Genomic DNA, 54,957 nt, shown 5'->3' on the forward strand with positions numbered 1-54,957 from the left:
CGTTGCGCCGGCCCTGAACCATTGACAAGCCCGGCGGCGTCCGCCACCTCATGCCCGGTGCGCGTGCGAGCACGGCGAAAGAACCAGATGCAGGACCGCCGGCAATGACCGGATATTTTTCCTCTCCCTTCGAGCGCCGCAGATCGGTCGGCGTCGATGTCGGCGGCGTGGTCGTCGGCGGCAGCGCGCCGGTCGTCGTGCAGTCGATGACCAACACCGACACCGCCGATATCGACCGCACCGTCGCCCAGGTCGCGGCACTTCACCGCGCCGGATCGGAGATCGTGCGCGTGACGGTCGATCGCGACGAGAGCGCGGCGGCCGTGCCGCGCATCCGCGAGCGGCTGGAGCGGCTCGGCATCGACGTGCCGATCGTCGGCGACTTCCACTATATCGGCCACAAGCTGCTGGCCGATCATCCGGCCTGCGCCGCGGCACTTGCGAAATACCGCATCAACCCCGGCAATGTCGGCTTCAAGGACAAGCGCGACCGCCAGTTCGCGGAAATCGTCGAGATGGCGATCCGTTACGACAAGCCGGTGCGCATCGGCGTCAACTGGGGCTCTCTCGACCAGGAACTGCTGACCCGGCTGATGGACCAGAACCAGGCACAGGGTTCGCCGCTCACCGCCATTGAGGTGACGCGCGAGGCGATCGTGCAGTCGGCGATCCTGTCGGCCGAGATGGCCGAGGAGATCGGTCTTGCGCGCGAAAAGATCATCCTGTCGGCCAAGGTCAGCGGCGTGCAGGACCTGATCGCCGTCTACACCGAACTGGCGAAGCGCTCCGACCATGCGCTGCATCTCGGCCTCACCGAGGCCGGCATGGGTTCCAAGGGCATCGTCGCCTCTTCCGCCGCGATGGGCATCCTGCTCCAGCAGGGCATCGGCGACACGATCCGCATCTCGCTGACGCCCGAGCCGGGCGGCGACCGCACCCGCGAGGTGCAGGTGGCGCAGGAACTGCTCCAGACGATGGGGTTCCGCCAGTTCGTGCCGATCGTCGCCGCCTGCCCCGGCTGCGGCCGCACGACCTCGACGGTGTTTCAGGAACTGGCGCAGAACATCCAGGACGACATCCGCGCCAACATGCCGCTCTGGCGCGAGAAGTACCCCGGCGTCGAGCAACTCAAGGTCGCGGTGATGGGCTGCATCGTCAACGGCCCCGGCGAATCCAAGCACGCCGACATCGGAATATCGCTGCCCGGCACCGGCGAGATGCCGACGGCGCCCGTCTTCATCGACGGCGAGAAGGCGGCGACCCTGCGCGGCCCGCGCATCGCCGAGGATTTCCAGAAGATGGTCGCCGACTACATCGAGCAGCGCTTCGGCCAAGGCATGCAGGCCCAAGAAATGCAGGCAAGAGCCGCCGAATAGCGCTTCAGGCCGCGCCGTGCCTCTTTCAACTACCCCCACCCCCGACACATCCCCTCAAGGGGAACGGGAATCTGCTGCGCCCTTGTCCCCCTCCCCCTTGAGGGGAGGGGTCAGGGGTGGAGGTAAACTCAAGGGCGCACTGTTCGTACTGATCCTCGTTGCTTTCGGCTCTCCTGCGGTTGCCGACCCTCCGCATTCGCTGTCGGCGCGCGAGCGGCTGATCGACCGCGTCTGCGCGCTGATCGCCGCCGAGGCCGACCGCAACGGCCTTCCACGAGAGTTCTTCGCCCGCCTGATCTGGAAGGAAAGCCGCTTCGACCCCAACGCCGTGAGCCCGGCCGGCGCGGAAGGTATTGCCCAGTTCATGCCCGGCACCGCGAAGATGCGCGATCTGGCCGATCCGTTCGACGTCGGCCAGGCGATCGCCGCTTCCGCCGCCTATCTGGCCGAGATGCGGGCCGGCTACGGCAATCTCGGGCTGGCGGCGGCCGCCTACAATGCCGGCGAGTCGCGGGTGACGCGCTGGCTCAATTCCGGCGGCTTCCTGCCGCTGGAGACGGAGGACTACGTGCTCGACATCATGGGCGAGCCGTCCGACAGGTTCATGGACAGTGTCTATCAGGGCGCCGTTCATCCGCTGGATCCCAAAATGCCGTTCGCGGTCGCCTGCCGACGGTTGCCGGTCATCGAATCCAGTGTCATCGCCATGTCGACGATTCCGACCAAGCCGTGGGGCGTGCAGGTGGCCGGCAATTTCCGCCGCGCCGCCGCCGTGCGCCAATGGCAGCGCCTGCAAGCCCGCTTCCCGGCGCTGCTGGCGTCCTACGAGCCGGTGGTGAGCCGGGTGCGCACGCCGATCGGCCGGCGCGGCATCTATGCGGTCCGCATCGGCGCCGACAGCCGCGGCGCCGCCGACGCCATCTGCCGCAAGCTGCACGGCGCCGGCGGCTCCTGCGTCGTCAGGAAGAACCGCTGACTTTCAAGCCCGAGCCTCAGGCGGGCCTCCCGAAAGGCAGTGCTTCACGAGACCCGGACATCGAGACATCAGCCCGCCGCAGCCATCCGGGCCTGGGCGCGCGGGAAGAAGATCGCCCGGGCCGGATCGACGTCGTAATGCGCTTCAAACGCCGGCGCATCGCCAGCGAGCTGCGCCACCGACTCGAGAATGTAGTCCACCTTCTCGTCCGGCAGCAGGACGCTGAAGTTCAGGCGCGTGAAACCGGGCTTGCTGAGCTCGTCGCCGGCAAGGATGGCCTGCCTCATCGCCTCGGAGCGGTCGTCGTCGATCGACAGCAGCCGGTGGACATACGGCCCGGCACAGGCGCAGCCCCCGCGCGCCTGGATGCCGAACCGGTCGCTCAACATGCGCGTGACCAGCTGCTGGTGGACGTAACCGCCCTTTTCGTTCCTCACCCGGAAGGAGAAGATCGGCAGCCGGTCGGGACCCGGCAGGCCGAGCAGGTCCAACTCCTCAATATCCTTCCAGGCACGGAAGGCACGCTGCACAAGCTCCTTGTTGCGCGCCGCCATGACATCCGCTCCGATCGCATCCTTGACGATAAACGCCAGCGCGGCGCGGATGTCGCCGACCACGTTGGGCGTGCCGGCTTCTTCGCGGGCTTCCAGGCTGTCGCTGTAGTCGTGCCGGCTCGGCGACACGAATTTCACCGTGCCGCCGCCCGGCCACGACGGCGTTTTCGCGGAGACTGCATCGCGGCGAACGATCAGGAGTCCGGAGGCGCCGGGGCCGCCGATGAACTTGTGGGGAGAGACGACGACGGCGTCGATCTCCGCGCCCGGAGCCGGCGTCATGGCGATCGGCAGATAGGGGCCGGCGCCGGCATAGTCCCAGATCATCCTTGCGCCGGCCGCCTTCACCATCGCGGTGATCGTCGCGACGTCGCTGGTGATACCGGTGATGTTGGAGGCTGCCGACAGCGCGCAGATCGTCAGCTCCGGCGCGCCGTTACCGAGCGCGTCCTCCAGGCAGGACAGGTCGGGCCCGCCGGCCGGATGCTCGGGGACTTCCACGATCTCGGCCCCGCTCTCGCGCCAGGGCAGTATGTTGGAGTGGTGCTCGTAGGGGCCGATGACGATCCGGACCCGCCTGCCCGCCGCGACGGCGTCCTCAACGCCGAACAGCCTGACGAGGCGGTTGATCCCGGACGTCGCCCCCGAGCCCGTGAAGATCACGGCGTGCTCCTGCCCCGCCCCGCAGGACTGGCCGATCAGCGCTCGCGCCTCGCACCGCAAGCGCGTCATGAAGCCGCCACAGAACGACGCTTCCGTATGGCTGTTGGCATAGTAGGGAAGCACGTCCTCGAGGACGAAGCGCTCGATCTGGTGAAGCGCGCGGCCGGACGCGACATAGTCGGCGTAAACGAGTTGCTTCTCTCCATAGGGTCCGGCGATCTTCGCCTTGGCACCGACGAGACCGTCGCGGAGCGAGGCGACAGGGTCCGCGCTCGTCAAGCCTTGGCGAAAACGGGAAAGCGGCGAGTCGTCTCGACTGGCCGATTGGCGGGTTCTGTCCACGGTCGTTCTCCGAGAAGCGGATATTGACACGGATCATAAACTGCCTCACGGTCAAAAAATTCATCTATCTTCTCGGATTTTTCGCGAAAATCAGATCATATGAACGATTCACAGGTAAAACTCGATAGTTTTGACACAAAGATTCTGACGGCCATGCAGCGCGACGCAAGCCTGTCGCAGCGCGACCTGGCGGAGAAGGTTGGCCTGTCGCAGAACGCCTGCTGGCGCCGCCTCCAGCGCCTCCATTCCGTCGGGATGATCCGCGGAACGCACAGCGTCATCGATCTCGAGGCGCTGGGCCTCGACCTCGTCGTCTTCGTGATGATCCGCACCCGTCATCACTCGAAGGAATGGATCGATGCGTTCCGCGCCCATGTCGAGCGGTTGCCGCAGGTGATCGATTTTTACCGGATCGGCGGCGACTGGGACTATCTGATCAAGGTCGTGACGCGAGGCATGTCGGGCTACGACGCCTTCTACCAGAAGCTCATCACCAATTTCGATCTGTCGACGGTGACGGGCTTCTTCTCCATGGAAGCGATCATCGACAACCGGCCCGTGGATCTCGGCCAGTTGCGATAGATGAGAGCTCTCAGGTCCGCAGCCTGAGGGATTGCTCCAGCCTGTCGGCGATCCGCGTGACGATGTAGGCGATCGTCATATAGATCACGACGGCGATCACGAAAGCTTCGAGATAATAGAAATTCAGGGCGGCGGTCAGTTGCGACTGCGCGAAGATGTCGACGACCTCGATGGCGAAGCCGAGGGACAGCGCCTTCATGATGACCATGATCGACGTCGTAAGATCGGGGATGGCCGTGAGCACCACCTGCGGCAGCAGCACACGTCGGAACAGCTGGCCGCTCGTATAGCCCAGCGAATAGGCTGCGTCCGACTGACCGGTGTCGAAGGCGTTCAGGGCACCCTTGATGATCTCCGCCTGGAATGCCGCGACACAACCGGTGATCGCCAGGACAAGGATGACCCAGTTGGGCATTTCGTGGGCGTTGGCGTCGATGCCCAGCACAGAGTACAGGGACTGCAAGGCTGCGGGCAGGCCGAAGTAGGAGAGAAAGATCACGATCACCATCGGCACGCCCTTCAGGATGATCTTGTAGACGGTGACAAGTTCCCGCAGCACCGGCACCCGCCTGTATTCGACCAGCGCGAACAGGCTGCCGACGATGGTCGACAGCACGAAGATGATGGCCGCCATGCCAAGCGTCAGAGGCACGGCGCCAAGGATTTCCCGCGCGTCCTGCAGAAGAATATCGCTCTCGAACATGCTTCAATATCCCTGCTTCAAACGTTGGCGATCATCGCGGCCCTGGCTCGGCCTCTGGCCGTCGCTTCGGGCGCCTGCATCGGCGAGCGAAGCTCGAAGAAGCGGACGATGAGCCAGGCGATCAGGCACAGCACCGAATAGATGACCGCGAGCACCAGATATGTCTCGAACTGGTACTGGTTGTAGTCCCGTTCCATGATCAGATGCGCGGTCGCCATCACGTCGGCGGCGCCGATATACATAACCAGCGCGACGTTATGGATCAGGTAGATGACGGAGTTGCCGTAGCCCGGCAGGCCGATATGGACGGCCTGGGGGCCGACGATACGGAAAATCTTCTGCCGGAAGGTATAGCCCAGGCTGTCCGCCGCATCGTGCTGGCCGCGCTCGACCGCCAGGTAGGCAGGACGCATGACCTCTGACAGATAGCCGCCGTGATAGAAGCTCAGCGCCACCATGGCGGCGACGTTCGGCGAGAAGAAATCGTCGATGCCGAACAGGGCGACCAGCAGCGGCAGACCGTAGAACGCGACGAACAGTTGCAGCACGACGGGAACGCTGCGGGCGTAGGACACGTAGAGATCAACCAGGTTGCTGATCACCGGCACCCTGCGAACCCGCAGGGTGGTAGCGATCAGCGCCAGGCAGAAGCCCACGACAAGAGCCGTGAACGTAATGGCGAGCGTCAGCGGCAAGGCCGAGAGCAACTCGGGGATCATGGCGGAAAGATCCACGTCGAAACACTCCTTTGCAATACAGCTTGCCGCTGAGGATGAAGCCGGCCCGGCCGATTACTTCATGTACTTGACGATGTCCTCGCCGAACCATTTCTCCGAGAGCTTGTCCATCGTGCCGTCCTCCCTCAGCTCCTTGAGGGCCTTGTTGACGTCCTCGGCGAGAACCTTGTTCTCCTCCGACCGGTGGATCAGCATGTAGGTGTTGTTGCTGTAGACCGGTTCCGACGCCACGACGTCGAGCTTCTTGTTCTGGATGACTTCCTGCTCGCCGAGATTGGACGGCAGCACCAGCGCGTCGAACTTGCCGTTCTGGACCTCGTCGAGGCGGTTCGGATACGGAATGCCGGCGCTCGACGCCGTCACGTCCAGTTTGTATTGCGGGTTCTCCTTCTGCCAGTTCATGATGAACTTGTAGGTTCCGCCGCCGGCCGTGGTCGGCACGATCTTCTTGCCGACGAGATCCTTCATCTCCTTGATGCCGCTGTCCTTGCGGCTGTAGATCTTCATCAGGCTGGCGCCCATCGGATTTTCGGGGATGATGAACTGCTTCTCGCGCTCGGGCGACTTGTAGTAGCCGCCGCAGGCCATGTCGTATTTGCCGGTGGCGAGGCCGGTCTCCTGCGCGATGTCGGCGACGCCTTCCATCTCGAACTTGTATTGCGGCAGCTTCGCGTTGATGGCCCTGAGCAGGTCTGGCTCGTAGCCCTGCGGCTCGACGCCCAGCGCGCCCCAGGCGAGCGGCTTGGATTCGGCCGCCGTCGCGATCTTGACGGTGCGCACCTTCGCGGCCTGTGCGAAGCCGGTTCCCGTGGCGGCGAAGGCGAGCGCCACGCCTCCGGCAATGGCGAGGGCATGGCGACGGTTATAAATGGATTTGTTCGCAGGCATGTCTGACGTTCCCTTCTTACTGGAGTGAATATTCGGAGTTGAGGAACTGGGCGAGCCGCGGGCTGGACGGCGACTCGAAAATCTCGTCCGGGCTGCCATCGGCGGCGACCATGCCCCGATCCATGAAGACGATCCTGTTCGAGATGCTCTTCGCGAACTGCATCTCGTGCGTCACCAGCAGCGAGGTGATGCCGGACGAGGTGACGTCCCTGATCACCTTCAGGACCTCGCCCACCAGTTCCGGGTCGAGCGAGGAGGTCGGTTCGTCGAAGAGGATGACGTCCGGCCGCACGGCCAATGCGCGCGCGATTCCGGTCCGCTGGAGCTGGCCGCCGGAAAGCTGCGAGGGATAGTGATCCTTGCGTTCCGTCAGGCCGACCCGTTCGATCTCGCGCAGGGCGATGTCGCGCGCCTCGTCCTTCGACTTGCGCTGCACCACCACGAGCGGGTCCATCACGTTCTGCAGCACCGTCATGTTCTTGAAGACGTTGAATTGCTGGAAGACCATCGCGGTCCTGAGCCGGATCGCCTGGATCGCAGCCTTGTCGGGACGCCGGTAGTCCATCGTGATCCGATCGAAGGCGATGGTCCCGGAACTCGGCCTGGCCAGGTAGTTGATGCATTTCAGCAGCGTGGTCTTTCCCGTGCCGCTGGGGCCGATGATCGACACCACGTCGCCGCGCTTCACCGACAGGTCGACGCCGTTCAGGATCTGCGCGCTGCCGTAGGACAGTTTGATATCTTTGAGTTCCAGCATCTGTCGGCTGCCTTATTGCGCGAGGAGCGGAAAAGCGGCGAGCCGAACGAAACGATCGTCCGGGCCCCATGAACTGATGCACATCTTGTTCCCCTTTTTATGGCCAAGGATCGGTCGCCTGCCCAACCGCCGGCAAAACGTCCGCGCCCTCATTTCACCGGCTCCGCATGGCCCAGAACGTGCATCAGGCGGTTCGCCCAACCGAAGATCGAGATGGCATGGATCAGGTCGATGATCTCGACATCGTCCATGCCGGCGGCCCGAAGCGCGGCGATGTCTTTCTCCGTCGCCTCCGACGGCGTCACCGACAGGCGGCGGGCAAAATCATAGATGGCCGCGTCGCGTGGCCCGAGCGTCTCCGGCTGATCCAGATAGAGTGCGCTGACAACGTCGTCGCTCTTGGTCAGTTCCGCATGCCGGCGGGCGTGGACGACGGCGCAGTACCTGCAGCCGTTGACGATCGACGCACCCAGCGCGCCAAGCTCGCGATCGGGCCGGGCAAGACCGCCTTCGACATACATGATCGCGTTGAACAGGATCGTGCGGGCGAGATAGCTCTCGGGATCATGCGCGAGCGTGCGCACATAGTCCGACACCTTCTTGGCCGACGGCGTCACCTTCATCGCGTCGAGCTGTTCCGGCGTGGCCTCGGACAACTCGACCGGTGCGATGTAGGGGCGCCAGTCCAACGGCTTGAGACGCACCGAGGTCATGATGCCGACCTCAAGAGCCGCAGGCCGGCCGCCACCCGGGTCTGGAAATTGACGAAGGCGATGAGTTCGGAGAGCGCGATGATCTGCGGATTGCTCAATCCGACCTCGGCGAGCAGCGCGATATTTCGCGCCTCCGCCCTGCTCGGAGTCAGCGTGACCAGGTCGGCATGCCTGGCGATGGTCGCCAGCGGCTCGTCCAGATCGGTCTCCCCGACAGCCATAGCTTGAATCTGCCCGGACGGACCAAGCGCGGCCAGTTGGCCGTCATATTCCTCCACCAGCGCCGCATCCGCATTCAGCGCGGCCATGCGACGGGCAAGGGCAAGCCGCAAATCCCGCGCCAGACCCTGGTCGTTCGCCGGCTGCAGAACGGACAGGCGGCACGCTTCCGCCCCTTGCACGAATTCGGGCCGAAACCGCCGCGCCATGAAGAGAGCGTCGTCCTCCGACAGGCCGGCGGCCTTGTCCATCGCGTCGATCACAATGCGGACTCCTTGTGCAGCAGAGGGGTGGAATCGACCCATTCGTCGCCGAGAAGTTCCGGGGTATCGTAGGCGATCAGGCTGGCGAAATGCGCCTCGGCGTCCTCGGCGAACAGCGAGGCGGCGATGCCGCGGACCAGACGGTCAGCGCCGGCGCTGACGGCCGGAATGTCGCCGGAGACCTTGCCATGCGTCAGCATGGCCGCGTCGTTGAAGCAATGGATATGGGCCAGCATCGGACAGGAGCCTGGAACCCGTTCCCTGAACTCGAAGGCGGGGCCGAGATCCGGCGCCTCCGCCATGCTCGCGCGTGCGGGGCCCATCTCCGGCCTGTAGCGGCCGTCCGCCCAGGTGCGGATGTAAGGGGCGATCGCCGCGAACTCCGGACGGTCGCTGAAGTCGTTCGAAAAGCCGGTCGCCGCGATCAGGAAGTCGTAGCGCAGCGGTCCCTGCGTGGTTTCGACCAGCAGGCCGCCCGCATCCTCCTTTACCGACAGGATGGCGCAGTCGAGAAGGAAGCGCGCATTGCGATGGCTGGACACGCGCAGCGTCGACGAACGCGGCGGCGGTGTCTGGGTCGCGGCGGTATAGTCGATGAATTTCCATTTCCACGCATCGGGCAGGTCGCGCATTCCCAGCACGACGCCAGGGCTGCCGATGCCGGTGAGCTTGTTGATGCGGGGCATTTCCTTGCGCCGGATCAGCATGTCCACCGAGCCGGCGCCGGCCTCGAGCGCGGTGGCGGCATTGTCCATCGACGAGGCGCCGGCACCGATGACTGCGACACGCTTGCCTCTGAGCGCATCGAAATCGATGTCGTCGGCGGAATGCGCCCAATAGGCGCGATCGACGCCCGTCAGGAAATCCGGCACGGCGAAGCCGCCGAGGCCGGACCGGCCCGTGGCCAGCACCAGGCGCCGGGTAAGAACACGCCCCGTCTCCGCGCCCTCGACATCGATCGCAATCAGTCCGTCCACGAAAGAAATGCCGGTCATGCGCACCTCGTTGCGCACCGGCAAGGCGAGCACCTTGCGATACCAGACGAGGTAGTCCATCCACTGGTCCTTGGGAATCTTGTCCAGGGATTGCCAGGCATCCGGGCCCCATTGCGCGGTGAACCATGCGCGGAACGTCAACGGAGCCAGTCCGAGCGCGGGACCGCTGAGTGCCTTCGGCGACCGGAGCGTCTGCATGCGCGCAAATGTGACCCACGGTCCTTCGCGCCCCGCCGGAGCCGCATCATAGGCAACCACATTGGTGATCCCGGTCAGCACCAGCTTGGCCGTCGCCGCGAGTCCGCACATGCCGGCGCCGATGACGACGACATCGCGAACCGGTTCGCCGTCGTGCGAATGACGCGGCACCCAGGGCTTGGCCGGCAGTTCGAGATAGTCGAGATCCTGCGCGAGCCGCGCTTCAAGCGCGGCAAGCCCCGTCGCGGCGGATGGCGCGGACGTATGCTTCATATCCCCGTCCCGTGGTTCGTACCCGATGCGGGATCGGTCACCAATTGGCCGGCCAGCGCCGGATCGAGTTTCCTGAAGCCGACGATCGATCGTTCCGCCACCGCTTCGACCGCATCGACCAGCGCCTGGGCAACTGGCCGAAGGCGGCGCTTCTCGGCCGCCACGACGCCCCAATGAAACAGCACGGTCACGTCGAGCGGACGGATGACGACGCCGGGCAGCGCCACGCCGTACGCCGTCAAAGGGTCGATGACGGCCGCGACGCCGGTGCGGCGCACGACCTGCAACGCACCATAGGCCGTATTGGTCCGGATCACGGGCCCGGTATCGACGCCCTTGGCCGCCAACGCCTTGGCGACATGCAACTGGAAGCGCAGCGGGTTGAGCAAGGTGGCGACCCGGCGCCCTGCGAAAGCCGAAAGCGGAATGACATCGAGCCTGGCCAGCGGATCGTCCTCCCGCACCGCCGCGACATCGGGCGCCGAATAGAACCGCAGGACATCTAGCCCCGGCGTGTCGAGCGGCAGGCTTGTGAACCCAAGCTCGGCGCGCCCGCCGCGTACTTCCTGGGCGACGATCGAGGGAAGAAATTGTCCGATATGCGTCTCGTCGGGCAGTTCGTCGCTCGGGATCTCGGCCAGCGCCATCGGCAGAAGGCCCGTGCCGATCGCTGAGGTCGTGACGATCTGCAGGGTACGTCCCCGGCCCGCGGCAATCATCTTGGCGCGCGCAGCCAGTTCCGTGAACGACATCAGCAGACGCCGTGCTTCCTCCTCGAAAGCCGCGCCCTCCTCGGACAGTTGCACGCGCCGGCCGACGCGGTGCAGCAACTGGAAACCGAGCTCGGCCTCGAGGTCCTGGATGGTGCGCGTTACCGCGGGTTGGGAGCGCCCGAGCATGTCAGCCGCCTTGGTGATGCTGCCGCTGGCAGCAACCGCAAGGAAAGTCTGGAGATCACGGGTTTCCATACGCACCTTAAATGCGAATTCTGTATAAGTTAGATCATCTCATTCGTTTTCCGTATCTGTCAAGGCAAAGACCGTGTCCGCCTCGCCCGGACATTGAGGCGATTTTTCCAATTCAGCGCTTGATGGAAGCACGTTGTCGCGCAACCCGGCATCGCCGTCACCGGGCATGTCGATCAGGTCGTGCCGGAAGAGAACCCGCTGCGGCAAAGGTCCGCCAACTCCGCGTCCGACAGTGCATCGAGGCCCAGCGCCGGAAGAATGTCATTGTCCAGCTTGAGGTCGCGGCCGTAAGCGGCCGACAGGATCGAGATGCCCGCTTCATGGAGAACCGCCGGCTTCCCGCTGACCTTGCCCAGCAACACGGTCGGCAGCAGGCCGAACGGGACGTCTTCGAGCACATAGCGGCTATCGGCGGTTGTCGGACCGAAGCCGCCGCGCCCCTGGCGTTCCATTTCCTGGTTCATCTCCGAAACGGACCCCACCGGAACATGGAACGACAGGGAAAAATGCTCCTGCACGGTGCGAACGGCGATGCCGAAATGGTCCGCGATGGCCAGCCGCTCGGCGTCGAGAGCCTCGATGACGCGCCCGACCGCGGGCGTGACGTTCCCGCCCTGGCTCCACTGCTCGCCTTTTTCCATCCTCGTGAGGTTGAGAAGCGCGATCCCCAGATGGTTCTGCGGATTGAGATTGCTGAGCGCGATCGCCAGCATGCCGTCGCGCTTGACGAAACGATCGCCGAACAAGGCCGTGCAAAGCTCGTAACCCTGTTCCCGAGCGCTGAAAGGCAGCGTCGCGACATCGATCTTCTGGCGCACGGTGCTGACATGGACTTCGGTCGGTCCCTGCTGCCGCCCGGTCAGGAGGGTCGTGCCCCAGACGACGATCGGCAAACTGACATTGCGCTGCGCCAATTGCTTCGAGATATACAACGCCCCGAAGGACCCGTGCGAACTGACGATGACCGGCAGACCGTCGACCAGATGGGGCACGGCGGCGTCCATCACCATCCTGTGGCCGTTGACGGGCAGCGCGATCACCACCGCTTCGGCATGGTCGATGGCTTCCTTGCAATCCCCGGCAACGCGGACCGGCACCGTTGCCTCGATATCGCCCGTGGCCTTCAGCAATTCCCCGGCCGCCAGAGCCCTGGTGCGGCCTCCCGACGGCGACCACAGCATCGGCTCATGGCCGGACTTTGCCAGATACGCGGCCATGCCATACGCGATTGCCCCGGCTCCAAGAATGCTGACCCGCATGATAGTCTTCCCTGCAATGCCTTCGAACGAATGAAACCGCTGTGCCGGGCGACACAGCCGATGAACAGATTGATCCACTTACTGCATAACTTATGCAGTCTCATTCACAATCTGTATGTCAAAACTGAAATGACGACGCGAAGCGACGAGGACCATCGATGAGCGGCATGACAGGAAACGAACCCGACCAGCTCTATCACGATCCGGACCTGGTCCAGTTCTATGACCTTGAAAACCAGGGCGGAGCCGACTTCGCCTTCTGTCTCGATTTCGCGCGGGACGCCCGTTCGGTGCTCGATCTCGGTTGCGGCACCGGCCAGCTTGCCGCAGCACTCTCAAGCGGGCGCGTGGTCACCGGCGTCGACCCGGCCGGCTCCATGCTGGAGGTGGCGCGGCGGCGTCCGGGCGGCGCGGCGGTGGAGTGGATGGAGGCGGACGCGCGGACCCTGCGCCTTGATCGCCGCTATGATCTGGTTGTCCTCACCGGCCATGCCTTTCAGGTCTTCCTGACGCGGGACGACCAGTTGGCGGTGCTGCGCGCCATTGCCCGCCATCTCGCCCCGAACGGCCACTTCCTCTTCGATACCCGTAACCCGGCCGCACGCGAGTGGGAGGAATGGACGCCTGAAAATTCGCGCCGGACGGTCGATCATCCGGCCCTTGGCCCTGTCGAGGCGTGGAACGACGTCGAACGTGACGAAGCGACGGGCGTCGTGACTTACCGGACCGTCTATCGCATTCCTTCGGACGGACGGCTGCTCGGCGCCTCCTCGCGCATCGCCTTCCCCGACAGGGAGACGGTCGCTGCGATGATGACGGAGGCCGGCTTGCGCGCGGACCGGTGGATGGGCGACTGGCAGGGTGCGCCCTGGCGCGACGAGGCGCCCGAAATCATCCCCATCGGCCGCCTCGCGCCATAGCGACGAGGCAAGCCGCGCCCTAGGCCCGCTTCGCCACCGTTTCGCTCAGCCAGTTTCCGATCTTCGCGCCGAGCCGGTCGGGCGAGATCGGCTTGGACAGGTAATCGTCCATGCCGCAATCCAGGCACTTTTCGCGATCACCCTTCAACGCGTGCGCGGTGACACCGATTATGGGGATATGGATGTCCCTGTCCGCCTCTTCGGCGCGGATCGCACGGGTCGCCTCATAGCCGTTCATCTCCGGCATGGAGACGTCCATCAGGATCAGCCGTGGCGACAGGGTGCGATACATTTCCAGCGCGGTGCGGCCGTTCCCGGCGATGCGGTAGGAAAGGCCGAGGCCGGAAAGGATCTGCCCGAAGACGAGCTGATTCACCTCGTTGTCCTCGGCGATCAGGATATCGATGGGCGCCGTGCCCTGCGACGATGCCTGTCCGCCGGCCTGGTCCGAGGCGCCGCGCACGACGGTCAGCGCCGGGGGCGACTGGAGCTGCGGCGCGTTTTCGCGCACGAACTGCACCTTGCCGGTCATGGCGCGCGCCTTCTGGATCGCCGAGATGACGGTGCCCAGGAGAACGGCCGAGCGCGCCGGCTTGGTGAGGTGGGCGGCAATGCCGTATTCCAGCACCAGCTTGCCGAAATCGACCTGATCGACCGAGGTGAGCAGGACGACGGGAATGGAGGACAGGCGGCTGTCTGCGGCGATGGCACGGGCCACGTCGGCGCCGCTCATGCCCGGCATTTGGTAGTCGAGGATGATGCAGTCCACCGACGCGCCGATCTGGCTGGCCCGGTCCAGGAAGGCAAGCCCAACCGCGCCGCTCTCGGCGGCCGCGCAATCGAAGCTCCAGCTGCGGAGCTGTTCGAGCAGGATGTCCCGGTTGACCGGATTGTCGTCGATGACCAGCACGCGCGCGCCGGTCACGTCGCCGGGCACCAAATCGTCCTCGTCGCGCGCCTCGTGGACCGGAAGCGGCACCGAGAACCAGAACACCGACCCGCGCCCGACCGCGCTCTCGACGCCGATCTTGCCACCCATCAGGTCGACCAGCCGTGCGGCGATGGCGAGGCCGAGGCCGGTGCCTTCGTGGCGGCGGGTCGAGGAGGAATCCACCTGCGCGAACTTCTCGAAGACGTTCTGCAGCTTGTCGGCAGGAATGCCGATGCCGGTGTCTTCCACGCGCACCTTGAGCTGCACCATGCCGTCGACTGTCTCGCCGCCGACATCGATCAGCACGTGGCCCTTCTCGGTGAATTTCACCGCATTGCCGAGCAGGTTGGTGACGATCTGGCGGATCCGGCCGGCATCGCCGACGACGAATGACGGCAGGCGTGGATCGACGCGCACGATCAGTTCGAGATTCTTCTCCGCGACGCGCGCCGAAACCAGCGTTGCGACGTCCTCGACCGCCTCGGCCAAGCGGAACGGTGCGGGGTCCAGCGTCAGTTGCCCGGCGTTGATCTTGGAGAAATCGAGAATGTCGTTGATGATGGTGAGCAGGGCGTTGCCCGATTTCACGATGACGTCGGTGAAGGTCTTCTGTCGCGGCGTGAGATCGGTCTTGGCAAGCAGTTCGGCCATGCCCAGCACGCCGTTCATCGGCGTCCTGATCTCGTGGCTCATATTGGCCAAAAATTCCGATTTGGCCCGGTCGGCGGCCTCGGCCTTGTAGAGGGATGCCGCCGTTTCCGCGAATGCGCGTCGGATCGCCTTTTCCATCGGCCGGAAGATCCAGAAGGCAACGATCACCAGAACCGCGAACAGCAGCCCGCTCGCCCAGGCAAGCAGGCGGTCGGCGGTCGCGTCGGCATGGTGGCGCTCCACGTCCAGGGCCGTGCGCACCTTGATCAGCATGGGTTGTGAGAACAGCTTGTTCTGATTGCCGATGTCGCGCGCGCTCCAGTCGTCGACGGTGATCGCCGCCGCCATCCGGTTCAGGTTGCGCACCATGTCCTTCGGGGACCAGAAGAGGTCGCCGTTGATGGCCGCCGAAGAGAGGACGTCGCGCGTATCCTTCGACAGGCGCGGGTAGACCGCGCCGATCTGGGCGGACAACGCATCGATTTCGCCGCCGATGCGCTTGACGTAGGTGCGGGCGACGGCGGCCAGGTCCCCGCGCGTACCGGCGCGCCAGTTGCCCGACGCGGTTTCGGCGAACTCCGTCGCGTTGCGCAGGTCCTTTGTCAGCGCGACCAGGTTGATGCTCGCCGTGTCCACGTCGCGGCGGAACGTGGTGATGTGGTTGAGGGCGAGCATGGTGGCGACCGCCGCCACGGCGATCAGCAGCAGTCCGGAGACATAGCGAACCCGGATCGACCGGATGAAGGACGAGTAGTCAGGCATCGCAACCCCAAACCCATACGAGCCAGTTTAACGGTCGCGATTACGCTCTATTACCATTAACATTTCGTGTTGCGCTGCACCGTCATCGACCCCGCGTCGCGATAAAGATCGCCGCCTCGCCCAGCATCCCGGCGCGATCGCCGTAAGGTTCGAGCAATTCACGCGCCTGCTCGACGAGACCGGCAAGCTGCCGGCGCGTCCACGCTTCGCCGTGAAGCGATGCCAGCGTCGCCTTGCCGGCCGCGGCGTCCTTGCCCGTCGCCTTGCCCATGGTCGCCGTATCGGCGGTCAGGTCGAGCAGGTCGTCCGCAAGCTGGAAGGCGAGGCCGATCGCTGCGCCGAACTCGCCCATGCGCTCGCGGTCGGCAGGCCGCGCGCCGGCGACGATCGCGCCGGCCTGGCAGGCGAAGCGGATCAGCGCGCCCGTCTTCATCGCCTGCGTGCGGATGATGTCGGCCTCGCCGATGCGGGTGTTTTCCGCAGCCAGGTCGAGCATCTGGCCGCCCACCATGCCGCCCGCGCCGGCCGCCCTTGCCAGCGCGAGCACGAGGGCTGCGCGATCGTCACCGGCGAGCGGGGTTGCCTCGTCGGCCAGGATATCGAAGGCCAGGGTCAGCAGGCCGTCACCGGCCAGGATCGCCGTCGCCTCGTCGAAGGCCTTGTGGACGGTGGGTTGGCCGCGACGCAGGTCGTCGTCGTCCATCGCCGGCAGGTCGTCGTGGATGAGCGAATAGCAATGGACGCATTCCAGGGCGGCCGCGACCCGCAGCGCCGCCTCCCGGGCGCCTTTCGGCGCAAACAACGCGGCTGTTTCCAGGACCAGGAAGGGCCTAAGCCGCTTGCCGCCGTTCAGCACCCCGTGGCGCATCGCCGCCATCAGCCGCTCGGGACGGTCGATCTCGCCCGAAAGCGGCCGCGCGCCCAGCAGGTCGCGCAGCAGCGCCTCGACCTCGAGGGCACGGCGCGCCAGCGCGCGTTCGAAGCTGGTCTCCTGGCTGGTTTCCCGATCTTCACCCATGACGGCGAGCGGTAGCGGACACTCAAACGTTGCGCAAGGCGTCCGCCGCCTTTATGCCCTTGGGTTCAAATGGCGAGGTTGGACGGGCTTGGCTGAGCCGACGATCGATCAGGAGGCCGAGGGGCTGGACATGGCGTCGGGGCGAAGACGCGGGAGGACCGGCGCTCGCAAGCGCTGGATCAGGCGCCTGCTGGCGGCCGCCGTGACGTTGGCCCTGATTCCGATGGTCCTGACCTTTCTCTACATCCTTCCCTTCGTGCATCCGGTCTCCACGCTGATGCTGAAGGACCTGGCGACTTTCACGGGCTATGACCGGCGCTGGGTTTCCATCGACGACGTCGCCCCCGTGCTCGCCCACTCCGTCATCATGTCGGAGGACGGGCAGTTTTGCTTCCATCACGGTATCGACCTCGGCGAACTGAAGGGCGTGCTTGACGATGCGATGGACGGTGACCTGACGCGCGGCGCCTCGACCATCACCATGCAGACGGTGAAGAACCTTTTCCTGTGGTCGCGGCCGCTGGCAAGCGTGCGCAAGCTCGCGGAGCTGCCGCTCGCGGTCTATTTCGACGCCATTGTTTCAAAACGCCGCATCATGGAGATCTACCTCAATATCGCCGAATGGGGACCCGGCATCTACGGAATAGAAGCAGCGGCGCAATATCATTTCGGCATCCCGGCGAAGAGGCTTTCGCGCCGGCAGGCGGCCTTGCTGGCGGTCACGCTGCCCAATCCGATCGAGCGCAACCCCGCCAGGCCGGGTCCGGGCCTCAGGCGGCTGGCCAACATCATCGAACGCCGAGCCTCGAGGTCGGGCGCCTATGTGGGCTGCCTGCAGTAGGCCAAGCGGTAAAAAAATTACCGCCGCCGCTGGCCAAATGGCCCGCGCGCGTGTATAGGCCAGCCACTTTATCAGGAAATCCGGCCCGCAGGCGGCCCTTTCGCGAGGGCAGGCCGGGCTTTTGACCGACAGCGGAGCATATCCATGGCCGTACCGAAACGAAAGACCTCCCCCTCGAAGCGCGGTATGCGCCGCGCGGCCGACGCGCTCAAGGCGCCGACCTATGTCGAGGACAAGAACTCCGGCGAGATGCGCCGCCCGCATCACATCGACCTGAAGACCGGCATGTATCGCGGCCGCCAGGTTCTGGAGCCCAAGGAAGGCTGAGGCTTTCCGACGTGCAAGCAGTTCAAGACCGGCCTCTGGCCGGTCTTTTGCTTTATCGGCCCGTTTTGTCGGCCCGTCCGGCGGACGAGAGAACCCGCTCAATTGGAGATGCCCGATGCTCGCCGCTGTTCCGCTCCTGATCGTTCCCTTCCTGATCTACAATCTCGGACTTGCCGGCGTCTTCGGCCAGGGCGTGGACGGCGACCCGTGGGCCGGGACCATCCTGTCGGTGAACATGATGTCGGGCGGCGTCTTCTCGATGACGCTGGGCGACCTGATGATCGTGATCGCGCTGATCTTCTTCTTCGTCGAAGTGCTGAAATCGACGCGCACCTCCAACGCCTCCATCCTCGACCACCTGCTGTCGACCTTCGTCTTCGTGGCTTTCCTCGTCGAGTTCCTGCTGGTGAAGGGTGCCGCCCGTCCGGTCTTCTTCATCCTGATGGTGATCACGCTGATCGACGTGCTGGCCGGCTTCTCCGTGTCGCTGCGCTCGGCAGGGCGCGACGTCAATCTGCATTGACCGGCTGATCAGAGACGGCAGCGCTGGTCAGCCGTCCCAGAACTGGTCGAGCCACAGATTCAACCTGAAGAAGCCGGGATTGCTGACGGCGTAGACCCGGCGCGTACCCTCGGCCGTGGCGCTGACCAGGCCTGCGTCGAGCAGCACTTTGAGATGCTGTGAAACGGCCGGCCGGGACACCGGGAGGCCAGAAGCCAGTTCGTTCACCGTCTTGGGGCCACGCCTCAATTCCTCCAGCAAATATCGACGATTGGGATCGGCAATAGCGAGGAAGGCGTCGGCATGCGTCATGCCTCATATTTGAGACAAGTTTTTGGAAATCTCAACCACTGGTTTTGACGGCGGTCACGAACCTTCCGGCTGCGTCCGCGGATCGAGGCGCACGGCCTCCGGCGTGAGCGCGCGTTCGGCTGGCTGCGTCTTGAAGGCTTCGCGGTCCTCGATCGGCACCGGCGCGCGGACGCGGATGCGAAGCAGCGTGTAGGCGGCGAGCCCCAGATGGGCGAGCGCCGTCGCCAGGAACAAGCCTTCGGGCTGCAATCCCATAAGCGCGGCGCCGAGCAGCGGTCCGATCATCGTGCCGAAGCCATAGAGCATCAGCAGCCCGCCCGAGACCTTCACGAAATCCTCGGGATCGGCATGATCGTTGGCGTGCGCCACCGCGATCGAATAGAGCGTGTAGGCAAAGCCGCCGTAGCAGGCCGCGAATACCAGCACCAGGGTCGCGGATTGCGGCCGGAAGATAAAGATGACGAGAGCAAACAGCGCCGCGCAGAAACCGGCGCCCGCCAGGACGTAGCGCCGGTCGGTGCGGTCGGAAATCCGGCCCGCCGGCAGTTGCATGGCCGCGCCGGCGATGACGACGAGGCTCATCATCAGCGCGATCGCCGCCGTCGGGATGCCTATGCGCGCGCCGTAGACGGCGCCGAGCGTGCCCCAGGCGCCGTTGGCGACGCCGATCAGCAGGCAGCCCACCGCCGACACGGGCGAGTTCACGTAAAGCCCCTTCAGGTCGAGCTTGACGTCCTGCAGCGGCTTCGGCGTCGACTGGGTCGAGACGGCGGTGGGAATCAGCGACAGGCAGAAGAAGATGCCGGTGATCATGAACAGCGACGCCGAGTGGACGTCGCCGCCCGCGACGATCATCTGGCCACCCATGATCGAGGCGTAGGTGACCATCATGTAGAGACCGAAGACGGTGCCGCGGTTCTCGTTGGTGGCTTTCTCGTTGAGCCAGCTCTCGATGATCATGAAGGCGCCGGCCATGGTGAAGCCGGTGAAGGCGCGCAGCACGATCCAGGCATATTCGTTGATGATCAGCCCCGTCAGCAGGGCAACGATGGCGCCGGAGGCGGCGAACGTGCCGAAGGCCCGCACGTGACCGGCCCGGCGCACGATGCGCGGCGCGAAGTAGCAGCCGGTGACGAAGCCGCTGGCCCACGCAGTGCCCATGAGACCCAGCGCGGCGGTGGAGAAGCCCTCCGCCTGGCCGCGCAGCGGCAGAAGCAGTCCGTGAAGCCCCGATGCGGCAAGCAGGAACGCCGTGCCGCGAAGCAGGGAAAGGATCGGGCGGTAGGTTGCGAACATCGAATCGTCCGGTCGGTTTTGCCTGTCGCCGGGAACACGGCGTTTCAGGCTTTTCGGAGGCGGGGCGGGGCCGTATGGTCAGTTCCGGCGAAACAGCGCCTCGGCGGCGGATTTCGTCTGGCCCTTGGCGGCCAGTTCCACCTCCAGCCGGCCGATCTCCGCGCGCAGCAGCTCGATTCGCTCGTTCAACTCGCCGACCGACAGCAGCGCCAGGTCCTGGCCGATCTCATGCGTTTTCGGCTTCCTGTGCGGTTCTTCGTCGAAGATCGCCACTTGCTCCTCCGATTGGCGTTTGCGTGCCTGCCCAATCAGCATACATAGGGCGGACGGCGGGTCAAAACCCTTCGACGAACGAGACGAATTGCCATGACGAAAGCGCATCCACTCCCGGCCAAGATGACGGCGGTGGCCATTTCCGAACCGGGTGGGCCGATGGTGCTCAAACCGGAGCGGCGCGAGGTGCCGCAACCGGGGCCCGGCGAGATCGTCGTGCGCGTCCACGCCGCCGGCGTCAACCGGCCCGACGTTCTGCAGCGTCGGGGCGTCTACCCCCCGCCCCCCGGCGCGTCCGACCTGCCGGGCCTCGAGGTCGCGGGCGAAGTCGCGGCCCTCGGCGACAGCGAATCGCGCTGGCGCGTCGGCGACCAAGTCTGCGCGCTTACGCCCGGCGGCGGCTATGCCGAATATGTGCGCGTGCCCGCCGGTCACGTCCTGCCCGTGCCTGCTGGCTTCACCTATACGGAAGCTGCCGCGCTGCCCGAGACCTTCTTCACCGTTTGGCACAACGTGTTCGAGCGCGGCGGCCTCAAGGAAGGCGAATCCTTCCTCGTGCATGGAGGCTCTTCGGGCATCGGCACGGCCGCCATCCAGCTCGCCTCGGCTTTCGGCGCGCGGGTCATCGCCACCGCCGGCTCGAAGGAAAAATGCGACGCCTGCCTGAAGCTCGGTGCCGAGCGCGCCGTCAACTATCGCGAGGAGGACTTCGTCGCCATCGCCAAGGACGCAACCGGCGGAAAGGGCGTCAACGTCATCCTCGACATGGTCGGCGGCGACTATGTCAGCCGCAACTACGACGCCGCCTCGATGGACGGGCGCATCGTGCAGATCGCCACGCTGGGCGGCGCGATGGCCAATGCCGACATCTCCAAGCTGATGGTCAAGCGGCTGGTCCATACCGGGTCGGCGCTTCGCCCGCGCACCGTCGCGTTCAAGAACGCGCTCGCCGCGGCATTGGAGGCCCAGGTTTGGCCGCTTCTCGCCACCCGCCGGGTGGCACCCGTCATGGACATGATCTTCCCGCTCAGGGAGGCCTGGCGCGCCCATGAGCGGATGGAGGAAGGCGATCACATCGGCAAGATCGTGCTCGACGTGGGTTGACAGCCAACCTTGCACAATAAAACGGCTTTTTGCTGCCATGGCGCGTTTACTGCTTGTAAATGCTGCAATGCACAACAAGCATTGATGCCATGCAAAAATATCTGTTCACCAATTGGGCAGGAATGCCTATCTGAGCGGCATCGAATTCAAGAACCGTTTGGAGACAATCATGAACCTGATCCGCAGCTACAAGAACTGGCGCCGCTACAACCAGACCGTCCGCGAGCTGAGCCGCCTCAACTCCCGCGAGCTCAACGACCTGGGCATCACCCGCTCGGACATCGAGCGCGTCGCCCGCGCCGCCATCTGAGCGGCAAGGCGCAGACCGAAAGCAGAACCGAAGCCGGCGCGTTCGCCGCGCCGCCGGTTCCAGGCCCGCCGGACACAGTCCGGCGGGTTTTGTTTTGCCTGCTTCGTCCTTCTCCCCGAAACGGTTGCGATGCCGGCCGGGAACGGCTATAGGAAACGCGATTTCCCTATTTGGTGGCCCTAAACCACCGCCCGCGCCGGGACGCGGGCGAACGAGAAGGATTTGCTTCATGGCCAACACGCTGCTCATGCCCAAGGCGACCGCCGTCTGGCTGGTCGACAACACCGCCCTTTCCTTCGACCAGATCGCGCAGTTCTGCTCGCTGCATCCGCTCGAGGTGAAGGCGATCGCCGACGGCGAGTCGGCGCAAGGGATCAAGGGCATGGACCCGATCATGACCGGCCAGCTTACCCGCGAGGAGATCGCGCGCGGCGAAAAGGACCCGAATCATCGCCTCAAGCTCTCCGACCCGAAGGTCCGCGTGCCGGAATCCAAGCGCAGGGGGCCGCGCTACACGCCGCTGTCCAAGCGCCAGGACCGCCCCAACGCCATCATGTGGCTGGTGCGCAACCATCCCGAATTGAAGGACGCGCAGATCTCGCGCCTGGTCGGCACCACCAAGTCGACCATCGAGCAGATTCGCAACCGCACCCACTGGAACGCGGCCAATCTCGTGCCGATGGACCCGGTGACGCTCGGCCTCTGCTCGCAGATCGACCTCGACCTCGAGGTGCAGCGCGCCTCGCGCGGCCGCGAACCGGCCGCACCGACCGGCGACACGCTGCTGCCGGCCTCCCTCACCGAGCGGCTGACGCCCGAGCAGCCGAAACCGAAGAGCGAGGACGACGAACTCGACGCCGACGCGGTGTTCGCCAAGCTCTCGGCGCTGAAGTCGAAGGACGGCGACAGCGACGAGGAATAGGCGCGGTCTGTATCACTGCCGCGGTCGGGTGCCTCCTTCGACGCAGGAAGGAGGCATGGCCCTGAAGTCACGCCCAATGCGACAGTGCGGCGGTCAGCGTGATCGCCGCCAGCGCCAGGACGGCCAGCTTCCAGAAATCCTTGCGGCGGCGCAGGCCCGGCCAGCCGAGCGGCTTGATCAGATGGACGGCCATCAGGCCGAGAATGACGAGGGCGAGCGCTTTCGACATGCCGCCTTTGAGCATTGCCGCGCGCACCTGTCAAAGCGTTGCTGCGCGGCTCTGCCGCATCCGCCCTTAGTCAGGTGGACGCCTGCGCCGGTCAGGCGCTAAAACCGTCCCAGGCAGTCGCGACAGGGAGGGTCGAATGACGTCACGCTATCACACGGTCCATGAAGGCTGGCGACACGATCCCGATGCCTTCTGGGCCGAGGCGGCAGAGGCGATCGACTGGTATCGGCCCTTCGACTCGGTTTTCGATGCCGCCGCCGGCGTTTACGGCCGCTGGTTTCCCGGCGCCACCTGCAACACCTGTTTCAACGCCCTGGACCGCCACGTCGAGAACGGGCGCGCCGACCAGCTCGCGCTGATCCACGACAGCGCGATGACCGGTGCAGTCCGCCGCTTCACCTACCGCGAATTGCAACGCGAAGTGGTGGCGCTGGCCTCGGTGCTGAAGAACCAGGGCGTCGAAAAAGGCGACCGCGTCATCATCTACATGCCGATGGTGCCGGAAGCCATGACCGCGATGCTGGCCTGCGCGCGGCTCGGCGCCGTGCATTCGGTGGTGTTCGGCGGCTTCGCGGCACGCGAACTCGCCACCCGCATCGACGACGCCCGACCGAAGCTGATCGTCTCCGCCTCCTGCGGCCTCGAACCCGGCCGCGTCGTGCCCTACAAGCCGCTGCTCGACGGCGCGATCGACATGGCCGGCCACAAGCCGGACCGCTGCCTGATCCTCCAGCGCGGCGAGCTCGCCTGCGAGCTGACGCCCGGCCGCGACCTCGACTTCGCCGACCAGGTGGCGCGCGAAAGGGCCGCCGGCGCCTGGGTCGACTGCGTGCCGGTCGCGGCCGCCGACCCGCTCTACGTGCTCTACACTTCCGGCACCACCGGCCAGCCCAAGGGCGTCGTCCGCGACAATGGCGGCCACATGGTGATGCTGAAATGGACGATGGAGAACGAGTTCGGCGTCAGGCCGGGCGAGGTCTTCTGGGCGGCGTCCGATGTCGGCTGGGTGGTCGGCCACTCCTATATCGTCTACGCGCCGCTGCTGCATGGCTGCACCACGGTGATGTTCGAAGGCAAGCCGGTCGGCACCCCCGACGCCGGCACCTTCTGGCGCGTCATCGCCGACCACGGCGTCGCCGCCCTGTTCACCGCGCCGACCGCCTTTCGCGCCATCAAGGGCCAGGATCCGCAGGGGTCCTTCGTGTCGAAATACGACCTGTCGACATTCCGCACCCTGTTCCTTGCCGGCGAGCGCGCCGATCCAGAGACGATCAAATGGGCCGAGCGGGTGCTAAAAGTGCCGGTTATCGATCATTGGTGGCAGACCGAGACCGGCGCGCCGATCACCCAGAACCCGGTAGGTCTCGGCATGCTGCCGGTGAAATACGGCTCGCCGGGCGTGCCGATGCCCGGCTTCGACGTGCGCGTGCTGGACGATGCCGGCCACGAGATGCCGAAAGGCACGCTCGGCAATGTCGTGATCAAGCTGCCGCTGCCGCCAGGCAGCCTGCCGACCCTGTGGAACGCGGACGAACGCTTCCGGCAGGCCTATCTCGAAGAATTCCCCGGCTTCTACAAGACGGCGGATGCCGGGCTGATCGACGAGGACGGCTACCTGTTCGTCATGGCGCGCACCGACGACATCATCAACGTCGCCGGCCATCGGCTGTCCACCGGTGCGATGGAGGAAGTGCTGGCCGAGCATCCCGACGTCGCCGAATGCGCCGTCGTCGGCATGGCCGACGCGATGAAGGGGCAGGTACCGCTCGGCTTCGTGGTGCTCAACGCCGGAGCGGCCCGCGAGGAGATCGCGATCGAGAAGGAGGCCGTCGCGCTGGTGCGCGACCGCATCGGGCCTGTCGCCGCCTTCAAGACCGTGCTTGTCATCAAGCGCCTGCCGAAGACGCGGTCGGGCAAGATCCTGCGCGGCACCATGCAGAAGATTGCCGACCGCGATGAATGGGCCATGCCCGCCACCATAGACGATCCGGCGATCCTGGACGAAATCGCCGCGGCGCTTTCGGCTCGACAAGGCGGATCATGAGAGTGCCTGCTTGGCGATAGCCGCACTGCACTGTTGAATCGATCCGCGCCCTGTATAAGTCTGGCGATCCATCTCCTGCGGTCGCGCGCGGCCGTTGGACTGCATGGAAGGGCTTGCGATTGGTACGACACCTCCTCCTGCGCTTGTGGCATTCCTTCTCGGGCGTCGGCCTTTGCCTCGGCACCCTGTTCTTCGCCGCCTCACTGACCCCGAGCCTCATCCCCCGCAGCTTTCTCATCCAGGGCGTGCTGTCGGGCCTGTGTTTCTCGATCGGCTATGCGCTTGGCGTCGGCTGGCGCTGGCTGTGGCGGTTTCTGGAGCTGCCCGCGCCGAAACGCAGACTGCGTCACATCACCAACCTGGCGGCGGTCCTCGTCTGCGCGCTCGTCGTCGCCGTCTTTCTCTGGCGCGCGGCAGGATGGCAGAACTCGATCCGCGCCCTGATGGGGCTCACGCCGGTGGACACCGGGCATCCGCTGGAGGTCGGCGCGATCGCGCTCCTGACCTTCCTCGTCCTGCTGGCGCTGTCGCGCCTGTTCCGGCTCACCCTGGTTCTCATTTCGGATGCGCTCAAGCGCGTCATGCCGATCCGCACGGCCTATGCGATCGGAACGGCGATTGCGGCCGTTCTGTTCTGGACCGCAGCGGACGGCCTTCTGTTCCGCTACGCCCTGCGGGTCGCCGATAGCTCGTTCGAGCGGCTGGACAGCCTGATACCGCCCGATGCCGTGCCGCCGGACGATCCGATGAAGACCGGCAGCGCGGCCTCGCTGGTGCGCTGGCAGGATCTCGGGCGGATGGGCCGCGATTACGTCGCCACCGGCCCCACGGCCGCCGAGATCGGCGCCTTCACCGGCCGGCCGGCGAAACAGCCCGTTCGCGTCTATGTCGGGCTCCACTCCGGCGAAAGCCCGCGGGACCGGGCGAGGCTGGCGCTGCGCGAGCTGATCCGCGCCGGCGGCTTCGACCGCTCGACGCTGATCGTCGCGACGCCCACCGGCACGGGATGGATGGACCCCGCCGGCGTCGATACGGTCGAATATCTGCGCGGCGGCGACGTCGCCACCGTGGCCGTGCAATATTCCTACCTGGCGAGCTGGCTGTCGCTTTTCGTCGAGCCCGGCTACGGCGCGGAAAGCGCGCGCGCGCTGTTTTCCGAAATCTACGGCTACTGGACGAAGCTGCCGAAGGACCATCGGCCAAGGCTCTATCTTTTCGGTCTCAGCCTCGGCGCGCTCAGTTCCGAGCAGTCGAATGAACTGTTCGAGGTGCTAGCAGACCCCTATCAGGGCGCCCTGTGGGCAGGGCCGCCCTTCCCGAGCCGCATCTGGAACTGGGCCGTGGCCGGGCGAGACCCCGGCACCCCGCAATGGCTGCCGCGCTTCCACGACGGCTCCTATATCCGCTTCACCGGATTGCAGGACGCGCTCGATATTCCCGGCGCACATTGGGGGCCGATGCGCGTGGTCTACCTGCAATATCCGAGCGACCCGATCGTGTTCTTCGACACGCATTCGCTCTACCGCGAGCCGGATTGGATGAAGGCGCCGCGCGGCCAGGACGTCTCGCCGCAATTGCGCTGGTATCCCATCGTCACCTTCCTGCAATTGGCCGTGGACATGATGATCGCCACCACCGCGCCGATCGGCCACGGCCATGTCTACGCGCCGGGCAACTACATCGACGCCTGGGCGCAGGTGACGGCGTCCGGCTGGCCGAAGACCGAGATCGAGCGGCTGAAAAGCCATCTTGCCGGAAGATACTGACAGGTTCCGGCCAACGGCGTCCTGCCGTCCGTTCCCGCGCTCCGGCGTCCTCGTCGCGGCAGTTCGCCGGCGCGGCGGCAATTGCGATCACGGTCCTGCCATCCGGGCAATATGCGAGCGGCCGCTCCGCATCCTGACGGACTGCTGTCAGCAGGGGTATGCGATATTGCGGCGGTTCAATCGAAGGAGGCCGCCATGTCCCGTTTTTCGCTTCTCGCCGCCATGAGGCACTACGCCGGCAGGATCCGCACCATCCGCAACGAAATCCGGACGGAACGCATGCTGGGCAGCCTTTCCCCGCAGATGCGGGCCGATATCGGCTGGCCGGACCGCTATGGACGGCGACACGGGTTCGACGGCTGATTCTTTTTTCTTTTCGGCGTCACTCTTGGATCGATACGATGGGTGTCCCACATAGCAAGGCCAGCGACCGGCCGATCGCGTCGGACCCTCCTGACAATATGCTGTCAGGAGGGTCGTGCGATAGAGTGTCGGGGGCGCATGACGGGAGCGGGGCCGTCGACGACGCCGAGGGATCACACGATGAGACGTGCCGACAGGCTCTTTCAGATTGTCCAGCACCTGCGCGGCGGCCGGCTGGTCACGGCCCAGAAGCTGGGCGCGTGGCTCGAGGTTTCCGAGCGCACCATCTACCGCGACATCGCCGACCTGCAATCGACCGGCGTGCCGATCGACGGCGAGGCGGGCGTCGGCTACATGATGCGGGAAGGCTTCGACCTTCCGCCGCTGATGTTCACGCGTGACGAGATCGTGGCGCTGGTCGCCGGAGCGCGCATGGTGCGCGCCTTCGGCGGGGCGGCGATGGCGCGCGCGGCCGACGAGGCGCTGGTCAAGATCGGCGCCGTGCTGCCCGACAACGAGAAGGACCGCATCGCCCGCACCGAGATCCACACGCCCATGTGGGTGGTCAGCGACGAAGCCCGCGTCAACATCGACCTCATCGAGCGCGCGGTGGAAAAGCGGCAGGTGCTCAACATCGGCTATTGCGACGAGGCCGGCCGCTCCACCCAGCGCGACGTGCGACCGCTCGGCCTGTGGTTCTGGGGCAAGGTGTGGACGCTGGTCGCCTGGTGCGAGATGCGCGACGACTTCCGCGCCTTCCGCATCGACCGTATCGGCGCCATCGTCGTTCCCGGCCACAGCTTCAAGCCGGAGCGCGGCAAGCAGCTCGCCGACTTCTACCGCGCGGTCGAACGCAGCGAAGCCTACGGCATGGGGCCGGCGGCACGAGGGGCGTGACCCTCGGAGTTCGTCATCCTCGGGCGAAGCAAGGAGCGCAGCGACCCAGCGCAGACCCGAGGATCCATGCCTGAACCCTTGGTGAAGCCACCGACGGTCAAGGATGTTCGGGGACCGGCGCTTTGCGTCGGTGCTCTACGACCACCGGCGGCCGGCCCTCCGCTATGGCTCCGGGCGTTCGTCGTTCGAAAAGCCCATTAGGGGGCTTTTCGTCGGCCCTGATAGGGCCGACCACTCCTCACCCCTGCGGCTGGGGTTCCATGCCGCTTTCCGGCTCCGGACCCTTCTTCTTGCCGCGGGCGGCGCCGGCTTTCGGCACGGCCGAGCCGCGGCTCGGCGGCGTGTCGTCACCAAGGTCGCGCGACGGCTTGTTGCCGGCGAGCAACTGCTTGATCTCGTCGCCGGACAGCGTCTCGTATTCCAGCAGGCCCTCGGCGAGCGCCACCCAGTCCTTCTTCTTCTTGGTCAGGATGGTCTTGGCCGTCGAATAGGCATCGTCGATGAGGCGGCGCACTTCGGCGTCGATGATCTGCGCGGTCTCTTCCGAGATGTTCTGCTGGCGCGCCACCGAATGACCGAGGAAGACCTCTTCCTGGTTGTCGCCATAGGCGACGTGGCCGAGCTTGTCGGAGAAGCCCCAGCGCGTCACCATGGCGCGTGCCAGCTTGGTCGCCTGCTCGATGTCGGAGGAGGCGCCGGACGTGATGTTCTCCTTGCCGAATTTGAACTCCTCTGCCACGCGGCCGCCCATCATGATGGCAAGGCGCGAGATCATGTATTTGTAGCTCATCGAGTAGCGGTCGCCCTCGGGAAGCTGCATGACCATGCCGAGGGCTCGGCCGCGCGGGATGATGGTCGCCTTGTGCAGCGGGTCGGCCGACGGCACGTTGAGCGCCAGGATGGCGTGGCCGGCCTCGTGATAGGCGGTCAGCTCCTTCTCGGCCTGGGTCATGGCCGAGGAGCGGCGCTCGGCGCCCATCATGATCTTGTCCTTGGCGTCCTCGAACTCGGCCATGGTGACGAGGCGCTTGTTGCGCCGCGCCGCCATCAGGGCCGCCTCGTTGACGAGGTTCATCAGATCCGCACCAGAGAAGCCGGGCGTGCCGCGCGCGATCGTCTTCAGGTCGACGTTCGGCGCCAGAGGCACGTTGCGCACATGCACCTTCAGGATCTTCTCGCGGCCGACGATATCGGGGTTCGGCACCACGACCTGGCGGTCGAATCGGCCTGGTCTCAGCAAGGCAGGATCGAGCACGTCGGGCCGGTTGGTGGCGGCGATCAGGATGATGGATTCGTTGGACTCGAAGCCGTCCATCTCGACCAGCAACTGGTTCAGCGTCTGCTCGCGCTCGTCGTTGCCCCCGCCGAGGCCGGCGCCGCGATGGCGGCCGACCGCGTCGATCTCGTCGATGAAGATGATGCAGGGCGAATTCTTCTTGGCCTGGTCGAACATGTCGCGCACGCGGCTGGCGCCGACGCCGACGAACATCTCCACGAAGTCCGAGCCCGAAATGGTGAAGAAGGGCACGTTGGCCTCGCCCGCGACCGAGCGCGCCAGCAGCGTCTTGCCGGTGCCGGGCGGGCCGACCAGGAGCACGCCGCGCGGAATCTTGCCGCCGAGGCGCTGGAACTTCTGCGGATCGCGCAGGAACTCGACGATCTCCTCCAGATCCTCCTTGGCCTCGTCCACGCCGGCGACGTCGGCGAAGGTGACGCGGCCATGCGCCTCGGTGAGCAGCTTGGCCTTCGACTTGCCGAAGCCCATGGCGCGCCCGGACCCCGACTGCATCTGGCGCATGAAGAATATCCACACGCCGAGGATGAGGATCATCGGCAGCCACGAGATCAGATAGCCGAACAGCGTGTTGGAGCCGTCGGTTTCGGGCCGCGCGTTGATGGTGACGTTCTTGTCCTCGAGCCGCGACACCAGCGTCGGATCGCCCGGCGAATAGGTTTGGAAGCCGGTGGAATTGTCGACATAAGAGCCGGTGATGCGGTCGCCGGCGATGGTCACCGCCTTGACGCGGCCGCCCGACAGGTCCTGCAGGAACTCCGAATAGGCGATGTCGCGCGACGCCCCGCGCGTCTGCGGAGCCTGGAAAAGATTGAACAGGGCGATGAGGAGGACCGCGATGATCGCCCACAGCGCGAGGTTGCGATAATTCGGATTCATTTAGGTTCCCGTTGGCGCCCGAAACCGGGCGCGCGTCGTGAGGAAGGTTTCCACGCTAACATAGGGAGAGCGCCACTCCTTGCCAAGCACAACAGCATGAAGCGGTTAAGCATTGGACTATGGTTCGAAGCCGATGGAACCGCAGAACGGCGGATCGGGAATGGCCGACGCACCGATGAGGGCTGCGGCCGCCCGCGCCGGGGCGAGATCGAAGCTCGGCAGGAACGACCGCCAGGGTGCCAAGACAGGCTCGGCACGGAAGAAATCGTCACCCTGCGGCACGTCGGAGCCTTCTTTTCTCCGCCTTAGGGACGGTTCCGCCGACAAAGCCGCCCTGATCAAGCCCGGTGGCGCGGCTTTCGCGACAATTCCGTTGACCGCCGGCCCCGCCGGTTCGATCACCGTTTCGGAGCCGCCGCCATCAAACGTGATGCGCCGCCTGCCGTCCCAGACCATTTCCGGCACGGCATGGCACGGTACCGGCAGGCCGCGTCTTTCGCGATGCAGGAAGACGCCGGAACGTCTGCGATCGACCACGCATCGCGACAATGTGGCGCGCCTCCCGCCTGCAGCCAGACCGGCAAGGGCTGCCTCCGTCTTGCCCCCCGGCGGCAGGAAGGTCGTGCCACCGATCACGGCCAAGAGGATGCGCAGGGCTTGCCGCGCGGCTTCTCGGTCGGCGACGTCGGCGAAGGCCGGATCGAGCCGCACCAGCCCGGCGACCGGACAGGCGGCGTGATCGCGGATGAGAAGGGCGGCCCGTCGCCCCAGGTCCACGCGCCGGCGAGCGGCGGCCTGCGCGAGTGCCAGCATCTCTTCCACGGGCGCGGCTGTCCGCTCCCGATCGGCCCGCACCCGGGATCGCTCGAAGCGCGTGTCAGCATTAGTCGGATCGTCGAACCACGCCACGTCCTGCCTCCGCAGCCAGCCGCGCAGTGCCTCGCGCCGGCAGCCGAGCAGCGGGCGCACGATCCAGGTCGCGCCGTCGTGCAGCGTCGCCGGCGCCATGCCTGCGAGACCCGGTTCGCCGGCGTCTGCGCTGCGGGCCTGCCGCATCAGGACGGTCTCCGCCTGATCGTCGGCGGTATGCCCTGTCACCACCAGCGCGATGCCGGCCTCGCTGGCGGCCTGCGCCAGGAGGCGATAGCGCGCCTCGCGCGCGGCCTGTGGCAAGCCTGTATCCGGTTTCGGTCCGGTCCAGACAAGCGTGCGATGGGCGATGCCGCGAACCGCGCAGAAGCCCGCGACGGCGGCGGCTTCCGCGGCAGAACCCGCGCGCAACGCGTGGTCGATGGTCACCGCAAGCAGGGATGCCGCGGGATGGAAACGGTCGAAATGCTTTTTGAGGAGAAGAAGAAGAGCGGTTGAATCGCTGCCGCCGGAGACCGCCACGACGGCGCCGCCGGAAAAATCGAAGGACGAGAAGGCTGCTGACGCGAGATCGAAACCGGCGTCGCGCGTCAGCACGATGCGAGGGCCTCTTCCTGCTTGATGCGCGACTTCAGCGCACCGGAAACGTCGGGGTAACGCTTGCCGATCTCGCTGAAGGTCGCGCAGGCGACGTCGCGCTGATGGAGACCGACAAGCGAGACGCCGAGTTTCAGCATCATGTCGGGCGCCTTCTTGGCCTTGGGGTAGTCCTTGGAGGCGGCGAGGAACACCTCGGCCGCGTCGCGGTATTTCTGCTGGCCGAGCAGCGCTTCGCCCAGCCAGTAATGCGCGTCCGGTGCCTTGGAATCCTTCGGGAAACGGGAAATGTGATCTCGAAAACCCTGCTCGGCGGTCTTGTAGTCGCCCGACAGGATGAACTGGTAGGAATTGCGGTAAAGCTCGTCGGCATTGTCGGTCGGCGGCAGCGAGGCGACGACCGTGCCGCCGTCCTGTGCGCCCGCGCCCTGCGTGCCGCCGTCCTGGGTGTCGTTGTCCTGCGAAACCGCAGCCGGCTGCGCCGGCGCGGACGCCGCGCCCTGCCCGGCATCGACGACGTTGCCGTTCTTGTCGACCGTGATGGTGCCGAAGGTTTTGGGCGGCATGCCCCGGCCCGCCTTGCCGGGAGCGCCGTCGCCCGAATCCATGATGACCTCGCCGATCTCATCGGTCGACTGGCCGGACTGACCGGGCGCGGCTGATGCCGTCTGCGCGCCGTTGTCGACCGGTTGCGCCGGCGCCTCGGCGACCTTCCTGGCGGTCGGCTCGGTCGCCTCCGATTTCTTCTGCTTGCCCTGATCGCCGCCTTCCAGTTGCTGGAAGCGGAACTCGTTGTCTTCCTGCTGCTTGCGGATCTGCTCCTGCATTTGCAGGATCTGGAAATTGAGTTCCTCGATCTTGCCGTTCATCTGGCGGATCTGGTCCTCGATGCCGACCGTGCCGACGCCGTTGGACTGTTGGGCGACCTGCGTCTGCGGCTCTTCCTTCTTGCCGTCGCCGCCGAACACGCCGAGCGTCGGCAGATGGAAGGAGAAGCCGGAATCGGCGTCGCTGCCGGAACCGGCCTGGACGGTCGGGATCGTCATGGCGGACACGAGCAGTGCTGCCAGCGTGCCGCTGAGGAGTGTTCGAAAGTGCATATGCTTCGCGCCTCGGAAATCAAAAGCCGTTCGATGATCGTGCGGCAGGGTCACGACGGGTCGATCCGCCCACAGCCCAGCCGGCTCGGCTTTTAGCAGGACGCGAGACTTCGGCCAAATTTTGTTTATGGCCTGCAATCAGGCAAAAGGCGGCCCTGAGGCCGCCTTTTCATAACCGATGTTGCAATTTTGCGGCGCGGCCGCTTCAGGCCCGCGCGAACTCAGCTGCCGGCGCCTGAAAGCGTGGTGACGGCACGGCGGTTCTGCGACCAGCAGGAGATGTCGTCGCAGACGGCCACCGGACGCTCCTTGCCATAGGAGATCGTCTTCAGGCGGTTGCCGGAGACGCCCTGCGAAATCAGGTAGTCGCGCGTGGCGGCGGCGCGGCGAGCGCCGAGCGCGAGGTTGTATTCGCGCGTGCCGCGCTCGTCCGCATGACCCTCGACCACGATCTGGTACTGGCTGTACTTGTTCAGCCACTGGGCCTGGCGGGCCAGCGTCTGCTGGGCATCGGAACGGATCGCCGAGGAATCGGTGTCGAAGAAGATGCGGTCGCCGATATTGACGGTGAAGTCCTGCGAGGAGCCGGGCGTGGCGCTACCGGCGCCGCCGAGACCGAGATCGGCCGCGCTGTTCATCTTCTTGGACGCGCAGCCCGCGATCGCCAGCGATGCCACCAGCGCGATCATGACCGGATTTGCTGCAAGTTTTGCGATACGGCGCATGCCGCCTCTCCTTCGCATTCGAATGATTTCGTTGAACTCTCAGTAACCACGTTTGGGTTAACCGGGGCTCAAGAAACACGGTTAAAATTCGGTTTCGCCCACCATCCCGAAGACGTCCCCCGAGGAAGCTCCATTCAATGGCCCGCTGTATGGGCCATCGTCGTATTTGGCGCGGACCCTAGACTTAAATACGGCCAAAACGCGGCCAAGCCATGAAAAGGGGCCACAAACGGCCCCTTTTCGAGTATAGTGGACGGCAGGGCCCTCTCTATTCGAGCAGCGGCGACCAGGCCGGGTCAGAGGCGAAGTTGGCGGTCGGGATCGACTGCTCGTTGCGGCCGGTCAGGTCGATCGAGAACAGCTTGGGGCCGCCCGAGCCGGGCGCTTCGCGGAAGAACATCAGCACCCGGCCGTTGGGCGCCCAGGTCGGGCCTTCCTGCTGGAAGCCAGTCGAAAGGATGCGCTCGCCCGAGCCGTCCGTCCTCATGACGCCGATCTGGAACTGCCCGCCCGACTGCTTGGTGAAGGCGATCAGGTCGCCGCGCGGCGACCAGACGGGCGTCGAATAGACGCCGTCGCCGAAGGAGATGCGGTGCTGGTTGGAGCCGTCGGCGCCCATGACGTAGATCTGCGAGCGCCCGCTGCCGCCGCCGCGGTCCGAGGTGAAGACGATCTGCGAGCCGTCCGGCGAATAGGACGGCGAGGTGTCGATGGCCGTCGAGTTGGTCAGCCGCGTGGTGGTGCGGCTCCTCAGGTCCATGGCGAAGATGTTGGAATTGCCGTCGTCGCGTAGCAGGCTCATGATGACCTTCTGGCCGTCCGGCGAGAAGCGCGGGGCGAACGTCATGCCGGGGAAATTGCCGACGAGCTCGCGCTGGCCGGTCTCGATCTGCAGCAGGTAGACCCGCGGCTGGCCGCCCTCATAGGACATATAGGTGATTTCCTGCCGGTTCGGCGAGAAGCGCGGCGTCAGCACGATGGACGAGCCGTTGGACAGGTAGCGCACATTGGCGCCGTCCTGGTCCATGATGGCGAGCCGTTTCTTGCGCGCGTTCTTGGCTCCGGATTCGTCGATGAAAACGACGCGGGTGTCGAAATAGCCCTTCTCGCCGGTCAGGCGCTCATAGATCGCGTCGGCGATGATGTGGCCGATGCGGCGCTTGTTGGCGTCGTTAGCGAAGAACTGCTCGCCTGCCATCTGTTGGCCGGCGAAGGTGTCCCACAGCCGGTATTCGGCGCGGATGCGTCCGTCCGCCTCCTTGGAGACGCGCCCGGTGACCAGCGCCTGCGCGTTGATGACCTTCCAGTCGTCGAAGCGCGGCGCCATGTCGGGATTGGAGATCTTCTCGATGAAGGCGCCGTGGTCGAGCGGGGCGAACAGGCCGGAGCGCTTGAGATCGGCCTCGACGATGCCCGATATTTCCGGCCCCAGCCCCTCGCCCTGGAAATCCGTGATGGCGATCGGCAGCGGCTCGATCGTGCCCTTGTTGACGTTGATCTCGACCAGCGCGCGGGCGGGCAGCGTGGCGAGCGCGCAGAAGCCGGTGGCGACGGCGCCGATCATCATGAGGGTGGCAAGAAATTTCTTCATATCGCGTGAGCCTCGTTTTCTGGCGGGCTGTGAGGGGCGGGCCTGAGAGTTTTAGAATCCGTTCAACATGTCGCTCGGATCGAAATTGACCACGATTTCCGACCATGTGTCGTATTTGTCGGCCGGAAGATTGAAGGGCGCGCATTTCTGCACCGCCCGCACCGCCGACTCAGCCGCGGTTCGGGCGGGGCCTGACGAGGCGCCGCCCTTGACCACCTGCGGGCGGCCTTCCAGCTCGCCCGAGCGGTCGAGCCGGAACCGCACCGAAACCTTGAGCGTGTCGGCGTCGTCGACGCCGGCGGGAATGCTCCAGCAGCCGCCGAGCTTCTGGCGCAGCGCGTCCATCTCGTTCTGTGAAAGCTTGTTGCCGCCGGTGTTCTTCTCGCCGCCCAGCGCCGATTGCTGCGTCGAGCGCTTGGCGCCGCCGCCGGCGGATTTCTCCTTATTGAGCAGCGCGGCGATCTTGTCGTCCAGCGATTTGTCGTCCGATTTTGGCCGCGACGACGCCTCCTTGGACGGCTTGTCGGAATCCTTGTGGTCCGGCGCCTTGGCCGTCTCGGCCTGCGCCGCCTGCGGCTTCGGCTTGGCCTGCGGCGCCGGGGCCGTGTCGGGCAGCCTGACGCTTTCCTCCGGCTGCTGGGCGTCGATGGTCTGGGCGATCGGGTCCGGCTTGTCGGGCAGCGGCTGGGCGTCGGCCGCCTTCTGCTCGGCCGGCTTGGGCGCGGGTTCGGGCTGCTTGACGGGCTGCGGCGCCGGGTCCGGCTCCTTGACGGGATCGGGCTTCACCTCTTCCTTCGGCGCCGGCTTGGGAGCGACCTCCGTGGCGGGGACCGGCTTGGGCTCTTCCTTCGGCTTCGGCACGTCCTCGGGCTTGGGCTGTTCCTTCGGCTCGGGCGCCGGCGCGGAAGCATCGGCCGACTGCACCGGCTTCGGCTTGTCCTCGGGCGTCGGCGGCTTGTCGGTGTCGATGCTGTTGTCGCCGGCCTTCTGCGCATCGGGCACGATGTCGGGGCGCTTGGTCGGCGTCGGCGCCGCCTGCTCGCGCATCGTCGCCTTCTTGTCGCCCTCCTGGATCTGCGTGATCGATTCCACCGGGACGATGTCGACCGGCAGCGACTCCACGTCGCTCACGTCGAAAGCGGACGGCGCGCGCAGGGTGAACAGGCCGAAGGCCAGCACCGCGGCATGCAAGACCACCGATGAGGTGAGGCCCGCGCGCATGTCCGCCTTACTGATCCTGTTCCTGCAGCGTGACCAGGCCGATGTTCTTGAAACCGGCCGCCGAGATGCGCGCCATCACCTTCATGACCGTGCCGTAGTCGGCGACCTTGTCGCCACGCACATAGATGCGTTCCTCGTAGCCCGTCTTGGCGATGGCCTGCAGCTTCGGCACCACCTCCTCGATCGGGATCTCGGTTTCCTGGAGGAAGACCTTGCCCTGCGGATCGATCGACACGGTGATCGGCTGCGTGTCCGAGTTCATCGCCTTGGCCTGCGTGTCGGGCAGGTCGATCGGCACGCCGACCGTGAGCAGAGGTGCTGCCACCATAAAGATGATGAGCAGCACCAGCATGACGTCGACCATCGGCGTCACGTTGATTTCGGACATCAGCCCGTGATGGCGGCTGCGCCGCCTGTGGCCGCGCCCGCCGCGGCCGGAACCGCTTGCGCTTACAGACATACCCATGGTGATCTTTCCTCAGGCCGCAGCCTTGGCCACGACCTTTTCATCGATTTGGCGCGACAGTATGGCGGAGAACTCATCGGCGAAGCCTTCCATCCGAACTCCGAGCTTGCCCGAGTCCGACGACAGCTTGTTGTAGGCGATGACGGCAGGGATGGCGGCGAGCAGGCCGATCGCAGTGGCGAGCAGCGCCTCCGCGATGCCGGGCGCCACCACCGACAGGTTGGTGTTCTTGGAGGCCGCGATTGCCTGGAAGGAGGTCATGATGCCGACCACCGTGCCGAACAGGCCGATGAAGGGCGCGGCCGAGCCCACCGTGGCCAGGAAGCCGAGTCGGCCTTCCAGCCGCTCCATCTCACGCGTCAGCGCAAGGTCCATCGCCTTGTCGATGCGGGTCTGCAGCGCCAGCGGCGACTTGGCGCCCTTCTCGAAGCTCTTCTTCCATTCGCGCATGGCGGCGACGAAGATGGCGCCCATGCCCGTTGTCTTGCGGTCAGACAAAGTGCGGTAGAGCTCTTCCAGCGACTGCCCCGACCAGAACACCTGCTCGAAGCGGTTGAGCGAGACGCGCATGCGTGCATAGGCGATCAGCTTGTCGATGATGATCGCCCAGGTCCACACCGAGGCGGCGAGCAGGCCGAGCATGACCAGCTTGACCACCCAACTGGCCTGCAGGAACAGCGCCCATATGGACAGCGACGCCGTCGGTTCGGCGAGTGCGATATTTTCCATCAGCAACGATCCTTAAGATTCCGGGCTCGGCTCCTGGCTTGCCCCTGGCGCTGTACCTTCGTGGCCCCGTTACCCGAAAGCTTCCGGAAATGCCCGAAATGCGCCGTTCGCGGCGTTATTCAGGGCAAATGTTGGTGAAACGAAGGCGGTTGGATTCCTCCGATTTTCACGGATATCTTCATGAACCGTTATGGTTAAGGATGAGTTAGAGAATACGGCGCCGGTTCCCTCTCCCTTGAGAGGAGGATGGCCGCGCAGCGACAGGTAGGGATAATCTCAACCGCACTGAAGCTATTTCGAGGTCGTATTTCTACGGCTCGCGACCGGTCCCCGCGCCTACGCGCCGCCCTTCGCCTCAAGAGGAAGGAATGGGTTTTGCCGGCATGAAAGCCGCGATCCACTCCTTCGGAAACCGCTTCGGCCGGCCGCCTTCGCCGATGATGGCGGCCTCGACCCTGGCCCGCACCAGGAGGTCCTCGCCACGCTTCAACTCCTGCCCCATGACGATGCGGGCCCCCGAGATGGAGGCGGCGCGCGTCTCGACCGTCAATATGTCGTCGATGCGCGCCGGCTGAACGAAGTCGATCTCCATGCGGCGCACCACCCACACGATGCGCTCGCCATGCTTGCCTTCGATCAGCTCGGTATGGTGGACACCGGCGAGGCGCAGGAAGTCGGAACGGCCGCGCTCGAGGAACTCCAGATAGCGCGCATGGTAGACGACGCCGGAAAAATCCGTGTCGGCGTAGTAGACGCGCGCGATGAGCCGGTGCCCGGCCGACGTCAGCTCGCCGGCAAGGCCGACACGTGGCGAAAGTGGATCGGCGCCGTTCACGGCTCCTCCTGGAACAGACTGATCTGCTGCTGGACGAACTCCTTCGGCGCCTCCAGCCCGAGATGCCGCCAGGCGTTCGCCGTCAGCACGCGCCCCCGCGGCGTGCGCTGGATGAAGCCCTGCTGGATCAGATAGGGTTCGATGATGTCCTCGATGGCGTCGCGTGGTTCCGAAAGACCGGCGGCGATGGTCTCGATGCCGACCGGACCGCCACCGAAATTGCGCGCGATCATCGAAAGATAGCGGCGGTCGAGCGCGTCGAGGCCGAGCGCGTCGACCTCCAGGCGGACCAAGGCCTCATCGGCGATTTTTCGGGAGATGGTGTCCGCGCCCGCCACCGCGGCGAAATCGCGCACGCGCCGAAGCAGCCGCCCGGCGATGCGCGGCGTGCCGCGCGCGCGCCTGGCGATCTCGACCGCGCCCTCGTCGTCCAGCGGCATGCCGAGGATGCGTGCGCCACGCCGCACGATGAGTTCCAGTTCCTCGACGGTATAGAAATTGAGCCGCACGGGGATGCCGAAACGGTCGCGCAGCGGATTGGTGATGAGGCCCGCGCGGGTGGTGGCCGCGACCAAGGTGAAGCGGGCGAGATCGATCTTGACCGAGCGCGCCGCCGGCCCCTCGCCGATGATCAGGTCGAGTTGGAAATCCTCCATCGCCGGATAGAGGATCTCCTCCACGGCCGGATTGAGACGGTGAATCTCGTCGATGAAGAGGACGTCGCGGTCTTCCAGGTTCGTCAGCAAGGCGGCGAGGTCGCCGGCCTTGGCGATCACCGGGCCGGAGGTTGAGCGGAAATTGACGCCCATCTCGCGCGCCATGATCTGCGCCAGCGTCGTCTTGCCGAGCCCCGGCGGTCCGACGAACAGCACATGGTCGAGCGCCTCGCCGCGCCCCTTGGCGGCCTCGATGAAGACTTTCAGATTGGCGCGCGCCTGCGCCTGGCCGACGAAATCGTCCAGCGCCTGCGGACGCAAGGTCTGGTCGGCATCCTCGCCGCGCTTGTCGGGCGAGATGAGGCGGGGTGAGAGGGTCAAGAGAGAAGTTCCATGCCCGGAACGGATTTCGCGGCGTCTTTATCGAAGGTGAAGGTCGTTGCGACGCCAAGTTCACGGTTTCGCAAGGCGATGACGGCATCGGAAAAATCGGCGCTGCCGCTTTCGAAGACAGCAAGCGCCTTGCCAGCCACGTGCAGAGCCTCGAATTCGATGTGCTCGACCTCGAGAAGGTTCCTGAGCGCTACCGCCAGCCGTGCCCTCGGCAGCTTGTACCGTGAGCGCAGAACCCAGAAGAATTCCAGCAGCACCGGCAGATAGACGAAGCCGGCTTCCTCTTTGCAGAGCGTCTTCAACAGGCGCTGCGCTGCAGGCGATTGCACGGGATCGTCGTTCAGCGTCGCGCGCAGCAGGATATTGGTGTCGAGACCGATCAACTGACTGACTTGCCTTCTCCCGTTGGCCCTTCGACATGTCCGCTGATGCCATCTCCCACCGCATCGTCATAATCGTCGATTGTCGTGTCCGGCAGCGCATATTCGGCCAATGCGCCGAACAGGGTTTCAACCGGCCGATTGCGCGGAATGATCAGGTAACCCTGCTCCATTTCGATGAAGGCGATCCGATCGCCCGTTTGGAGACCGAGTCTTTCGCGAACTTCGAAGGGTATCGTTGTCTGCCCTTTGCTGGATATTCTAGCTTCGATCCCCATCGTAAGGATTACTCCGATTTCCTTACATATACTGCGTTTCGCCGAATTTCACAACAAGTGCAACCTACCGCGCCAGCTCCTTCAGCCCGAGACGGATGAGCTTGGCCGAATCCGCGTCCTCACCGCCCGTCTTGAGCGCCGAGGCGACCGCGTTGGCGGCGACGTCGCACGAGTAGCCGAGATTGACCAGGGCGGACACCGCGTCCGCGACCGGAGCCGGCGCCACGCCCTCCCCCAGTTCCTGCTTCAGCCCGATGGTGCCGGAGGCTTCGCCGGCGAAGGCCGGCGCCTTGCTCTTGAGTTCCGTGACGATGCGCTCGGCCACCTTCTTGCCGACACCGGGTGCCCGCGAAACCATGGCGACGTCGCGCAGCGCGATGGCGTTGGCGAGTTCTGCCGGTGCCAACGTGGACAGCACAGCCAACGCGACCTTGGCGCCGACGCCCTGCACGTTGTTCATCAGCAGCCGGAACCATTCGCGCTCCAGCGCCGTCCGGAACCCGTAGAGCCGGATCATGTCCTCGCGCACATAGGTCTCGATGAACAGCACCACCGCCTCGCCCGGAGACGGCAGGGCGGCCAGCGTGCGGGCCGGGCAATAAGCGACGTAGCCCACCCCGTGCACGTCGACGACGCAATGGTCCTCGTCGATCTCCTCCAGCGTGCCCTTGAGCTTGCCGATCATGGGACGACCTTTATGGATGGGTGTCGGGTGAGACGATACGCAGTAACGGGAAATACGCGCGATAGCGCGCGGTGTCCCGGGTGAGCAACCGATAGCCACGGATCGTGGCATGTGCACCAATGTAAAAATCCGGCAGCGGCGACCGCTTTGGGCCGCCGTCCCGGCGGTAGGCGACGAAAGCCTTTCCGGCTGCGAAAGCGGCCTCCCACGGCAAATCCTCGCGAACGAAGCGCGACGGCGACAGCGCTGACTCAAGGTCGGCTTCGAGCGGAAAACCCGCAGCCATTTCTGCGTAGACAATCTGGTTGATCACGATAGGTCCCTGCGACCGAAGGCGCTCGATGGTGCGGGTCGACCATTCTTCCCAGGCGCTGCCTGTATCGAACAGGTCGATCAGAACGTTGCTGTCGACCAGCGTCGACATCAGTCCCTCAACAGTTTGAAAAATTCGTCGCCGGTCATCCCGCCAAGGTCCATGGTTCCCTTATGGCGGCGGATATGGTCCATGAAATCCGCAGTCGCGGCCCTGGACTGGGAACTCGTCGCAGGGCGTATCAGCGCACCGTCCTCGCGCAGATCGAACTCGATCTCACTGCCGGGAACGATGCCCAGCTTGCGGCGAACATTCTTCGGAATGGTGACCTGGCCTTTTTCGGTGACGCGCATGGTAATACCTCTTCGGTATTACCTATCGCCCATACTGGAACAAGTCAAGAACATTCAGGCGATCGCCAGTCTTGCAGCCAGGCTTTGCCGGTGATGCGCATGGCAGATGGCGATGGCCAGCGCGTCGGCAGCGTCGTCGCCGTCGAAGCTGGCCTTCGGCAGCAGCACCTTGACCATCATGTGGATCTGCTTCTTGTCGCCGTGGCCGACGCCGATCACCGTCTTCTTCACCGCGTTCGGGGCGTATTCGGCGACCGCCAGGCCGGCCAGAGCCGGCACCAGCATGGCGATGCCGCGCGCCTGCCCGAGCTTCAGCGTGGCGGACGCGTCCTTGTTGACGAAGGTCTGTTCGACCGCAGCCTCGTCCGGCGCGGCGTCACGCAGCACGCCGGCGAGACCGTCATGCAGCTGGCACAGCCGCGCCGCCAGCGGCGCCTTGTCGTCGGAGCGGACAGTGCCGGCGCCGACGAAGCGCAGCGAATTGCCCAGGCTTTCCACCACGCCCCAGCCGGTGCGCCTGAGGCCCGGATCGATGCCGATGATGCGAATCGCCTGCTGCATGACGCCGAGTGTATCTCCCCGGAAGAGCCATGCCAGCCAAATGTGAACAAACAGGAAACGAAAGCGTCGATGCGCTCAGCCGCGCGCGAACGCCGTATTGAGCAGTGTGATCTGGTCGGAAACGGGATTGGCATGGCGTACGGCCGCCCGGAACCCCTCGGCGCCGCCCTTGCCGTAGACCTCCTCGTCCATGCGCCGCACCAGCGACTGCAGCCGGAGCGAGCGGGTGACGAGATCGACAAACTCCTCCGGCAACTCGCTCCAGCCGGAAGCCTCGTCATGCGCCGAAGCCGTGTCGAGCCTGACCTTGGATTTTTCCGAGGCCACCTGGTCGCGGGTCATCTCGCCGGAATTGGCGGCGCGCTGCAGAAGCAGCCATGACGCGATCTGCATGAGGCGCGTGGTCAGGCGCATCGATTCGGCCGCATAGAGCGTCGCGCCCAGACGCGACAGCTTCTTGGCTTCGGCGCGACCCCTTCCGTCGAGATACTCGGCGGTCTGCTCGACCAGCCCCATGCCCTCGTCGTAGAGCGGCTTGAAGGATTGGGAAAAAACCCGGCGCTCCGCAAGCTTGACGGTTTTCGCGCTTTCCTTCGACGTCTCGCTCATTTCCTGTTCCGCCTGACAACCCGGCTGATTCGGCCCTTGCAGCCGCGCCCGCACCCTATACGACACGGTTTTGAAAATGCGCTGCCGTACCCACGAAGGCAAGCGCATGTTTAACAAACGGTTAACGCGAGGGTTCCGGTGCGAACCGGATAAAAAAAGAGCCGCGATGAGCGGCTCTCAGGAGTTTAACAGGGAGGCGTCAAACAAAGTGGCTCCAACCACTCGGTAAGAATCCAGATCACTGGATAGCCACAGTAAGCCCCTATAAAGGTAAACAAAGCCTTAACCGGCCCGGGAATTTTTTATGCGCAGCGGCAAAACTGTGCCGTAGCGGCACAGTTCGCGGCGACGGGTGCGGCAGTCTCAAGCCGGTCGATAGACGGTGCGCAGCGCGATGAAGGCGAACAGCGCCATCGCCGCGTAGAAGCCGATCGAGCCGACGGCCGTCATCGCTTCCATCGCTTCGTTTCCGGCCAGAAGCAGATAAAGGCCCGCCATCAGAAGGATGCCGCTCACCGCAGCCAGCCAGAAATGCAGTTTCGCCAGCGCGCTCGCGGCCGCTGCCGGAAACAGATGGTAGAAGAAGGCGAAGACCGAGGACATCAGCCATCCCGCCACCATGACATGCGCATGCGTCGGCATCTGCGTATGATCCTGGCTGATCGCCATATCGATACCCAAGCCCATGCCGATCAGTGCATAGACGATCGCAAGCGTGAAGAAATTTCGCGCCACTCCCTGCATGTCCTCCCCCCTTCTGCCCGGCGCGTGAAAGCCCCGGCGCCCAAAAAATTCGATACGCCTTTGCTCCAGCGATGTTTCAGGACGATGTCGCGCTCGCCTCGATCTTTTATTATTTTAGCAAAATCTAACGAATAAAGCACCGTAAGGCAAAGCCTCAGCGCACAGGCATCCATCCCGTCACGCGGACGGCAGCGAGCCCGGATGTCGACAGAGGGTAGATGCGGCTCTGTCCAATTGCCAGGTCAGCCCTGGCTCGCCATCTCGCGCAGCCGGAATTTCTGGATCTTGCCCGTCGAGGTTTTCGGGATTTCGGCGAAGATCACCGCCTTGGGCACCTTGAATCGGGCCAGCAGCGAGCGGCAGTGCTCGATGATCTCCGCCTCGGTCGCCGTCTTGCCCGGCTTCAGCTCGACATAGGCGACGGGAACCTCGCCCCACTTGTCGTCCTGGCGGGCGACCACACCGCAGGAGGCGATGGCTGGATGCCTGTAGAGCGCGTCCTCCACCTCGATCGAGGAAATATTCTCGCCGCCCGAAATGATGATGTCCTTCGACCGGTCCTTGAGTTGGATGTAGCCGTCCGGATGCATGACGCCGAGGTCGCCAGAATGGAACCAGCCGCCCGCGAAGGCATCGTCGGAGGCCTTGCGGTTCTTCAGGTAGCCCTTCATGACGATGTTGCCGCGGAACATCACCTCGCCGATGGTCTGGCCGTCTGCCGGCGTTTCCTCCATCGTCTCGGGATCACGGACGCTGAGCCCTTCCAGCGCCGCATAGCGCACGCCCTGGCGCGCCTTCTTCGCGGTGCGCGCGCCCTTGTCGAGCCCGTCCCAGTCGCCTTGCCATTCGTTGACGACGGCCGGACCGTAGGTCTCCGTCAGCCCGTAGAGATGCGTGACGGCGAAGCCAGCGTCGGCCATGCCGGACAGCACCGCTTCGGGCGGCGGCGCCGCCGCGGTATTGAAGGTCACCGTCTGTGGAAAGGCGCGGCGTTCGTCCTCGCCTGCGTTGATCAGCAGCGACATCACGATGGGCGCGCCGCACAGATGGGTGACGCCGTGATCCGCGATGGCGTCGTACATCGCCCTGGGCCTTACCCAGCGCAGGCACACATGCGTGCCGGCCTGCACGGCAACAGTCCACGGAAAACACCAGCCGTTGCAGTGGAACATCGGCAGCGTCCACAGATAGACGCAGTGCTTGCCCATGCCGGCATGGATCGTGTTGGTATAGGCCATCAGCGCAGCGCCGCGATGGTGATAGACAACGCCCTTCGGATTGCCGGTGGTGCCTGACGTGTAGTTGAGCGAGATCGCGTCCCATTCGTCGTCCGGCATCGACCAGGCGAAATCCTCGTCGCCGGACGCCAGGAACGCCTCGTAATCAAGGGAGCCGATGCGCTCGCCTTTCGGATAGGGCGCGTCGGCGGCGTATTCGGGATCGTCGTAGTCGATCACCAGCGGCTTCACCTTCGCCAGCGCCAGGGCCTCCCTGATCACGCCGGAGAACTCCCGGTCCACGATCAGCACCTTCGTTTCGGCGTGGTCGAGCTGGAAGGCGATGACGGCCGCGTCGAGGCGGGTGTTAAGGCTGTGCAGCACCGCCTTCACCATCGGCACGCCGAAATGCGCTTCCAGCATCGGCGGCGTGTTGGACAGCATCACAGTCACCGTGTCGCCCTTGCCGATGCCCTTTTTCGCCAGCGCCGAGGCGAGCTTCAGCGCGCGCCGCCAGAACTCGCGGTACGGGATCCGCTGGGTGCCGTGGATGATGGCGACGTGGTCGGGAAACACCTTCGCCGTCCGCTCCAGATAGGAAATCGGCGTCAGCGGCTGGTAGTTCGCGGGATTCTTGTCGAGATCCCGCTCGTAGGGGTTGGCCATCCCGTCCTCCACAAAAGTGCTTCGGCAATGTCTAAGCACAGCTCCGGGATGGCGTCATCCTCTACAATATGCCGACCGCTCCGTCCCAGATGAGCTTGAGCGACAGGACAAACACCAGCGTATAGGTGACGGGATAGAAGATTTCGGCGCGCATGCGCTTGACGATGGCCGCGCCGGCAAAGGTGGCGGCGATCGCCACCGGCATCAGCGAGGCGGCGGCGGTGAGATTGCCGGTGTCGAGCTCGCCGAGCGCGAAATAGGGAATGAGCTTGACCGCGTTCATGATGGCGAAGAACAGCACGCTGGTGGCCGTGTAGAGCTTCGGATCCTGCCTGAGCGGCAGCGTGTAGACCTGATAGGGCGGGCCGCCGGAATGGGCGACGAAGCTGGTGAAGCCCGAGACCGTGCCCCAGAAGGCCCCCGCTGCGACGTTGTGCGGATGCGGCGTATCCTGCCCGGCGACCTTCTGCCACAGCCATCTCAGCACGAAGCCCAGCGCCACCACGCCGACGATCAGCTTGACGGCGGCTTCCGTCACCACCAGCGCCGTCAGCCAGCCGATGCCTATGCCGGCAAAGGCGCCGGGCAGCATGTTGCGGAGCGTGATCCAGTCACGCCGGTTGCCGCGCCATGCCCACAACGCGGCAAGGTCCATGAGCACGAGGATCGGCAGCAGGACGGCGGCCGCCTGCACCGGCGGCATCACCAGCGCCATCAGCGGCACGCCCATCACCGCCATCGCGCCGCCGAAGCCGCCCTTGGAGAAACCGATGAGCGCCACCGCGGGAATGGCGGCGGCATAGAACCAGGGATCGCTGAGAAGGCCGGTCATGTGCGGATGTCGAAGCGGAAGGACGGCACCTCATAGCGGAGTTCGCCCGGCGCGGCGATAGAAATATGGAACGGGCATAGGTGTTCGCCTTGATAGCGGCGCGGGCGCCATCTATCCACGGCACCGGACAGATGAAAGAAGCCGAGGAGGCCGTCATGGGCGAGATCGCATTCCGCCGCGCCGCAGAAGAGGACGTCGCCGCCATCGTCGCCATGCTGGCGGACGATCCGCTCGGCGCGACCCGCGAGGACCTGTCGACGCCGGTTGCCGCCGCCTATATCGAGGCGTTCCGCGCCATCGCCGCCGACCCGAACCAGTATCTCGCCGTGATGACCGACGACGGCACGGTGGTCGGCACGCTGCAACTGACCTTCATTCCCGGACTGTCGCGCAAGGGCGCGCTGCGCGGCCAGATCGAGGCGGTGCGCGTGGCCGCCGGCAGCCGTGGCGGCGGGCTCGGCCAGCGCCTGTTCGAATGGGCGATCGCGGAATGCCGCCGGCGCGGCTGCCGCACCGTGCAACTCACCACCGACAGGAGCCGCGCCGACGCGCACCGCTTCTACGACCGGCTTGGTTTCACGGCCAGCCATATCGGCTACAAGCTCGCCCTTTGAAGCTCGTTAGGCATGGTTCGTCGCGAGCCTGTTCAAGCTCGGCGCTTTGCTCTATGCCGCATTGCAACCATCTTCGCCCCGCATAGGCGGGCAGGGTCCCAGGGTTGGCGATGAACGACAAGACACAACCGAACCGCTGCCGCATCGTGCTCCTGGCCGGGCCGGGCGTCGAGGCCGGGCAGCTTCAGGGCGCGCTCGACGGCGGCGACGTCGCATCCGTGATCCTGTTCCGGGAAGGCCTCGACGAAGCATCCTTCCAGTCGCTCGCCGAAAGGCTCGTTCCGCTGGCGCAACAGGCGGGCGCGGCCGCGATCGTCGCCGGCGACACGCGCATTGCCGGCCGGGTCCATGCCGACGGCATCCATGTCGAGGGCGGCAAGGCCGAACTGGCCGAGGCGATCGAAAAATTCCAGGCGAAGATCATGGTGGGCGCGGGCGGCGGCAAAAGCCGCGACGAGGCGCTGGAAATCGGCGAGGAGCGGCCCGACTACCTGTTCTTCGGCCGGTTCGGCTATGACGGAAAACCCGAGCCGCACCCGCGCAACCTTTCGCTCGGCCGATGGTGGGCCGAGATGATCGAGATTCCCTGCATCGTCATGGCCGGTTCGGATCTGGAGTCGGTGCGCGCCGTGGCCGCGACTGGCGCCGAGTTCGTCGCCCTGTCGGCGGCGGTGTTCGGCGAGGGCGCGGATCCGCGCACGGCGATCGCCCGCGCCAACGCGATGCTCGACGAACACGCGCCGCGCTTCGGGGACTGATCGATGCGGCTCGCGTCCATCGCCGTCATCGTATCGGCCGCGCTCTGCATGGCCGGTCCCACATGGGCGCAGGAAGCCGCGAAGCCGAAAGCCGCCGGCCAGACGGCAGCAGGCAAGATCACCACTGATGGAACCGCTGGGGGCAAGCCTTCCCCGGACAAGGCCCAGCCAAAAGGAGCGCAGCCGGAGAGCGTGCAGCCCGAAGCCAGGCAACCGGACGGAAAATCGGTCGAAGCGCCGGTGCTCGTCCCGCCGCCAGCGCTGCCGGCGCCAGAGGCGCCCGACCTGTCCCGGTTCGGCGACAGGCCGCTGGTGAGCAAGCCCATCTCCAATCCGCTTCCTCAACCGGCGACCACCGACGAGCCGCCGCCGCTGTCCTCGGCCGACACGATCGACCCGTCCCGCTTCGGCGGCCGCCAGCCGGACGCGGCCTACGGCGCCTACCAGCGCGGCCTCTACAAGACGGCGTACAATCTCGCCCTCGTGCGCGCCAAAAACGGCGACCCGGCGGCCGAGACGCTCGTGGCCGAGATCCTGTCGCGCGGCCTCGGCGTTCCGCTGAATGCGGCGGAAGCGGCCAAATGGTATCAGCGCGCCGCCGAACAGGGTGTTCCCGAAGCGCAGTTGCAGTACGCGCTCATCCTGCTCGACGGGCGCTACGCGACGAAGGACGAGAAGGCGGCGCATGCGCTGATGCAGGCCGCCGCCGAAGCCGGCAACCCGCTGGCGCAGTTCAACTTCGCGCAACTTCTGGTGTCCGAGGATCCCGGCGATGCCGGCCTGGCCAGGGCCATCCCCTATTACGAGCGCGCCGCCGCGACCGGCCTGCCCGACGCGCAATACGCGATGGCGCAGGTCTATGCCAACGGCGTCGGCGGCCGCAAGCAGGACGACGCGCGGGCGCGCGGCCTGCTGTTCCAGGCGGCACGGCAGAATTTCGACACCGCGCAGCTCGATCTCGGCGACTGGCTGATCCAAGGGCGGGGCGGCAAGCGCGACTACAAGGCCGGCTTCGGCTGGACGAAGGTCGCCGCCGAGGGCGGCAACGTCGCGGCGCAGAACCATCTTGCCAAGCTCTACATGATGGGACTCGGCGTCGAGCCGGACACCACGCTTGCCGCTGCGTGGTACATCGTCGCCCGCCGCGCAGGCCTGATCGACGACGAGATGGAAGACTTCATGAACGGCCTGACGGATGCCCAGACCAAAGAGGCGCTGAAGAAGGCGAACCGGCTGCCTTGACGTCCGCCGGCGCCTGAAGGGCGCGAGCGTTAGTCGGCGGCGGCAATCTCCGGTTTACCCGTTTGCAGGCATAAGGGACGGGGCGCCGCAGCGGAGCGGCGGCTGCTTGGATGAGGTGCGATGATCGATCCCGGTGCTTTCGAAGCCTACAGGAACTCGCCGAACGGGAAGACGACGCTGCCGCGCCTGATCGCCGGCGTTGCCGTCATCGTCGTTTTCTGGGTCCTGTCCACGCTGGCCGTGATCTTCGCGGGCATGTCCGTTTCGGCGTGGCTCCAGGCCGGCGCCGGCCAAGCACCGGATATGGCCGGCTTCCTCGCCACGCCCGTCGGCGTGCTGACGGCGCTCGGCTCCTTCGCCGGCATCTGGATCGGCGCCTGGGTCGCCATGCGCTTCATCCACGGCGAGGCGCTGTCGGCGCTGTTCGGCAACAGCCGGCGCATCTCCTGGAACGGATTCGCCAAGGGATTCTGCGCGGTGATCCTCACCTCGCTGGTCTCCGAGATCCTGCTCTACGCGATGCAGCCCGAGATCGCGCGCGGCACGATCGACTTCATGTCCTGGCTGACGGCGCTCGGTCCCGTCGCGCTGCTGACTTTCCTCCAGACCTCCTCGGAAGAGCTGTTGTTTCGCGCCTACCTGCCGCGCGGGTTGGCCAAACGTTTTGTCAGCCCGGTCGTCTGGGCGCTGCTGCCGGTGCTGGTCTTCACCTCGCTGCACTGGAGCACGGCCGCCACGCCCGTCATGAACGTCATGGGCCTGACGACGATCGCCGTCTTCGCCGCCCTTTTGATGACGCTGGTCTACGCCACCGGCAACCTCGGCGCGTCCTTCGGCGCGCATCTGGCCAACAACCTGTTCGGCTTCCTGCTGATCTCGCACCAGGAGGCCTACAACGCCTTTGCCCTATTCGTCGCCCGTCCGCTGGAAGGCGCAGGGTGGAGCGAGGCACAGGCGCTTCTGATCGGCGGCATCGGCATCGTCTCGACCCTGCTGACGGGCCTTCTCCTGCTGCATCCGCGTTCGCCGCTGAAGGTCGAGCCGGACCTCGGATAGCGCCGGCGACCGCTTACACATGCACCTCGCCGAACCCGCCTTCGTCCTTGTCGTCGAGCGAGCGGCGGGCGGCGACGAGGAGCCAGAGGTAGAAGACCGCCACGCCGAGCACCACCGCCCAGCCGGGGATGGGGCCGAGCCGCGCGTTGAGAACCACGTCGCTCCAGGAATGCACCAGCGTCAGGCTCGCTCTGTCGTCCTGCAGCCGCGGCGTCGATATCTTCAACACCCAGGCCAGCAGCAGGATCAGGAACATCCAGATATAGTTGCGCCTGAGCCGGCGCGAATGGGCGTCGGCGTAGGAGATGAAGAATTTCGGCTCGCGCAGGTTCTGGCCGACGATCTGCAACCAGTTGGCGGAGAAATCCTGAACCGGCGAGAAGATCTGCGCGAAATAGTGCCGCTCGAACTGGCGCACCCGGTAGCGGTAGACGTCGAAGAAGCGGTAGCGGCGCGCCTCGATCATCAAAAGCAGATAGACGAGAACCATCGCGAACAGCAGCACACCGTGATGCGAGGACGGCGTTGACAGCGAGACCGAAAGCAGCGCCGCCACCACGGTGATCGCCCAGTTGGAGGTCTGGTCGATGCGCTCGCGCCAGCCGGCCATGCGGCCGATCTCGGCGCGATAGTAATGCACCATCGCGGTGACCGTCTCGGAATGGCTCGACGGCAGCAGGGACGGCTGGATTTTTGTCTGTTCCTCAGCCATGCCCTGTCTCCTCCGCTTCATCCCGTCGCACTATAGCATAGCGCGGATTCAGGGTTTGGCTTGACTTGGCGGGCGATTTCCTGTCTACACGCCGCGACTTTCCGCGACGAACCTCTCGCGAAAGCCGACCGGGACGCCCCTTGAGGGCTTTTCACGATCCCGGAGGCCAACATCCGGCAGCGCGATGCGCCCCCGGGTGCTTTTTGGTTTTGGGCTTTGCCCGTCGGTTTTGCTTGGACCTTCGGCGCGAAGGCACTACCTCTCGGGTTTTCATCCCGAGACCGAAGGAAGATGAATGTTCGAGAGCTTACAGGAACGCCTTGGCTCCATATTGAACGGCCTCACCGGCCGCGGCGCGCTTTCGGAGGCTGATGTCTCGGCGGCGCTGCGCGAGGTGCGCCGTGCGCTGCTGGAAGCCGACGTCGCGCTGGAAGTGGTGCGCTCGTTCACCGACAAGGTACGCGAGAAGGCGGTCGGCGCGGCGGTGCTGAAGTCGATCAAGCCCGGCCAGATGGTGGTCAAGATCGTTCATGACGAGCTGATCGCCATGCTGGGCGAAGAGGGCGTCGCCATCGACTTGAACGCGCCGGCGCCGGTCGTCATCATGATGGTCGGCCTGCAGGGTTCCGGCAAGACAACCACCTCCGCCAAGATCGCCAGGCGCATGGGCGACCGCCAGGGCAAGAAAGTGTTGATGGCCTCGCTCGACACGCGCCGCCCGGCCGCGCAGGAGCAGTTGCGCCAGCTCGGCGAGCAGGTGAAGGTGGCCACGCTGCCGATCGTCGCCGGCCAGACGCCGGTCGATATCGCCAAGCGCGCCGTCCAGGCGGCCAAGCTCGGCGGCCACGACATCGTCATCCTCGACACCGCCGGCCGCACCCATATCGACGAGCCGCTGATGGCCGAGATGGCCGACATCAAAAAGGTCTCGTCGCCGCACGAGATCCTGCTGGTGGCGGATTCGTTGACCGGCCAGGATGCGGTCAATCTGGCGAAAAGCTTCGACGAGCGTGTCGGCATCACTGGTCTCGTTCTGACCCGCATGGACGGCGACGGCCGTGGCGGCGCCGCCCTTTCCATGCGCGCCGTCACCGGCAAGCCGATCAAGCTGATCGGCACCGGCGAGAAGATGGACGCGCTGGAGGAGTTCTATCCCAAGCGCATCGCCGACCGCATCCTCGGCATGGGCGACATCGTCAGCCTCGTCGAGAAGGCGGCAGAAACCATCGACGCCGAGCAGGCGGCTGCGATGGCCAAGAAGATGCAGTCGGGCAAGTTCGACCTGAACGACCTCGCACAGCAGCTTCAGCAGATGTCGAAGATGGGCGGCATGGGCGGCATCATGGGCATGATGCCCGGCATGGGCAAGATGAAGGACCAGATGGCGGCCGCCGGTCTCGACGACCGCATGTTCAAGCGCCAGCTCGCCATCATCTCCTCGATGACGAAGGCCGAGCGCGCCAATCCGGACATGCTCAAGCACAGCCGCAAGAAGCGCGTCGCCGCCGGCTCCGGCACGGACGCGGCCGAGATCAACAAGCTGCTCAAGATGCACCGCTCCATGGCCGACATGATGAAGGCGATGGGCGGCAAGGGCAAAGGCGGCGGCATGATGCGCGCGGCCATGGGCGGCCTTGCCTCGAAGATGGGACTTGGCGGGCTCGCAGGCGGCATGATGCCCGGAATGGGGGGAATGCCGGACCTGTCGAAAATGGACCCGAAGCAGCTCGAGGCGTTGAAGAAACAGGCGGAAGCCGCCGGTCTCGGCGGGCCGGGCGGTCTGCCGAAAGGGCTTCCAGGCGGGCTGCCGGGCCTGGGCGGCAGTGGTCTGCCGGGCCTTCCCGGAGGCATGAAGCTGCCCGGCATCGGCGGCCCCGGCGGGCTGCCCGGTCTCGGAAAGAAGAAGTGAGGGGCGCATGAGCAAGGAGACGGACATGGAGGATGCGAAAAAGGTCCTCGCCGGATATCGTGCCTCGATCGACAATTTCGACGCCATCCTGATCCACACGCTGGCCGAGCGCTTCCGTTGCACCCAGGCCGTCGGCGTGTTGAAGGCCACGCACAACCTGCCGCCGGCAGACCCGAACCGCGAGGCCGAGCAGATCGAGCGGCTGAGACGGCTCGCCAGGGAGGCCCATCTCGACCCGGACTTCGCGGAGAAGTTCCTCAATTTCGTGATCAAGGAAGTGATCCGTCATCACGAGCAGATCGCCGCCGACAAGAACGGCGGATGACCGAAACCCCGGCCGAACAACCCGAAGGCCGGCGATATCAACCTACCAATTGCGACATTCCAGGAGACATGAAATGGCATTGAAGATCAGACTGGCCCGCGCGGGCTCGAAGAAGCGCCCCTACTACCACATCGTCGTCGCCGACGTGCGCTCGCCGCGCGACGGCCGCTTCATCGAGGCGGTCGGCGCCTGGAACCCGCTGCTGCCGAAGGACGGCGAGCGCGTCAAGCTCGACGAGGAGCGCGTCAAGCACTGGCTCGCGCATGGCGCCCTGCCGACCGACCGCGTGCTGCGCTTCCTTGACCAGGCCGGCATTTCCAAGCGCGACGCCCGTAGCAACCCGACCAAAGCGCAGCCCGGCAAGAAGGCGCAGGAACGCGCTGCGCTGCTGGCCAAGGCCCAGGAAGATGCAGCGGCCGCCGCCGCCGAGGCAGCCGCGGCTCCGGCCGAGGCAAGCGCCGAGTAAGGTCTGGCGCCACCGACGGCGGCAAGCCACCTCGGTCAATCGTTGGATCAAAAAGAAAACCGGGCGTTCATGCGCCCGGTTTTCCTTTTTGCGAAACTGCCGACATCAATACCCGCGATGATGGCGGTGACGACGCCAGTCGTAGTCGCGCGGGCAATCCGCGACATAGGTCCGGCCATAGCGTCCGCGATAACGGCACTGGCCGCTCTCGGTGGCATTGCCGATCAGCGCGCCGGCAACCGCGCCGACCGCACCGCCGAGGACCGCGCCCTCGACCGGATCGCCGGCAACCGCCGCACCCACGGCCGCGCCGCCGAGGCCGCCGACGGCCGCGCCCTGTTCCGTCCGCGAGCATGCGCCGAGCGCCAAGCCCATCGCCGCGATGAGTATCAGTTTCTTCATGGTGGTTCCTCTCGAATCTGTCACCCCGTCGATCCTCAAACGCCTGAACCGCGGATTCGATCCATTCGGCGAACGATGCCACTGTGCCAGACACGGCGGAACCGTTGGCTGCCTCTTGGCCGCGCACCCGAAATCCGGCAGGGAAGAGAGGACCGGCCAGCGTGACGGCCGGGATCTGGTGAAGGAAGATTGCGATGAAGATCCTCATACTGGGCAGCGGCGTGGTTGGTGTCACATCCGCCTGGTATCTTGCCGAGGCTGGCCACGAGGTGACGGTCCTCGATCGTCAGCAAGGCCCGGCGCGGGAGACGAGCTTCGCCAATGCCGGCGAGGTGTCGCCCGGCTACTCCTCGCCCTGGGCAGGCCCCGGCGTGCCGATCAAGGCGATCAAATGGCTGACCATGAAGCACGGACCGCTGGTCATCCGGCCCCTGGCCGATCCGGCCATGTGGTCATGGGTCTTCAGGATGCTTACGAACTGCACGGCCGGACGCTATGCGCTCAACAAGTCGCGCATGGTGCCGCTGGCCGAATACAGCCGTGATGTTCTCAAGGCGCTGCGCGCCTCCGCCGGCATCGCCTATGACGAGCGCGCGCAGGGCACGCTCCAGCTCTTCCGCAAGCAGAAGCAGCTCGACGGCATCGGCGGCGACGTCGAGGTTCTGAGAGAGTACGGCGTGCCGTTCGAGGTCCTCGACCCCGCGGGCTGCATCGCCGCCGAACCGGGACTGGCCTCGGTGCGCGAAAAATTCGTCGGCGGGCTGCGTCTGCCGGGCGACGAGACCGGCGATTGCCAGATGTTCACCACCAGGCTGGCCGAGATGTGCGCCGCGCGCGGCGTGACCTTCGAATACGGCACGACCGTCGAGGCGATCCGCACCGAAGGCGGCAGGGTCACCGGCGTCTCTACCAGCGCGGGCGAGCGCACAGCCGACGCCTACGTCATGGCCATGGGCCCCTATTCGCCGCTGTGGATGCGCCGGATCGGCCAGCCGATCCCGGTCTATCCGATCAAGGGCTATTCGATCACCGTACCGATCACGGACGCCGGCAAGGCTCCGGTCTCGACAGTGATGGACGAGACCTACAAGGTCGCCATCACCCGTCTCGGAGACCGCATCCGCGTCGGCGGCACCGCCGAGATCGCCGGCTACGACCTGAAGCTGCGCGCCGCCCGCCGTGCCACCCTCGAGCATTCGGTGACCGACCTTTTCCCCGGCAGCGGCGACGTCAGAGCGGCCACCTTCTGGTGCGGCCTGCGGCCGATGACGCCGGACGGCCCGCCGATCATCGGCCCCTCGAAATACGCCAACCTCTACTTCAACACCGGCCACGGCACGCTCGGCTGGACCATGTCCTGCGGTTCGGGACGGGTGCTGGCCGACATCGTCTCCGGCCGCAAGCCGGACATCGACGTCAGCGCGCTTGGCGTGACGCGCTACGGCTAAAGCAATTCCAGCAAAAGGGCGCAGCGGTTTTGCGTCCGGAATTGCGTAAGAACAAAAGGATAGAGCATTGAAGGCGATTCTGTCTTCGCCGGAAATG

At 65.5% G+C, this 54,957-nt stretch carries 60 protein-coding genes; 22 read left to right on the forward strand and 38 right to left on the reverse strand.

Going from position 1 to position 54,957, the window contains the following annotated elements; all coding sequences use genetic code 11:
- Positions 1-104 precede the first annotated feature (104 nt).
- Together ispG and ABMA46_RS00570 are read left to right on the forward strand one after the other, a co-directional pair.
- Positions 105-1,376 (forward strand): flavodoxin-dependent (E)-4-hydroxy-3-methylbut-2-enyl-diphosphate synthase, encoded by a 1,272-nt coding sequence (gene ispG / locus ABMA46_RS00565; protein WP_348997343.1) that lies wholly within the window; start codon positions 105-107, stop codon positions 1,374-1,376.
- A gap of 139 nt (positions 1,377-1,515) precedes the next feature.
- Positions 1,516-2,352: a lytic transglycosylase domain-containing protein gene (locus tag ABMA46_RS00570; protein ID WP_425475680.1), complete on the forward strand. Its 837-nt coding sequence runs from the start codon at positions 1,516-1,518 to the stop codon at positions 2,350-2,352.
- A gap of 68 nt (positions 2,353-2,420) precedes the next feature.
- Here the strand turns inward: ABMA46_RS00570 and ABMA46_RS00575 are convergent, their stop codons facing one another.
- Positions 2,421-3,911, reverse strand: coding sequence for an aminotransferase class V-fold PLP-dependent enzyme (locus ABMA46_RS00575; RefSeq protein ID WP_348997344.1), 1,491 nt, complete (start codon positions 3,909-3,911; stop codon positions 2,421-2,423).
- A gap of 99 nt (positions 3,912-4,010) precedes the next feature.
- Between ABMA46_RS00575 and ABMA46_RS00580 the strand changes: the two genes are divergently transcribed.
- Entirely contained in the window at positions 4,011-4,493 is a 483-nt protein-coding gene (locus ABMA46_RS00580; RefSeq protein ID WP_348997345.1) for an Lrp/AsnC family transcriptional regulator, read from the forward strand.
- Between the two features lie 10 nt (positions 4,494-4,503).
- Here ABMA46_RS00580 and ABMA46_RS00585 read toward each other — a convergent pair whose 3' ends face one another.
- The 9 genes from ABMA46_RS00585 to ABMA46_RS00625 all read right to left on the reverse strand — a co-directional run bounded on the left by ABMA46_RS00585 (position 4,504) and on the right by ABMA46_RS00625 (position 12,466).
- The gene (locus tag ABMA46_RS00585; protein WP_348997346.1) at positions 4,504-5,196 is read right to left on the reverse strand and encodes an amino acid ABC transporter permease; all 693 of its coding nucleotides are present in this window, start codon (positions 5,194-5,196) and stop codon (positions 4,504-4,506) included.
- A gap of 17 nt (positions 5,197-5,213) precedes the next feature.
- Positions 5,214-5,930, reverse strand: coding sequence for an amino acid ABC transporter permease (locus ABMA46_RS00590; protein ID WP_348997347.1), 717 nt, complete (start codon positions 5,928-5,930; stop codon positions 5,214-5,216).
- A gap of 57 nt (positions 5,931-5,987) precedes the next feature.
- Positions 5,988-6,821 carry a transporter substrate-binding domain-containing protein gene (locus tag ABMA46_RS00595; protein WP_348997348.1) on the reverse strand — a complete coding sequence of 278 codons (834 nt, stop codon included), beginning with the start codon at positions 6,819-6,821 and terminating at the stop codon, positions 5,988-5,990.
- Between the two features lie 16 nt (positions 6,822-6,837).
- Positions 6,838-7,578, reverse strand: coding sequence for an amino acid ABC transporter ATP-binding protein (locus ABMA46_RS00600; protein WP_348997349.1), 741 nt, complete (start codon positions 7,576-7,578; stop codon positions 6,838-6,840).
- A 149-nt stretch (positions 7,579-7,727) separates the two neighbouring features.
- On the reverse strand, positions 7,728-8,294 hold the full coding sequence (locus ABMA46_RS00605; protein WP_348997902.1) for a peroxidase-related enzyme: 567 nt from the start codon (positions 8,292-8,294) through the stop codon (positions 7,728-7,730).
- Entirely contained in the window at positions 8,288-8,773 is a 486-nt protein-coding gene (locus ABMA46_RS00610) for a CMD domain-containing protein (RefSeq protein WP_348997350.1), read from the reverse strand. The genes ABMA46_RS00605 and ABMA46_RS00610 overlap by 7 nt, the downstream gene beginning before the upstream one ends.
- Positions 8,770-10,239 (reverse strand): NAD(P)-binding domain-containing protein, encoded by a 1,470-nt coding sequence (locus ABMA46_RS00615; protein WP_348997351.1) that lies wholly within the window; start codon positions 10,237-10,239, stop codon positions 8,770-8,772. Before ABMA46_RS00615 ends, ABMA46_RS00610 begins: the two co-directional genes overlap by 4 nt.
- Entirely contained in the window at positions 10,236-11,207 is a 972-nt protein-coding gene (locus ABMA46_RS00620; protein ID WP_348997352.1) for a LysR family transcriptional regulator, read from the reverse strand. Before ABMA46_RS00620 ends, ABMA46_RS00615 begins: the two co-directional genes overlap by 4 nt.
- Before the next feature lie 173 nt (positions 11,208-11,380).
- Entirely contained in the window at positions 11,381-12,466 is a 1,086-nt protein-coding gene (locus ABMA46_RS00625; protein ID WP_348997353.1) for an NAD/NADP octopine/nopaline dehydrogenase family protein, read from the reverse strand.
- Between the two features lie 158 nt (positions 12,467-12,624).
- On the opposite strand from ABMA46_RS00625, the gene ABMA46_RS00630 reads away from it, so the two are divergent.
- A complete protein-coding gene (locus ABMA46_RS00630) occupies positions 12,625-13,386 on the forward strand; it encodes a class I SAM-dependent methyltransferase (protein ID WP_348997354.1) in 762 nt (253 codons plus the stop codon).
- A 19-nt stretch (positions 13,387-13,405) separates the two neighbouring features.
- Here the strand turns inward: ABMA46_RS00630 and ABMA46_RS00635 are convergent, their stop codons facing one another.
- Positions 13,406-15,730 (reverse strand): response regulator, encoded by a 2,325-nt coding sequence (locus tag ABMA46_RS00635; protein WP_348997355.1) that lies wholly within the window; start codon positions 15,728-15,730, stop codon positions 13,406-13,408.
- Positions 15,731-15,812: 82 nt separating this feature from the next.
- Positions 15,813-16,748, reverse strand: a complete 936-nt coding sequence (locus tag ABMA46_RS00640) for a polyprenyl synthetase family protein (protein ID WP_348997356.1) — start codon at positions 16,746-16,748, stop codon at positions 15,813-15,815.
- A 130-nt stretch (positions 16,749-16,878) separates the two neighbouring features.
- Between ABMA46_RS00640 and ABMA46_RS00645 the strand changes: the two genes are divergently transcribed.
- From ABMA46_RS00645 to ABMA46_RS00655, 3 genes are all read left to right on the forward strand, one after another.
- A complete protein-coding gene (locus tag ABMA46_RS00645) occupies positions 16,879-17,589 on the forward strand; it encodes a biosynthetic peptidoglycan transglycosylase (protein WP_348997903.1) in 711 nt (236 codons plus the stop codon).
- Between the two features lie 144 nt (positions 17,590-17,733).
- The gene (gene rpmF, locus ABMA46_RS00650; RefSeq protein ID WP_348997357.1) at positions 17,734-17,916 is read left to right on the forward strand and encodes a 50S ribosomal protein L32; all 183 of its coding nucleotides are present in this window, start codon (positions 17,734-17,736) and stop codon (positions 17,914-17,916) included.
- Between the two features lie 115 nt (positions 17,917-18,031).
- Complete coding sequence (locus tag ABMA46_RS00655; RefSeq protein WP_348997358.1) at positions 18,032-18,439, forward strand: hypothetical protein; 408 nt, start codon at positions 18,032-18,034, stop codon at positions 18,437-18,439.
- 27 nt (positions 18,440-18,466) lie between these two features.
- Here the strand turns inward: ABMA46_RS00655 and ABMA46_RS00660 are convergent, their stop codons facing one another.
- The 3 genes from ABMA46_RS00660 to ABMA46_RS00670 all read right to left on the reverse strand — a co-directional run bounded on the left by ABMA46_RS00660 (position 18,467) and on the right by ABMA46_RS00670 (position 20,299).
- Positions 18,467-18,730, reverse strand: a complete 264-nt coding sequence (locus ABMA46_RS00660) for an ArsR/SmtB family transcription factor (protein ID WP_348997359.1) — start codon at positions 18,728-18,730, stop codon at positions 18,467-18,469.
- 54 nt (positions 18,731-18,784) lie between these two features.
- A complete protein-coding gene (locus tag ABMA46_RS00665) occupies positions 18,785-20,026 on the reverse strand; it encodes an MFS transporter (RefSeq protein WP_348997360.1) in 1,242 nt (413 codons plus the stop codon).
- Between the two features lie 78 nt (positions 20,027-20,104).
- Positions 20,105-20,299, reverse strand: coding sequence for a DUF1192 domain-containing protein (locus ABMA46_RS00670; RefSeq protein WP_348997361.1), 195 nt, complete (start codon positions 20,297-20,299; stop codon positions 20,105-20,107).
- A gap of 93 nt (positions 20,300-20,392) precedes the next feature.
- On the opposite strand from ABMA46_RS00670, the gene ABMA46_RS00675 reads away from it, so the two are divergent.
- From ABMA46_RS00675 to ABMA46_RS00685, 3 genes are all read left to right on the forward strand, one after another.
- Entirely contained in the window at positions 20,393-21,403 is a 1,011-nt protein-coding gene (locus ABMA46_RS00675; protein WP_348997362.1) for an NAD(P)H-quinone oxidoreductase, read from the forward strand.
- A 169-nt stretch (positions 21,404-21,572) separates the two neighbouring features.
- Entirely contained in the window at positions 21,573-21,713 is a 141-nt protein-coding gene (locus tag ABMA46_RS00680) for a DUF1127 domain-containing protein (protein WP_348997363.1), read from the forward strand.
- A gap of 229 nt (positions 21,714-21,942) precedes the next feature.
- Positions 21,943-22,635, forward strand: a complete 693-nt coding sequence (locus ABMA46_RS00685) for a DUF1013 domain-containing protein (RefSeq protein WP_348997364.1) — start codon at positions 21,943-21,945, stop codon at positions 22,633-22,635.
- Positions 22,636-22,702: 67 nt separating this feature from the next.
- Here the strand turns inward: ABMA46_RS00685 and ABMA46_RS00690 are convergent, their stop codons facing one another.
- The gene (locus ABMA46_RS00690) at positions 22,703-22,879 is read right to left on the reverse strand and encodes a hypothetical protein (protein WP_348997935.1); all 177 of its coding nucleotides are present in this window, start codon (positions 22,877-22,879) and stop codon (positions 22,703-22,705) included.
- Between the two features lie 121 nt (positions 22,880-23,000).
- Between ABMA46_RS00690 and ABMA46_RS00695 the strand changes: the two genes are divergently transcribed.
- The 4 genes from ABMA46_RS00695 (at position 23,001) to ABMA46_RS00710 (ending at position 27,934) form a co-directional block, all read left to right on the forward strand.
- A complete protein-coding gene (locus ABMA46_RS00695) occupies positions 23,001-24,908 on the forward strand; it encodes a propionyl-CoA synthetase (protein WP_348997365.1) in 1,908 nt (635 codons plus the stop codon).
- A gap of 119 nt (positions 24,909-25,027) precedes the next feature.
- Complete coding sequence (locus ABMA46_RS00700) at positions 25,028-26,674, forward strand: alpha/beta hydrolase (RefSeq protein ID WP_348997366.1); 1,647 nt, start codon at positions 25,028-25,030, stop codon at positions 26,672-26,674.
- A 195-nt stretch (positions 26,675-26,869) separates the two neighbouring features.
- Positions 26,870-27,037 carry a hypothetical protein gene (locus tag ABMA46_RS00705; RefSeq protein ID WP_348997367.1) on the forward strand — a complete coding sequence of 56 codons (168 nt, stop codon included), beginning with the start codon at positions 26,870-26,872 and terminating at the stop codon, positions 27,035-27,037.
- A gap of 180 nt (positions 27,038-27,217) precedes the next feature.
- Positions 27,218-27,934 carry a helix-turn-helix transcriptional regulator gene (locus ABMA46_RS00710; RefSeq protein ID WP_348997368.1) on the forward strand — a complete coding sequence of 239 codons (717 nt, stop codon included), beginning with the start codon at positions 27,218-27,220 and terminating at the stop codon, positions 27,932-27,934.
- 238 nt (positions 27,935-28,172) lie between these two features.
- Here ABMA46_RS00710 and ftsH read toward each other — a convergent pair whose 3' ends face one another.
- The 20 genes from ftsH to ABMA46_RS00810 all read right to left on the reverse strand — a co-directional run bounded on the left by ftsH (position 28,173) and on the right by ABMA46_RS00810 (position 45,928).
- Positions 28,173-30,107 (reverse strand): ATP-dependent zinc metalloprotease FtsH, encoded by a 1,935-nt coding sequence (ftsH, locus tag ABMA46_RS00715; protein WP_348997369.1) that lies wholly within the window; start codon positions 30,105-30,107, stop codon positions 28,173-28,175.
- A 117-nt stretch (positions 30,108-30,224) separates the two neighbouring features.
- Positions 30,225-31,574, reverse strand: a complete 1,350-nt coding sequence (tilS, locus tag ABMA46_RS00720; RefSeq protein WP_348997370.1) for a tRNA lysidine(34) synthetase TilS — start codon at positions 31,572-31,574, stop codon at positions 30,225-30,227.
- Positions 31,568-32,674, reverse strand: a complete 1,107-nt coding sequence (gene ybgF, locus ABMA46_RS00725) for a tol-pal system protein YbgF (protein ID WP_348997371.1) — start codon at positions 32,672-32,674, stop codon at positions 31,568-31,570. Before ybgF ends, tilS begins: the two co-directional genes overlap by 7 nt.
- A 221-nt stretch (positions 32,675-32,895) precedes the next feature.
- On the reverse strand, positions 32,896-33,399 hold the full coding sequence (gene pal / locus ABMA46_RS00730; protein ID WP_348997372.1) for a peptidoglycan-associated lipoprotein Pal: 504 nt from the start codon (positions 33,397-33,399) through the stop codon (positions 32,896-32,898).
- A 268-nt stretch (positions 33,400-33,667) separates the two neighbouring features.
- A complete protein-coding gene (gene tolB / locus ABMA46_RS00735; RefSeq protein WP_425475667.1) occupies positions 33,668-34,990 on the reverse strand; it encodes a Tol-Pal system beta propeller repeat protein TolB in 1,323 nt (440 codons plus the stop codon).
- A gap of 51 nt (positions 34,991-35,041) precedes the next feature.
- The gene (locus ABMA46_RS00740; protein WP_348997373.1) at positions 35,042-36,211 is read right to left on the reverse strand and encodes a hypothetical protein; all 1,170 of its coding nucleotides are present in this window, start codon (positions 36,209-36,211) and stop codon (positions 35,042-35,044) included.
- Between the two features lie 7 nt (positions 36,212-36,218).
- Complete coding sequence (tolR, locus tag ABMA46_RS00745) at positions 36,219-36,677, reverse strand: protein TolR (protein ID WP_348997374.1); 459 nt, start codon at positions 36,675-36,677, stop codon at positions 36,219-36,221.
- Between the two features lie 12 nt (positions 36,678-36,689).
- Positions 36,690-37,406 (reverse strand): protein TolQ, encoded by a 717-nt coding sequence (tolQ, locus tag ABMA46_RS00750; RefSeq protein WP_348997375.1) that lies wholly within the window; start codon positions 37,404-37,406, stop codon positions 36,690-36,692.
- 355 nt (positions 37,407-37,761) lie between these two features.
- On the reverse strand, positions 37,762-38,241 hold the full coding sequence (gene ybgC / locus ABMA46_RS00755) for a tol-pal system-associated acyl-CoA thioesterase (RefSeq protein ID WP_348997376.1): 480 nt from the start codon (positions 38,239-38,241) through the stop codon (positions 37,762-37,764).
- A complete protein-coding gene (gene ruvB / locus ABMA46_RS00760; protein ID WP_348997377.1) occupies positions 38,238-39,278 on the reverse strand; it encodes a Holliday junction branch migration DNA helicase RuvB in 1,041 nt (346 codons plus the stop codon). Before ruvB ends, ybgC begins: the two co-directional genes overlap by 4 nt.
- On the reverse strand, positions 39,275-39,673 hold the full coding sequence (locus tag ABMA46_RS00765; protein WP_348997378.1) for a type II toxin-antitoxin system VapC family toxin: 399 nt from the start codon (positions 39,671-39,673) through the stop codon (positions 39,275-39,277). The genes ruvB and ABMA46_RS00765 overlap by 4 nt, the downstream gene beginning before the upstream one ends.
- Complete coding sequence (locus ABMA46_RS00770) at positions 39,670-39,948, reverse strand: AbrB/MazE/SpoVT family DNA-binding domain-containing protein (protein WP_348997379.1); 279 nt, start codon at positions 39,946-39,948, stop codon at positions 39,670-39,672. Before ABMA46_RS00770 ends, ABMA46_RS00765 begins: the two co-directional genes overlap by 4 nt.
- A 64-nt stretch (positions 39,949-40,012) precedes the next feature.
- Positions 40,013-40,633 carry a Holliday junction branch migration protein RuvA gene (gene ruvA / locus ABMA46_RS00775; RefSeq protein WP_348997380.1) on the reverse strand — a complete coding sequence of 207 codons (621 nt, stop codon included), beginning with the start codon at positions 40,631-40,633 and terminating at the stop codon, positions 40,013-40,015.
- A gap of 10 nt (positions 40,634-40,643) precedes the next feature.
- On the reverse strand, positions 40,644-41,057 hold the full coding sequence (locus ABMA46_RS00780) for a type II toxin-antitoxin system VapC family toxin (protein ID WP_348997381.1): 414 nt from the start codon (positions 41,055-41,057) through the stop codon (positions 40,644-40,646).
- Positions 41,057-41,299: an AbrB/MazE/SpoVT family DNA-binding domain-containing protein gene (locus ABMA46_RS00785; RefSeq protein WP_348997382.1), complete on the reverse strand. Its 243-nt coding sequence runs from the start codon at positions 41,297-41,299 to the stop codon at positions 41,057-41,059. Before ABMA46_RS00785 ends, ABMA46_RS00780 begins: the two co-directional genes overlap by 1 nt.
- Before the next feature lie 54 nt (positions 41,300-41,353).
- Positions 41,354-41,860 (reverse strand): crossover junction endodeoxyribonuclease RuvC, encoded by a 507-nt coding sequence (gene ruvC / locus ABMA46_RS00790; protein ID WP_348997383.1) that lies wholly within the window; start codon positions 41,858-41,860, stop codon positions 41,354-41,356.
- Positions 41,861-41,935: 75 nt separating this feature from the next.
- Positions 41,936-42,469 (reverse strand): protease adaptor protein RcdA, encoded by a 534-nt coding sequence (gene rcdA, locus ABMA46_RS00795; RefSeq protein WP_348997384.1) that lies wholly within the window; start codon positions 42,467-42,469, stop codon positions 41,936-41,938.
- Positions 42,470-42,832: 363 nt separating this feature from the next.
- A complete protein-coding gene (locus tag ABMA46_RS00800; protein WP_348997385.1) occupies positions 42,833-43,213 on the reverse strand; it encodes a hypothetical protein in 381 nt (126 codons plus the stop codon).
- Between the two features lie 242 nt (positions 43,214-43,455).
- A complete protein-coding gene (locus tag ABMA46_RS00805; RefSeq protein ID WP_348997386.1) occupies positions 43,456-45,096 on the reverse strand; it encodes an acyl-CoA synthetase in 1,641 nt (546 codons plus the stop codon).
- Between the two features lie 61 nt (positions 45,097-45,157).
- Positions 45,158-45,928, reverse strand: a complete 771-nt coding sequence (locus tag ABMA46_RS00810; RefSeq protein WP_348997387.1) for a sulfite exporter TauE/SafE family protein — start codon at positions 45,926-45,928, stop codon at positions 45,158-45,160.
- A 155-nt stretch (positions 45,929-46,083) separates the two neighbouring features.
- On the opposite strand from ABMA46_RS00810, the gene ABMA46_RS00815 reads away from it, so the two are divergent.
- The 4 genes from ABMA46_RS00815 (at position 46,084) to ABMA46_RS00830 (ending at position 49,598) form a co-directional block, all read left to right on the forward strand.
- A complete protein-coding gene (locus tag ABMA46_RS00815) occupies positions 46,084-46,542 on the forward strand; it encodes a GNAT family N-acetyltransferase (protein WP_348997388.1) in 459 nt (152 codons plus the stop codon).
- A gap of 110 nt (positions 46,543-46,652) precedes the next feature.
- Complete coding sequence (locus ABMA46_RS00820; RefSeq protein ID WP_348997389.1) at positions 46,653-47,300, forward strand: thiamine phosphate synthase; 648 nt, start codon at positions 46,653-46,655, stop codon at positions 47,298-47,300.
- A gap of 3 nt (positions 47,301-47,303) precedes the next feature.
- Positions 47,304-48,542 carry a tetratricopeptide repeat protein gene (locus ABMA46_RS00825; protein WP_348997390.1) on the forward strand — a complete coding sequence of 413 codons (1,239 nt, stop codon included), beginning with the start codon at positions 47,304-47,306 and terminating at the stop codon, positions 48,540-48,542.
- A 120-nt stretch (positions 48,543-48,662) separates the two neighbouring features.
- A complete protein-coding gene (locus ABMA46_RS00830; RefSeq protein ID WP_348997391.1) occupies positions 48,663-49,598 on the forward strand; it encodes a CPBP family intramembrane glutamic endopeptidase in 936 nt (311 codons plus the stop codon).
- A 13-nt stretch (positions 49,599-49,611) separates the two neighbouring features.
- On the opposite strand, the gene ABMA46_RS00835 is transcribed toward ABMA46_RS00830, so the two are convergent.
- Positions 49,612-50,310, reverse strand: coding sequence for a DUF2270 domain-containing protein (locus ABMA46_RS00835; protein ID WP_348997392.1), 699 nt, complete (start codon positions 50,308-50,310; stop codon positions 49,612-49,614).
- A 295-nt stretch (positions 50,311-50,605) separates the two neighbouring features.
- Between ABMA46_RS00835 and ffh the strand changes: the two genes are divergently transcribed.
- The 3 genes from ffh to rpsP all read left to right on the forward strand — a co-directional run bounded on the left by ffh (position 50,606) and on the right by rpsP (position 53,010).
- Positions 50,606-52,219 carry a signal recognition particle protein gene (gene ffh / locus ABMA46_RS00840; RefSeq protein ID WP_348997393.1) on the forward strand — a complete coding sequence of 538 codons (1,614 nt, stop codon included), beginning with the start codon at positions 50,606-50,608 and terminating at the stop codon, positions 52,217-52,219.
- Positions 52,220-52,226: 7 nt separating this feature from the next.
- Positions 52,227-52,544, forward strand: coding sequence for a chorismate mutase (locus ABMA46_RS00845; protein WP_348997394.1), 318 nt, complete (start codon positions 52,227-52,229; stop codon positions 52,542-52,544).
- A 73-nt stretch (positions 52,545-52,617) separates the two neighbouring features.
- Positions 52,618-53,010, forward strand: a complete 393-nt coding sequence (rpsP, locus tag ABMA46_RS00850) for a 30S ribosomal protein S16 (protein ID WP_348997395.1) — start codon at positions 52,618-52,620, stop codon at positions 53,008-53,010.
- Between the two features lie 105 nt (positions 53,011-53,115).
- Here rpsP and ABMA46_RS00855 read toward each other — a convergent pair whose 3' ends face one another.
- Positions 53,116-53,412: a YMGG-like glycine zipper-containing protein gene (locus ABMA46_RS00855; RefSeq protein ID WP_348997396.1), complete on the reverse strand. Its 297-nt coding sequence runs from the start codon at positions 53,410-53,412 to the stop codon at positions 53,116-53,118.
- Positions 53,413-53,606: 194 nt separating this feature from the next.
- Here ABMA46_RS00855 and ABMA46_RS00860 point away from each other — a divergent pair, with 194 nt between their 5' ends.
- A complete protein-coding gene (locus tag ABMA46_RS00860; protein WP_348997397.1) occupies positions 53,607-54,860 on the forward strand; it encodes a D-amino acid dehydrogenase in 1,254 nt (417 codons plus the stop codon).
- Positions 54,861-54,957: the final 97 nt, after the last annotated feature.

The sequence above is a fragment of the Mesorhizobium hunchu genome (genome assembly GCF_040081975.1).
Lineage (GTDB): Bacteria > Pseudomonadota > Alphaproteobacteria > Rhizobiales > Rhizobiaceae > Mesorhizobium > Mesorhizobium hunchu.

Coding starts and splice junctions, on each gene's coding strand:
- ispG (WP_348997343.1), top strand. CDS start 105: ATGACCGGATATTTTTCCTCTCCCTTCGAGCGCCGCAGATCGGTCGGC.
- ABMA46_RS00580 (WP_348997345.1), top strand. CDS start 4,011: ATGAACGATTCACAGGTAAAACTCGATAGTTTTGACACAAAGATTCTG.
- ABMA46_RS00585 (WP_348997346.1), bottom strand. CDS start 5,196: ATGTTCGAGAGCGATATTCTTCTGCAGGACGCGCGGGAAATCCTTGGC.
- ABMA46_RS00595 (WP_348997348.1), bottom strand. CDS start 6,821: ATGCCTGCGAACAAATCCATTTATAACCGTCGCCATGCCCTCGCCATT.
- ABMA46_RS00600 (WP_348997349.1), bottom strand. CDS start 7,578: ATGCTGGAACTCAAAGATATCAAACTGTCCTACGGCAGCGCGCAGATC.
- ABMA46_RS00615 (WP_348997351.1), bottom strand. CDS start 10,239: ATGAAGCATACGTCCGCGCCATCCGCCGCGACGGGGCTTGCCGCGCTT.
- ABMA46_RS00620 (WP_348997352.1), bottom strand. CDS start 11,207: ATGGAAACCCGTGATCTCCAGACTTTCCTTGCGGTTGCTGCCAGCGGC.
- ABMA46_RS00625 (WP_348997353.1), bottom strand. CDS start 12,466: ATGCGGGTCAGCATTCTTGGAGCCGGGGCAATCGCGTATGGCATGGCC.
- ABMA46_RS00630 (WP_348997354.1), top strand. CDS start 12,625: ATGAGCGGCATGACAGGAAACGAACCCGACCAGCTCTATCACGATCCG.
- ABMA46_RS00635 (WP_348997355.1), bottom strand. CDS start 15,730: ATGCCTGACTACTCGTCCTTCATCCGGTCGATCCGGGTTCGCTATGTC.
- ABMA46_RS00640 (WP_348997356.1), bottom strand. CDS start 16,748: ATGGGTGAAGATCGGGAAACCAGCCAGGAGACCAGCTTCGAACGCGCG.
- ABMA46_RS00645 (WP_348997903.1), top strand. CDS start 16,879: ATGGCGTCGGGGCGAAGACGCGGGAGGACCGGCGCTCGCAAGCGCTGG.
- rpmF (WP_348997357.1), top strand. CDS start 17,734: ATGGCCGTACCGAAACGAAAGACCTCCCCCTCGAAGCGCGGTATGCGC.
- ABMA46_RS00655 (WP_348997358.1), top strand. CDS start 18,032: ATGCTCGCCGCTGTTCCGCTCCTGATCGTTCCCTTCCTGATCTACAAT.
- ABMA46_RS00660 (WP_348997359.1), bottom strand. CDS start 18,730: ATGACGCATGCCGACGCCTTCCTCGCTATTGCCGATCCCAATCGTCGA.
- ABMA46_RS00665 (WP_348997360.1), bottom strand. CDS start 20,026: ATGTTCGCAACCTACCGCCCGATCCTTTCCCTGCTTCGCGGCACGGCG.
- ABMA46_RS00675 (WP_348997362.1), top strand. CDS start 20,393: ATGACGAAAGCGCATCCACTCCCGGCCAAGATGACGGCGGTGGCCATT.
- ABMA46_RS00680 (WP_348997363.1), top strand. CDS start 21,573: ATGAACCTGATCCGCAGCTACAAGAACTGGCGCCGCTACAACCAGACC.
- ABMA46_RS00685 (WP_348997364.1), top strand. CDS start 21,943: ATGGCCAACACGCTGCTCATGCCCAAGGCGACCGCCGTCTGGCTGGTC.
- ABMA46_RS00690 (WP_348997935.1), bottom strand. CDS start 22,879: ATGCTCAAAGGCGGCATGTCGAAAGCGCTCGCCCTCGTCATTCTCGGC.
- ABMA46_RS00695 (WP_348997365.1), top strand. CDS start 23,001: ATGACGTCACGCTATCACACGGTCCATGAAGGCTGGCGACACGATCCC.
- ABMA46_RS00705 (WP_348997367.1), top strand. CDS start 26,870: ATGTCCCGTTTTTCGCTTCTCGCCGCCATGAGGCACTACGCCGGCAGG.
- ABMA46_RS00710 (WP_348997368.1), top strand. CDS start 27,218: ATGAGACGTGCCGACAGGCTCTTTCAGATTGTCCAGCACCTGCGCGGC.
- ftsH (WP_348997369.1), bottom strand. CDS start 30,107: ATGAATCCGAATTATCGCAACCTCGCGCTGTGGGCGATCATCGCGGTC.
- ybgF (WP_348997371.1), bottom strand. CDS start 32,674: ATGCACTTTCGAACACTCCTCAGCGGCACGCTGGCAGCACTGCTCGTG.
- pal (WP_348997372.1), bottom strand. CDS start 33,399: ATGCGCCGTATCGCAAAACTTGCAGCAAATCCGGTCATGATCGCGCTG.
- tolB (WP_425475667.1), bottom strand. CDS start 34,990: ATGAAGAAATTTCTTGCCACCCTCATGATGATCGGCGCCGTCGCCACC.
- ABMA46_RS00740 (WP_348997373.1), bottom strand. CDS start 36,211: ATGCGCGCGGGCCTCACCTCATCGGTGGTCTTGCATGCCGCGGTGCTG.
- tolR (WP_348997374.1), bottom strand. CDS start 36,677: ATGGGTATGTCTGTAAGCGCAAGCGGTTCCGGCCGCGGCGGGCGCGGC.
- tolQ (WP_348997375.1), bottom strand. CDS start 37,406: ATGGAAAATATCGCACTCGCCGAACCGACGGCGTCGCTGTCCATATGG.
- ABMA46_RS00770 (WP_348997379.1), bottom strand. CDS start 39,948: ATGGGGATCGAAGCTAGAATATCCAGCAAAGGGCAGACAACGATACCC.
- ruvA (WP_348997380.1), bottom strand. CDS start 40,633: ATGATCGGCAAGCTCAAGGGCACGCTGGAGGAGATCGACGAGGACCAT.
- ABMA46_RS00780 (WP_348997381.1), bottom strand. CDS start 41,057: ATGTCGACGCTGGTCGACAGCAACGTTCTGATCGACCTGTTCGATACA.
- ABMA46_RS00785 (WP_348997382.1), bottom strand. CDS start 41,299: ATGCGCGTCACCGAAAAAGGCCAGGTCACCATTCCGAAGAATGTTCGC.
- ruvC (WP_348997383.1), bottom strand. CDS start 41,860: ATGCAGCAGGCGATTCGCATCATCGGCATCGATCCGGGCCTCAGGCGC.
- rcdA (WP_348997384.1), bottom strand. CDS start 42,469: ATGAGCGAGACGTCGAAGGAAAGCGCGAAAACCGTCAAGCTTGCGGAG.
- ABMA46_RS00800 (WP_348997385.1), bottom strand. CDS start 43,213: ATGCAGGGAGTGGCGCGAAATTTCTTCACGCTTGCGATCGTCTATGCA.
- ABMA46_RS00805 (WP_348997386.1), bottom strand. CDS start 45,096: ATGGCCAACCCCTACGAGCGGGATCTCGACAAGAATCCCGCGAACTAC.
- ABMA46_RS00810 (WP_348997387.1), bottom strand. CDS start 45,928: ATGACCGGCCTTCTCAGCGATCCCTGGTTCTATGCCGCCGCCATTCCC.
- ABMA46_RS00815 (WP_348997388.1), top strand. CDS start 46,084: ATGGGCGAGATCGCATTCCGCCGCGCCGCAGAAGAGGACGTCGCCGCC.
- ABMA46_RS00820 (WP_348997389.1), top strand. CDS start 46,653: ATGAACGACAAGACACAACCGAACCGCTGCCGCATCGTGCTCCTGGCC.
- ABMA46_RS00825 (WP_348997390.1), top strand. CDS start 47,304: ATGCGGCTCGCGTCCATCGCCGTCATCGTATCGGCCGCGCTCTGCATG.
- ABMA46_RS00830 (WP_348997391.1), top strand. CDS start 48,663: ATGATCGATCCCGGTGCTTTCGAAGCCTACAGGAACTCGCCGAACGGG.
- ABMA46_RS00835 (WP_348997392.1), bottom strand. CDS start 50,310: ATGGCTGAGGAACAGACAAAAATCCAGCCGTCCCTGCTGCCGTCGAGC.
- ffh (WP_348997393.1), top strand. CDS start 50,606: ATGTTCGAGAGCTTACAGGAACGCCTTGGCTCCATATTGAACGGCCTC.
- ABMA46_RS00845 (WP_348997394.1), top strand. CDS start 52,227: ATGAGCAAGGAGACGGACATGGAGGATGCGAAAAAGGTCCTCGCCGGA.
- rpsP (WP_348997395.1), top strand. CDS start 52,618: ATGGCATTGAAGATCAGACTGGCCCGCGCGGGCTCGAAGAAGCGCCCC.
- ABMA46_RS00855 (WP_348997396.1), bottom strand. CDS start 53,412: ATGAAGAAACTGATACTCATCGCGGCGATGGGCTTGGCGCTCGGCGCA.
- ABMA46_RS00860 (WP_348997397.1), top strand. CDS start 53,607: ATGAAGATCCTCATACTGGGCAGCGGCGTGGTTGGTGTCACATCCGCC.